General features: G+C 59.8%; 58 protein-coding genes, 1 tRNA gene and 1 pseudogene (1 of these 60 cut by a window edge). 21 read left to right on the forward strand and 39 right to left on the reverse strand.

All coding sequences use genetic code 11. The annotated features are described in order from the left end of the window. Together P775_RS23920 and P775_RS23925 are read left to right on the forward strand one after the other, a co-directional pair. Positions 1-485, forward strand: a 485-nt coding sequence (locus P775_RS23920; protein ID WP_218967763.1) for a hypothetical protein, incomplete at its 5' end; no start/stop codon positions are given. 301 nt (positions 486-786) lie between these two features. Then, complete coding sequence (locus P775_RS23925) at positions 787-1,125, forward strand: hypothetical protein (protein WP_099913339.1); 339 nt, start codon at positions 787-789, stop codon at positions 1,123-1,125. Between the two features lie 33 nt (positions 1,126-1,158). On the opposite strand, the gene P775_RS23930 is transcribed toward P775_RS23925, so the two are convergent. Both P775_RS23930 and P775_RS23935 read right to left on the reverse strand, forming a co-directional pair. Next, complete coding sequence (locus P775_RS23930) at positions 1,159-1,410, reverse strand: hypothetical protein (protein WP_099913340.1); 252 nt, start codon at positions 1,408-1,410, stop codon at positions 1,159-1,161. A gap of 270 nt (positions 1,411-1,680) precedes the next feature. Continuing rightward, the gene (locus P775_RS23935; RefSeq protein ID WP_143520985.1) at positions 1,681-2,034 is read right to left on the reverse strand and encodes a hypothetical protein; all 354 of its coding nucleotides are present in this window, start codon (positions 2,032-2,034) and stop codon (positions 1,681-1,683) included. 215 nt (positions 2,035-2,249) lie between these two features. Between P775_RS23935 and P775_RS23940 the strand changes: the two genes are divergently transcribed. Further along, positions 2,250-2,678: a DsrE family protein gene (locus P775_RS23940; protein WP_099913342.1), complete on the forward strand. Its 429-nt coding sequence runs from the start codon at positions 2,250-2,252 to the stop codon at positions 2,676-2,678. On the opposite strand, the gene P775_RS23945 is transcribed toward P775_RS23940, so the two are convergent. Then, on the reverse strand, positions 2,663-3,163 hold the full coding sequence (locus tag P775_RS23945; RefSeq protein WP_099913343.1) for a low molecular weight protein-tyrosine-phosphatase: 501 nt from the start codon (positions 3,161-3,163) through the stop codon (positions 2,663-2,665). The genes P775_RS23940 and P775_RS23945 overlap by 16 nt on opposite strands. 39 nt (positions 3,164-3,202) lie before the next feature. Here P775_RS23945 and P775_RS23950 point away from each other — a divergent pair, with 39 nt between their 5' ends. Then, positions 3,203-3,907 carry an NAD-dependent deacylase gene (locus P775_RS23950; RefSeq protein WP_099913344.1) on the forward strand — a complete coding sequence of 235 codons (705 nt, stop codon included), beginning with the start codon at positions 3,203-3,205 and terminating at the stop codon, positions 3,905-3,907. A 68-nt stretch (positions 3,908-3,975) separates the two neighbouring features. Here the strand turns inward: P775_RS23950 and rpmB are convergent, their stop codons facing one another. Both rpmB and P775_RS23960 read right to left on the reverse strand, forming a co-directional pair. After that, complete coding sequence (gene rpmB, locus P775_RS23955; protein WP_099913345.1) at positions 3,976-4,266, reverse strand: 50S ribosomal protein L28; 291 nt, start codon at positions 4,264-4,266, stop codon at positions 3,976-3,978. Between the two features lie 208 nt (positions 4,267-4,474). Beyond that, positions 4,475-5,125, reverse strand: a complete 651-nt coding sequence (locus P775_RS23960) for a Crp/Fnr family transcriptional regulator (protein ID WP_342749689.1) — start codon at positions 5,123-5,125, stop codon at positions 4,475-4,477. A gap of 196 nt (positions 5,126-5,321) precedes the next feature. Here P775_RS23960 and P775_RS23965 point away from each other — a divergent pair, with 196 nt between their 5' ends. Next, positions 5,322-5,684, forward strand: a complete 363-nt coding sequence (locus P775_RS23965; RefSeq protein ID WP_143520986.1) for a hypothetical protein — start codon at positions 5,322-5,324, stop codon at positions 5,682-5,684. Between the two features lie 384 nt (positions 5,685-6,068). On the opposite strand, the gene P775_RS23970 is transcribed toward P775_RS23965, so the two are convergent. Then, positions 6,069-6,404 carry an NUDIX hydrolase gene (locus P775_RS23970; protein WP_245875840.1) on the reverse strand — a complete coding sequence of 112 codons (336 nt, stop codon included), beginning with the start codon at positions 6,402-6,404 and terminating at the stop codon, positions 6,069-6,071. Between the two features lie 224 nt (positions 6,405-6,628). Beyond that, positions 6,629-7,288: a phosphoglycolate phosphatase gene (gene gph, locus P775_RS23975; protein WP_099913349.1), complete on the reverse strand. Its 660-nt coding sequence runs from the start codon at positions 7,286-7,288 to the stop codon at positions 6,629-6,631. Positions 7,289-7,685: 397 nt separating this feature from the next. Here gph and P775_RS23980 point away from each other — a divergent pair, with 397 nt between their 5' ends. After that, positions 7,686-8,378 (forward strand): GntR family transcriptional regulator, encoded by a 693-nt coding sequence (locus P775_RS23980; protein WP_099913350.1) that lies wholly within the window; start codon positions 7,686-7,688, stop codon positions 8,376-8,378. Between the two features lie 29 nt (positions 8,379-8,407). Here P775_RS23980 and P775_RS23985 read toward each other — a convergent pair whose 3' ends face one another. Further along, the gene (locus P775_RS23985) at positions 8,408-8,860 is read right to left on the reverse strand and encodes a response regulator (RefSeq protein ID WP_099913351.1); all 453 of its coding nucleotides are present in this window, start codon (positions 8,858-8,860) and stop codon (positions 8,408-8,410) included. A gap of 458 nt (positions 8,861-9,318) precedes the next feature. Between P775_RS23985 and P775_RS27755 the strand changes: the two genes are divergently transcribed. Then, positions 9,319-9,507, forward strand: coding sequence for a hypothetical protein (locus P775_RS27755; RefSeq protein ID WP_143520987.1), 189 nt, complete (start codon positions 9,319-9,321; stop codon positions 9,505-9,507). A gap of 13 nt (positions 9,508-9,520) precedes the next feature. Here the strand turns inward: P775_RS27755 and P775_RS23990 are convergent, their stop codons facing one another. Genes P775_RS23990 through P775_RS24020 form a run of 7 tightly spaced genes read right to left on the reverse strand, consistent with a single transcriptional unit; the run spans position 9,521 to position 17,198 of the window. Further along, positions 9,521-10,666, reverse strand: a complete 1,146-nt coding sequence (locus tag P775_RS23990) for an iron-containing alcohol dehydrogenase (protein ID WP_099913352.1) — start codon at positions 10,664-10,666, stop codon at positions 9,521-9,523. Between the two features lie 3 nt (positions 10,667-10,669). Further along, on the reverse strand, positions 10,670-12,043 hold the full coding sequence (locus tag P775_RS23995; RefSeq protein WP_099913353.1) for an aldehyde dehydrogenase family protein: 1,374 nt from the start codon (positions 12,041-12,043) through the stop codon (positions 10,670-10,672). 4 nt (positions 12,044-12,047) lie between these two features. Then, on the reverse strand, positions 12,048-13,412 hold the full coding sequence (locus P775_RS24000; RefSeq protein WP_099913354.1) for a glutamine synthetase family protein: 1,365 nt from the start codon (positions 13,410-13,412) through the stop codon (positions 12,048-12,050). Positions 13,413-13,472: 60 nt separating this feature from the next. Then, positions 13,473-14,510, reverse strand: a complete 1,038-nt coding sequence (locus P775_RS24005) for a TRAP transporter substrate-binding protein (RefSeq protein ID WP_099913355.1) — start codon at positions 14,508-14,510, stop codon at positions 13,473-13,475. 51 nt (positions 14,511-14,561) lie between these two features. After that, the gene (locus P775_RS24010; RefSeq protein ID WP_099913356.1) at positions 14,562-15,887 is read right to left on the reverse strand and encodes a TRAP transporter large permease; all 1,326 of its coding nucleotides are present in this window, start codon (positions 15,885-15,887) and stop codon (positions 14,562-14,564) included. Continuing rightward, complete coding sequence (locus P775_RS24015) at positions 15,887-16,444, reverse strand: TRAP transporter small permease subunit (protein WP_099913357.1); 558 nt, start codon at positions 16,442-16,444, stop codon at positions 15,887-15,889. Before P775_RS24015 ends, P775_RS24010 begins: the two co-directional genes overlap by 1 nt. Then, positions 16,437-17,198, reverse strand: coding sequence for an N-formylglutamate amidohydrolase (locus tag P775_RS24020; protein WP_099913358.1), 762 nt, complete (start codon positions 17,196-17,198; stop codon positions 16,437-16,439). The genes P775_RS24015 and P775_RS24020 overlap by 8 nt, the downstream gene beginning before the upstream one ends. 117 nt (positions 17,199-17,315) lie before the next feature. On the opposite strand from P775_RS24020, the gene P775_RS24025 reads away from it, so the two are divergent. Beyond that, positions 17,316-18,188, forward strand: coding sequence for a MurR/RpiR family transcriptional regulator (locus tag P775_RS24025; protein WP_099913359.1), 873 nt, complete (start codon positions 17,316-17,318; stop codon positions 18,186-18,188). A 4-nt stretch (positions 18,189-18,192) separates the two neighbouring features. Here P775_RS24025 and P775_RS24030 read toward each other — a convergent pair whose 3' ends face one another. Then, positions 18,193-19,530 (reverse strand): formimidoylglutamate deiminase, encoded by a 1,338-nt coding sequence (locus tag P775_RS24030; protein ID WP_099913360.1) that lies wholly within the window; start codon positions 19,528-19,530, stop codon positions 18,193-18,195. Positions 19,531-19,624: 94 nt separating this feature from the next. Between P775_RS24030 and hutI the strand changes: the two genes are divergently transcribed. Genes hutI through P775_RS24055 form a run of 5 tightly spaced genes read left to right on the forward strand, consistent with a single transcriptional unit; the run spans position 19,625 to position 25,378 of the window. Next, entirely contained in the window at positions 19,625-20,812 is a 1,188-nt protein-coding gene (gene hutI / locus P775_RS24035) for an imidazolonepropionase (RefSeq protein ID WP_099913361.1), read from the forward strand. Next, a complete protein-coding gene (gene hutH / locus P775_RS24040; RefSeq protein WP_099913362.1) occupies positions 20,812-22,341 on the forward strand; it encodes a histidine ammonia-lyase in 1,530 nt (509 codons plus the stop codon). Before hutI ends, hutH begins: the two co-directional genes overlap by 1 nt. Next, a complete protein-coding gene (gene hutG, locus P775_RS24045; protein WP_099913363.1) occupies positions 22,341-23,135 on the forward strand; it encodes an N-formylglutamate deformylase in 795 nt (264 codons plus the stop codon). The genes hutH and hutG overlap by 1 nt, the downstream gene beginning before the upstream one ends. 12 nt (positions 23,136-23,147) lie before the next feature. Beyond that, the gene (gene hutU, locus P775_RS24050) at positions 23,148-24,842 is read left to right on the forward strand and encodes a urocanate hydratase (protein ID WP_099913364.1); all 1,695 of its coding nucleotides are present in this window, start codon (positions 23,148-23,150) and stop codon (positions 24,840-24,842) included. Beyond that, positions 24,839-25,378 carry a HutD/Ves family protein gene (locus P775_RS24055; RefSeq protein WP_180287566.1) on the forward strand — a complete coding sequence of 180 codons (540 nt, stop codon included), beginning with the start codon at positions 24,839-24,841 and terminating at the stop codon, positions 25,376-25,378. The genes hutU and P775_RS24055 overlap by 4 nt, the downstream gene beginning before the upstream one ends. 21 nt (positions 25,379-25,399) lie before the next feature. Here P775_RS24055 and P775_RS24060 read toward each other — a convergent pair whose 3' ends face one another. From P775_RS24060 to P775_RS24090, 8 genes are all read right to left on the reverse strand, one after another. Further along, the gene (locus tag P775_RS24060) at positions 25,400-26,143 is read right to left on the reverse strand and encodes a histidine utilization transcriptional repressor HutC (RefSeq protein ID WP_099913366.1); all 744 of its coding nucleotides are present in this window, start codon (positions 26,141-26,143) and stop codon (positions 25,400-25,402) included. Between the two features lie 47 nt (positions 26,144-26,190). Next, entirely contained in the window at positions 26,191-26,979 is a 789-nt protein-coding gene (locus P775_RS24065; protein ID WP_099913367.1) for an amino acid ABC transporter ATP-binding protein, read from the reverse strand. Beyond that, positions 26,976-27,638: an amino acid ABC transporter permease gene (locus tag P775_RS24070; RefSeq protein ID WP_099913368.1), complete on the reverse strand. Its 663-nt coding sequence runs from the start codon at positions 27,636-27,638 to the stop codon at positions 26,976-26,978. The genes P775_RS24065 and P775_RS24070 overlap by 4 nt, the downstream gene beginning before the upstream one ends. Further along, positions 27,635-28,279 carry an amino acid ABC transporter permease gene (locus P775_RS24075; RefSeq protein ID WP_099913369.1) on the reverse strand — a complete coding sequence of 215 codons (645 nt, stop codon included), beginning with the start codon at positions 28,277-28,279 and terminating at the stop codon, positions 27,635-27,637. The genes P775_RS24070 and P775_RS24075 overlap by 4 nt, the downstream gene beginning before the upstream one ends. 64 nt (positions 28,280-28,343) lie before the next feature. After that, complete coding sequence (locus tag P775_RS24080) at positions 28,344-29,168, reverse strand: transporter substrate-binding domain-containing protein (RefSeq protein WP_099913370.1); 825 nt, start codon at positions 29,166-29,168, stop codon at positions 28,344-28,346. Between the two features lie 197 nt (positions 29,169-29,365). Beyond that, a complete protein-coding gene (locus tag P775_RS29240) occupies positions 29,366-29,860 on the reverse strand; it encodes an FAD-linked oxidase C-terminal domain-containing protein (RefSeq protein ID WP_245875841.1) in 495 nt (164 codons plus the stop codon). A 74-nt stretch (positions 29,861-29,934) separates the two neighbouring features. Then, the gene (locus tag P775_RS29245; protein WP_425439930.1) at positions 29,935-30,252 is read right to left on the reverse strand and encodes an FAD-binding oxidoreductase; all 318 of its coding nucleotides are present in this window, start codon (positions 30,250-30,252) and stop codon (positions 29,935-29,937) included. Between the two features lie 122 nt (positions 30,253-30,374). Next, positions 30,375-31,721, reverse strand: coding sequence for an LLM class flavin-dependent oxidoreductase (locus P775_RS24090; RefSeq protein WP_099913371.1), 1,347 nt, complete (start codon positions 31,719-31,721; stop codon positions 30,375-30,377). A gap of 381 nt (positions 31,722-32,102) precedes the next feature. On the opposite strand from P775_RS24090, the gene P775_RS24095 reads away from it, so the two are divergent. The 5 genes from P775_RS24095 (at position 32,103) to P775_RS24115 (ending at position 35,489) form a co-directional block, all read left to right on the forward strand. Further along, positions 32,103-32,603, forward strand: a complete 501-nt coding sequence (locus P775_RS24095; RefSeq protein ID WP_099913372.1) for a type III secretion system chaperone family protein — start codon at positions 32,103-32,105, stop codon at positions 32,601-32,603. A gap of 81 nt (positions 32,604-32,684) precedes the next feature. After that, entirely contained in the window at positions 32,685-33,497 is an 813-nt protein-coding gene (gene proC / locus P775_RS24100; RefSeq protein WP_099913373.1) for a pyrroline-5-carboxylate reductase, read from the forward strand. Next, on the forward strand, positions 33,490-33,828 hold the full coding sequence (locus P775_RS24105) for a tRNA-binding protein (protein ID WP_099913374.1): 339 nt from the start codon (positions 33,490-33,492) through the stop codon (positions 33,826-33,828). Before proC ends, P775_RS24105 begins: the two co-directional genes overlap by 8 nt. Positions 33,829-33,969: 141 nt before the next feature. Next, positions 33,970-35,100 carry a beta-ketoacyl-ACP synthase III gene (locus P775_RS24110; protein WP_099913375.1) on the forward strand — a complete coding sequence of 377 codons (1,131 nt, stop codon included), beginning with the start codon at positions 33,970-33,972 and terminating at the stop codon, positions 35,098-35,100. After that, complete coding sequence (locus P775_RS24115; protein ID WP_099913376.1) at positions 35,097-35,489, forward strand: rhodanese-like domain-containing protein; 393 nt, start codon at positions 35,097-35,099, stop codon at positions 35,487-35,489. The genes P775_RS24110 and P775_RS24115 overlap by 4 nt, the downstream gene beginning before the upstream one ends. Before the next feature lie 113 nt (positions 35,490-35,602). Here the strand turns inward: P775_RS24115 and P775_RS24120 are convergent, their stop codons facing one another. The 3 genes from P775_RS24120 to P775_RS24130 form a co-directional block, all read right to left on the reverse strand. Continuing rightward, a complete protein-coding gene (locus P775_RS24120; protein ID WP_099913377.1) occupies positions 35,603-36,187 on the reverse strand; it encodes a thymidine kinase in 585 nt (194 codons plus the stop codon). A gap of 95 nt (positions 36,188-36,282) precedes the next feature. Next, positions 36,283-37,659, reverse strand: a complete 1,377-nt coding sequence (rimO, locus tag P775_RS24125) for a 30S ribosomal protein S12 methylthiotransferase RimO (RefSeq protein WP_099913378.1) — start codon at positions 37,657-37,659, stop codon at positions 36,283-36,285. A gap of 490 nt (positions 37,660-38,149) precedes the next feature. Further along, positions 38,150-38,767 carry a GcrA family cell cycle regulator gene (locus P775_RS24130; protein WP_099913379.1) on the reverse strand — a complete coding sequence of 206 codons (618 nt, stop codon included), beginning with the start codon at positions 38,765-38,767 and terminating at the stop codon, positions 38,150-38,152. A gap of 120 nt (positions 38,768-38,887) precedes the next feature. On the opposite strand from P775_RS24130, the gene P775_RS24135 reads away from it, so the two are divergent. After that, positions 38,888-39,697, forward strand: a complete 810-nt coding sequence (locus P775_RS24135) for an ABC transporter permease (RefSeq protein WP_099913380.1) — start codon at positions 38,888-38,890, stop codon at positions 39,695-39,697. A 62-nt stretch (positions 39,698-39,759) separates the two neighbouring features. Here P775_RS24135 and P775_RS24140 read toward each other — a convergent pair whose 3' ends face one another. The 5 genes from P775_RS24140 to dapF all read right to left on the reverse strand — a co-directional run bounded on the left by P775_RS24140 (position 39,760) and on the right by dapF (position 43,238). Further along, positions 39,760-40,452, reverse strand: a complete 693-nt coding sequence (locus P775_RS24140) for a CDP-alcohol phosphatidyltransferase family protein (protein ID WP_099913381.1) — start codon at positions 40,450-40,452, stop codon at positions 39,760-39,762. A 167-nt stretch (positions 40,453-40,619) separates the two neighbouring features. Further along, positions 40,620-40,826, reverse strand: a complete 207-nt coding sequence (locus P775_RS29250) for a phosphotransferase-like protein (RefSeq protein ID WP_425439931.1) — start codon at positions 40,824-40,826, stop codon at positions 40,620-40,622. Then, positions 40,823-41,143, reverse strand: a complete 321-nt coding sequence (locus tag P775_RS29255; RefSeq protein WP_245875844.1) for a phosphotransferase-like protein — start codon at positions 41,141-41,143, stop codon at positions 40,823-40,825. Before P775_RS29255 ends, P775_RS29250 begins: the two co-directional genes overlap by 4 nt. Further along, positions 41,140-42,408 carry a tRNA (N(6)-L-threonylcarbamoyladenosine(37)-C(2))-methylthiotransferase MtaB gene (mtaB, locus tag P775_RS24150; RefSeq protein WP_099913382.1) on the reverse strand — a complete coding sequence of 423 codons (1,269 nt, stop codon included), beginning with the start codon at positions 42,406-42,408 and terminating at the stop codon, positions 41,140-41,142. The genes P775_RS29255 and mtaB overlap by 4 nt, the downstream gene beginning before the upstream one ends. Next, entirely contained in the window at positions 42,405-43,238 is an 834-nt protein-coding gene (gene dapF, locus P775_RS24155) for a diaminopimelate epimerase (protein WP_099913383.1), read from the reverse strand. The genes mtaB and dapF overlap by 4 nt, the downstream gene beginning before the upstream one ends. Before the next feature lie 138 nt (positions 43,239-43,376). On the opposite strand from dapF, the gene P775_RS24160 reads away from it, so the two are divergent. Beyond that, positions 43,377-43,452 (forward strand) — tRNA-Lys (locus tag P775_RS24160). A gap of 679 nt (positions 43,453-44,131) precedes the next feature. Here P775_RS24160 and P775_RS24165 read toward each other — a convergent pair. Further along, complete coding sequence (locus tag P775_RS24165; RefSeq protein WP_180287567.1) at positions 44,132-47,266, reverse strand: metallophosphoesterase; 3,135 nt, start codon at positions 47,264-47,266, stop codon at positions 44,132-44,134. A gap of 348 nt (positions 47,267-47,614) precedes the next feature. Between P775_RS24165 and P775_RS29260 the strand changes: the two are divergent. Continuing rightward, positions 47,615-47,806: pseudogene (locus P775_RS29260) on the forward strand (hypothetical protein); the annotation flags it as partial. Here P775_RS29260 and P775_RS24170 read toward each other — a convergent pair. The 6 genes from P775_RS24170 to P775_RS24195 form a co-directional block, all read right to left on the reverse strand. Further along, entirely contained in the window at positions 47,803-48,717 is a 915-nt protein-coding gene (locus tag P775_RS24170; RefSeq protein ID WP_099913385.1) for a DUF5655 domain-containing protein, read from the reverse strand. The pseudogene P775_RS29260 and the gene P775_RS24170 overlap by 4 nt on opposite strands. A 39-nt stretch (positions 48,718-48,756) precedes the next feature. Next, the gene (locus tag P775_RS24175) at positions 48,757-50,031 is read right to left on the reverse strand and encodes an MBL fold metallo-hydrolase (RefSeq protein WP_099913386.1); all 1,275 of its coding nucleotides are present in this window, start codon (positions 50,029-50,031) and stop codon (positions 48,757-48,759) included. Beyond that, positions 50,028-51,779 (reverse strand): restriction endonuclease subunit S, encoded by a 1,752-nt coding sequence (locus tag P775_RS24180; RefSeq protein WP_099913387.1) that lies wholly within the window; start codon positions 51,777-51,779, stop codon positions 50,028-50,030. The genes P775_RS24175 and P775_RS24180 overlap by 4 nt, the downstream gene beginning before the upstream one ends. Further along, complete coding sequence (locus P775_RS24185) at positions 51,776-53,224, reverse strand: class I SAM-dependent DNA methyltransferase (protein ID WP_099913388.1); 1,449 nt, start codon at positions 53,222-53,224, stop codon at positions 51,776-51,778. Before P775_RS24185 ends, P775_RS24180 begins: the two co-directional genes overlap by 4 nt. A gap of 3 nt (positions 53,225-53,227) precedes the next feature. After that, on the reverse strand, positions 53,228-55,681 hold the full coding sequence (hsdR, locus tag P775_RS24190) for an EcoAI/FtnUII family type I restriction enzme subunit R (protein WP_099913389.1): 2,454 nt from the start codon (positions 55,679-55,681) through the stop codon (positions 53,228-53,230). A gap of 121 nt (positions 55,682-55,802) precedes the next feature. Continuing rightward, positions 55,803-56,233 (reverse strand): IS5 family transposase gene (locus P775_RS24195; protein ID WP_099913390.1); it runs 327 nt beyond the window's last position. Within the gene, positions 55,803-56,233 belong to an annotated coding region that runs on past the window's edge; the region does not span the whole gene.

A 56,233-nucleotide genomic window follows, 5' to 3' on the forward strand; every position in this document is an offset into this window, starting at 1 on the left:
CCCAAAGCGGCGTCAGCATGATCGGCACCGCCGTCAGCACCGCCACCGCCGCCGGGGCAAGCATCGCGGGCGGTGCGGGCGGCGCGCTCGGCAGTGCCGCCGCCATTGCCACCGCCCCGGTGACCATCCTGATCGCAGGCGCCACCGCCGCTGTCATGGGCGGCTACGAAGGGGCCTGCTATTTCGGGGATGAACGCATCACCGACAGGGCAGAAATCACGTCTATTCTGCAGAACCTGTCGGACAATTCCGACCCCGCCCTGTTCGCGCTGATCCCCTGGGGCACCGATTACACGGATGCAGAGGGCAACACCGCCACCGCCGATCAGGCCCGCATCCGCGTCGGCACGCCCGCAGGCGACGTGGACTTTTACGACATCGCCAACCTCTACATCGTCAACTCCACCCTCAGGAACAGCGACCGGGGCCGCGACACCGTGATCGGCAAGGTCGGCCTTGAGGTGGTGGAGGTCGAGGAAAAATAACAGACATCGCCAAAGGTCACGCCCAGCTTCACGACCCCGAAACCCCTTGACGCTATGCTGGTCCTTGCGTGCCTGCAGGTCTGACACCGCTTTGCCCCCTTTCAAACGGGCATATGCGTTAAGCAGTGTTGCGACGTGACGGCGTGTTGTGTTTTATCAGAGTCAGACAGTGGCGAAAAACGCGTTCGACCAAAGCGAGAGGCCGCTTTTTTAGTTATCGATTAAATGCAACAAGCCCTAGACGCAGCTTGCCACACTGACCCATCGGACTGCGCCGCTTGACCCTGAAACAGGAGTTTTCTTGAACGACCCCGAAACATCTGCGCTGGCGGGAGAGCTGGTCCTCGGCTTGCTGGAGGGCGAAGAGTTGCGTCGAGCCACAGACTTGGCAGAAAGCAACCCTGAGATGCGCGCCGAGGTCGCCTTCTGGGAAGAGAACCTCGTTGTCATGCTGGGGGAGGATGCCGTCGCGCCGCCGCCACGTGTCTTTCAGGCGCTGTCCGCCGCGCTCTGGGGCGCGCCCAGGCGCACGCTGCTGCAGGACCTCTTTGCACCTGAAAACCGCGCGGTTCTGGTCGGCGTCGCCGCCGCCAAGATCCTTCTTATCGGCGCATTGATCTGGCTGATCTTCACACCCTGACCTCTCCTGACCCTCGGGGGCGTGATCTGGGCCTTACTCTGCGGCACCTGCGCTGAACGCCGATGCACTGCCCTGCCCCTGCAAATCCGAACCGGAGCCGAGCGCGCGCCCCAGATAAACAATCAAAAGAACTGCCGTCACAACCGTCGCGAGCAGGGTGGTCAGGATGATGCCAAGATCGCCGCGCAGCCCGTCCATCGCGAGAATGCTGACAACCGCGGCAAGGGGGATGTGGGACAGGGCAAAGCAGACAATCTGAACTTTGCGAACGGAAGAGATAGCCATTTCTATAACGCAACCTTGATGCCATGGGTGTGAGGGAGATCAGGGGCAGCCTGATGCACGGTGACAGTGCAATGTTGCAAATTTTGGTGATTCAGGCAACGATCCCCGACGTACTGCGCAACACGCTCTCGTCAGTGCAGGCATGCGCTGCCCGACGGGTGGGGTCGCGTCAGGTCTGCCGGGCTGCGGGTATCACAACAACAGTGTCAGGCCAGAACGCGACGTTGACAGTCAAACCGGTCAGCACCTCCCCAAACCTCTCTCAAAACCTCAGCGCCCTTTCACCCTGCTCCAGGCGTCCTCGTCCACGGACCTGAGCCGATCCAGCGCCGCAACCGCGTGGGCCTCCAATGCAGCGCTTGAGGCCATCTTTACCTCTCGGACCCGCTCGTAGAGTGAATCGATCTCGGGCAAGGCAACCTCCGTCTTGTCGGACAGCAGCCGAAGCGCTTCCAGCACCTTGTCCAGCTGCGCGCCGTAGCTTGCGACATCGCGGATCACCGCCAGTTCGATTTCGGGCACGCCCGCGATATGGGTGGTGAATTCCGGGTCGATGTCCTGATGAATGTCGCCAGACAGCGGGAAACGAAAGATCGGGGACCAAAGCGAAAAGGGTCCGAACATGGCAAACCTCACCTGAGGGGTCTCAATTGCAACCTGATGCCTCTGCCCTTCCCCAGTGCCAAAGAGGCACTGGGGAAGCGATTGCAATTCGAAACGCTGTGTCAAAAAACATTATCTTCACGCGACGGCAAAATCGGGTCAAGAGATGGCGCGGAAAACCCCTTGCGTCCGGCGCAGGAAATGCGACCCTGACTGCAAAACAGACGGACTCCCCCATGAAAATGCTCATCACCGCCATCACCCTTGCCCTTGCCAGCCAGGCGCAGGCCGAAGGACAGACTCATCACGTCGCAATCCATGTGGATCAGAACGACCCGCAGGTGATGAACATGGCACTCAACAATGCCCAGAACATGGACTCCTTCTATGCCGATCAGGGCGACAGCGTCGTGATCGAGGTGGTGACCTACGGCCCTGGCCTGATGATGTTGGTCAAGGGACAAAGCCCGGTGGAACAGCGCATCTCGGCCATGAGCCTGGAGATGGAAAACCTCAGCTTTTCCGCCTGCCAGAACACCCTCAACGGCATGCAGAAAAGCGCAGGCCACGACATTCCGCTGGTGTCAGAGGCCGCAATGACCCCCTCGGGCGTGGTGCGTCTGGTCGCTCTGCAGGAACAGGGCTACGCCTACATCCGCCCCTGAGGCAGGCAAAGCTGGTCCAGCAGCCCAGTGGCGGCGGATTCGATCAGATCAAGACAACCGTCGAAATCCCGCGTGTAATAGGGGTCGGGCACATCACCCGCGCCACCTGCCCCCGGCGCGCAGTCCGCGCCACCTGCCCCCACCGCATAATCGGTGAACATCCGCAGTTCTGCTGCACTGCCGGCGGGACGCATCCGCTCCAGATGGGCCATATTCTCGCCATCCATCGCCAGAATCAGATCAAACGCCGCAAAATCCGCAACGCTGACCTGTCGCGCCCGCAGCCCCGCCAGATCATAGCCCCGCGCACCGGCGGCAGCCTGCATCGGGCCATAGGGCGGCTCGCCCAGATGCCAGTCCCCGGTGCCTGCGCTGTCGATCTCGACCGCGACACCGCGCGCTTTGGCCATCTGGCGCAGCACCCCCTCGGCAGAGGGGGACCGGCAGATGTTGCCGAGACAGACAAAGAGAATACGATAGGGCATGAGGCACCTCCTGCCCGATCCTAACAGCCAGAGGCCAGCATGCAAACCAGCGGTACAATCCTGATCCTGACCGGCGCCGGGATTTCGGCGGAAAGCGGGCTGGGCACCTTTCGCGACAGTGACGGCCTGTGGGAACAGGTCCCGATCACAGAGGTGGCAACACCGCAGGCCTTTGTCCGTGATCCGCAAAAGGTCCATGATTTCTACAACATGCGTCGGCAGGCAGCGGGCAGGGCACAACCCAATGCCACCCATCACGCGCTCGCCCGGCTGCAGCGGGACTGGCCCGATCCGGTGGTGTTGATCACCCAGAATGTCGATGCCCTGCACGAAGCGGCCGGCAGCACGGCCCTTCACATGCACGGCGCGCTGTCCGGCGCCGTTTGTGCGGCCTGCGATCACCGCTGGCCCGCGCCTGCACTCATGGCGCCCTCAGACGCCTGCCCGCACTGCGGCAAGGCGGCCACCCGGCCCGATATCGTCTGGTTTGGGGAAATGCCGCATCACCTGCCCGCCATCGACCGCCATCTCAGCGACTGCGCGCTGTTTGTGGCCATCGGCACCTCGGGCGCGGTCTATCCCGCCGCCGGCTTCGTCGCCGAAGCCGCCTGTCACGGCGCCGCAACGCTGGAAATCAACGCCGCCGCAACCGATGTGTCAGAGGCCTTCGAACAGCACATCATTGGCCCCGCCAGCACCGTCGTGCCCGATTGGGTCGACACCCTGCTGGCGCAGCATAGCTGATCTGCACACACGAAAACAGCCCCGGTCCAGAAGGGCCGAGGCTGCTAAAGTCTTCAGGATCAAAAAGATCAGGCCTGAGCGACCTGCGCCTTGGCGATCTCTTTTTTCACTTTCAGCGCATCAGACGAAAGTTCAACATCCTTGGCTTTCGCCAGGAAAAGGTCCAGACCACCACGGTGATCAACGCTGCGCAGCGCCGACGCCGAAATCCGCAGCTTGATGCCACGGCCCAGAACTTCGGACTGCAGCGTCACGTCGTTCAGGTTCGGCAGGAAACGCCGACGGGTCTTGTTGTTTGCGTGGCTGACATTGTTGCCAGACATCGGGCCTTTTCCGGTCAATTCGCATACACGCGACATGGGTCCATCCTCGTCTTTGCTTTCGGCGACTGCCAGAACCTCACCAAAAGTCCGGGCATCCCCAATATGAAAGGGCGCCGCAAAGCCGCGCCCAGAATCTCGTTACGGGTGGGTAAGCGTTTCGCCCCTCGGCGTCAAGGGGCGCAAGGGCGGTGTAAACGATCCTGTCTTAATTTTTTCACATGCGACAGGCCCACTCAACGGCACCCTACATCAGCGGCCGACTCGCGACACCATCGTCCTCGACCAACCCCAGTTCTTCCAGTGCCTCGATATCGGACACCGTCAGAAGGCCGTCACTCCAGCTCATCAGCTGCTTTTCCCGCATCCGCGCCAGCGTCTTGTTGGTATGCACCAGCGACAACCCAAGCGCATCCGCCAGATCCTGCTGGCGATAGGGCATCGGCACGGATTTGCCTTTCCCTTCTCCCATGGCCTGAAGGTGGCGAAACACCCGTGACATCGCCCAGGCAATCCGCTCGGTTGCAGATTTCTGCCCGATTGACGTCATCGCCTCGCCCAGAAACCGCTCTTGCGTCGCGGCAAGCCAAGTAAGATCGAACCCGCGGCCCGGCATGTGCCGGAACATGTTGAACAGTTCCGAACGGTCAAAGACACACAGACGCATGTTGGTTGTCGCCTCGACCGAATGGGTCATCTCGCGCATCACGCCCGACTGCAGGCCCAGGAAATCGCCGGGGAACACAAAGCTGATCACCTGTCGGCGCCCATCCTCCAGCAACTTGTAGCGCAAACCCATCCCACTCAGTGCCGTATAAAGCTGCGGCGCATTCGATCCTTCGGACATCAGGGGCGTGCCCGGCTCGACCACCAGTTCCCCCACTTTGAAGCGCTGCATATACTCCAGTGTCTCGGAATCCATGGCCTGAAAAATAGGCGACTTTCTAATCGGACAATTCACGCATTTGATCGACATCTATATCTCCAGCTATGTCGTAGATTAATGCGGATAGTCACAGTTCTGTTCCATATGGCGCATGGAAACTCTTCAAACCGGACATAATATCATCATTGATTCGCATCCTCACGGCCGCGTGCCTTATTATACCGTCATAAGCTCTGAGCTTTTTGTCGGAGAGGACGCCGCCGAGGCGATCCGCAGCTACGTCCCCGGGGCCGAAGTTGCGGTGTTCAGCTCGCTTGAGGAGGCAGCGCGGGCCATCTCCGATCGCGTGGATGTTGTCGCATCCCTGATCATCGCCCCGCGCCAGGGACTGATGGACAGTCCCTTCGTCGCCCTGCTGAAAGAACGCAACGGAGCGCTTCTGCTGCTGCTGTCCGACATGGCGCATGCGGGAATGACCGCCTGTCGCACGCTGACGGCGGAACTGCCGTTCACCAATGAAACGATCCAGCTCATGCTTGAAGAGTTGTCAGGCCGCCGGCCCAGCGCCTGAAAAACTGTTTCGTCCCCGCGTCCGCCTTCCGCAAGGCGAGGCGCGGTAACGGGACCGGACCCGCTTTGGGAGGGGCGGGTTCGGCTCCCTGTTTGAAGAGAGGCGCGCGATGGAGGCCGCGCGCCTCTCGCAGGATCACCCGACTTGGTCCGGGCAAGGCGGCTTCAGCCCCCCCCTGTCACCGACGCAGTCAGCCATACGCAAACCATACGGTTTCCATACGCCTTCCATATGCCATCCATCAGGGTATTTTAACCGTCGCGCCGACGGCCAACACAACCGGCACACCGCAGCGGGTTTATGGCGCGGGTACGACGGCCAAACGCGCCGTCCGCGCCGGTCAAGACCTTTCATGCGCCCACCCGCGTACCGGGCAGGCAGATCCTATGCCGTGCGCAGCAGTTCCTGAATTACAGGTTGTTTTCGCGGGCGTTTTGCGAGCCCTATCAACAATTCGGACAGATCCGGTTCGTGCACCTGCTTGGCTGCGGATTTCGCGCTGAACCACTTGCGTTTGCGCTCGTGGCGTTCTTTCCAGTTCCGCCTCAGGTTTTCGACGATCATCGGATACACCTGCACGCTGCAGGGTATCGTCTTGCCGTTGTTCAGAATTTTGCGATAGCTGTAGCTGCCGATGGCCACCTGAGAGATATAGCCGACGGCACCCGCCTCTTCCAAGGCTTCGATCTCGGCTGCGGCCCAGGGTTTATGGTCATCCATGGTCCAGCCCTTGGGCATGACCCATCGACCGGTATCCCGCGAGGTGACCAGTAAAATCCGCAATACACCGTTTTTATCCCACCGTATCGGTAAGGCAGCGATTTGTTCAGCTATTTCCTGCATTCTCTCAGACACTCTCGCAAACAAACCTTTCAAGAAAATCTTATCGCACAGAATTTAACAAAATATAGCTAACAGGAAATGTTACAATACCAGATCTACGATTACTCCGCGTGTTGCAGGATCAATGCGGCCAGATCACCCATATGGCTGACCGTCAAATCAGGTTTGAATCCCGCAATCTCCGTGTTCTGATAACCGCCATCGAAATAGGCAAAACGTATTCCCGCGCGCCGCGCCGTCAGATAGTCGGTTTCGCTGTCACCCACATACAGCGTCTCAGGCCCGGTGCCGCCAAGCGCCGCTATGACATGGCGCAAAGGTGCCGGATCAGGCTTGCGCACCTCCAGTGTGTCCCCTCCCAATACGACGGGGAAAAACCTCTCAAGATCAAGGGCCTGACACAGATCACGCGCAGGTTTTTCAGGTTTGTTCGTACACAATCCAAGGGCGAACCCTCCCTCTTGCAGCTGCTCCAGCAGCGGCACCACCCCGGGGTAGGGCCGGGTCAGAGTGGTCAGGTCGCGGGCATAATAGGCGTGAAACATTTCCAGCGCACGGCTCAACTCCTGCGGGTCATGCCCCACATGGCGCAGGCAGCGCCGCACCAGCGCCTCTACCCCGTTGCCGATAAAGCTGATCACGACCTCGATATCGATCGGGTCATGCCCCAGATCTGCCAGCATGCGGTTTGCGGCGGCCTGCAGATCCGGCGCGCTGTGAACCAATGTGCCGTCAAGATCGAAAACAACGGTGCGAATCATGTATGAACTCCTGAACTCAACGGCTTGTCCTGTCTCGGGGTGGCTGCCGCAAACTTTGGGTGGATTCTATGTCAGCTTGCCGCCTGCCCTGCCCGCATTCTAGCACATTTTCCCGCACCACACGGTATCTCTGCGTAAAATCTGTGCAATATTGCCCCGGTACTGGCACAGGCCCCGCCGATACACCGTTCGCTGCGTTTCCGGTTTGCTCTGCCCGCTGCGCTATTCTCCTGCCGGTACGCTGTGCAAGGTTTTTTAAAACGCAGCGTTGCATTCTTTTCTGTATACATGGCTTCATGCAAAATGGCCTGCCCCTTCTTTCCCGCGCCACAGTTCGCGTATAAGCTGACCAAAGCCGGATCGGGCTGCGGGATCCATGCCACAAGGTGTTCTAAAAATGACGAAAAATATCAGCCGTTCAGACGGGATCTATCGCGAGGTCAAGGAGATGGCCGCTCGCTTCGATTTCAAACCTGACGCGCGCATCAATGAAAGCGAACTTTCGCTTCGTCTCAACGTGTCCCGCACCCCCTTGCGCGAGGCGCTGAACCGTCTCGCATCCGAAGGATTTCTGACCTACCAGAGCGGTCAGGGGTTCTTTTGCCGCTCGCTCAACCCGCTGGAAATCCGCAACCTCTATGAGGCCCGCGCCGCCATCGAAGCTGAGGCCGTGCGCCTGGCCACCGACCGCGCCAGCGACGCAGAGCTAGAGGATCTCAACCAGTTCATCACCGACGCCCGCGCCACCTATCGGCCGGGCACCTCACCGGTGGAACTGGTGCGGCAGGATCAGGACTTTCACCTGCGCCTCGCGCATCTGTCGGGCAATGGCGAACTGCTGAAGCTGCTGGAAAACATCAATGCCCGCATCCATTACATCCGCCTGATCGACCTGCAGGCGATGAGCGAACAACGCGGCGGACAGGATCTGGACAACCAGTCGCACGAACGCATCGTCGCCGCCATGCGCGCCAGAGATCGGATCGCAGCCTCGCAGCAGGTACGCGACCATATCGAAGAGCGCCTGAGCGAGGTCACAAACAACGTCAAACGCGCCTTCTCCCAAATCTACGTCCCGCAAGCGTCTTGAGACAGAAAGCATTGACCCAAACCGGAAGCTCAGCGCCTCGGCAGCCCCGACAGGGTCACCACGGCGCAATAGTCACGCAATAGCCGGACCAGATTCTGATTGTGCTCTTCGGTGGCGTGTTTGACGATGTATCCCGCGACATTCTGGTCATAAGCCGCGTTGATACGACCCCGATCCCCCGAAGCGGACATGACCAGGATCACGCTGCGGCACAGCCAGCGATCCTTTCGGATTTCGGCCACAAGATCCTCGTGCCCTCCCAGCGCCGAGTCGAGATCAAGAAGGATGACAAGACCACCAGCAATTTCGAAATTCCGATGCTTCAGATGGTCAATGGCGTTGGCCGCATCATCGAAACACTCGACCCGGAACCGAATCCCGTCTTCGGCAAGAGACTGGCGCAGGCTTCCGACATCGAAATCATCACTGATGATCATCAGGACACCGGTCGAGCCGCGGCCAAATCCTTGGGCTGCAATCATCGCAAGGGTCCGATTTCAGATTCGCCATCGACGCCTGCAGAGTCACGGGATTGCCGTTTCACATCTACTGGCGGGCCATTTGCATTGTGACGGCAGCCGTCCCGTTGCACATAGCCAACTTCAGCGCAGACCCGCATGTCTGGCTCTGTCTTGTTCATTCTTTATTTCACCATACCACTACCCGAATGGTTTTCGACGAAATCCATGAAAAAATCCTGAATCCGTTCAGCAAGGTTTCAAGAAATGTGAACAGATCCATAATTTTTACCCCCCTGAAATCACGCCCGATGCATACATCGGTAACGTGACCACACACGTCTCCCCGGACACATCTGTCAGGAAAGTCACGCAGGCCACGACCCCGTACCAGCCAGCATCCTCTTGAGGTCAAATCGGAATTTTACCAAAGATGCCCCGAATTCCAAAGCCGGGCACCTGGGATCCTGCCGGAAATGGCCATGCGCAGGAATCTCGTTACAATCAATCTGGCTTTGGCGGCTGCCCCGACGCTCTGGCATCCAGCACTTTGGCACAAGTCCATACACTGCGCCTGCCAATACGGAACGGCGATATCTTCGTCGCCCCGTTTCAGCGCCCGACTGATCCTTGGCGTGACCGGCGGCGCCTGGACGCCGCCGGTCTTTTGATCAAAGCCTCGCTTCAGAAACAGGCCCTGAGCAGCGCCGTGGTGTTTTCCACCGTCATCTCGACCGGGTTGCCGCCAACGCTCGGGTCCTGCAGGGCCGAGGCGACCAGCGCGTCGATATCCGGGTCCTTGACGCCCAGCGCAGTCAGGTTCGCCGGGATCTTCAACTCGGCATTCAGCGCGCCGACATAGTCGTAAAAACCCTGAAAACCGCCGTCGATTCCCAGATAGCGCGCCGCCATCTCAAGCCGGTCCTCAACCGCAGGCCGGTTGAACATCAGCACCGGCTGCATCACCACGGCATTGGTCGTGCCGTGGTGCGTATGGTGCCAGGCGCCAATCGGGTGGCTCAGCGCATGGATCGCGCCAAGGCCCTTCTGGAACGCCGTAGCCCCCATCGCAGCGGCAGACATCATCTGACCACGCGCCTCGATATCGCTGCCATCGGCAAACGCACGCGGCAGGTAGTCTTTGACCAGCCGCATGCCTTCAAGCGCGATGCCTTGGCTCATCGGGTGGTAATGCGGCGAACAGAACGCCTCAAGACAATGGGCAAAGGCGTCCATGCCGGTGCCTGCGGTGATCATCGGCGGCATGCCGATGGTCAGTTCCGGGTCGCAGATCACAACCTTGGGCAGCAGCAGCGGGTGGAAAATGATCTTTTTCTCATGGGTCTGCGAATTGGTGATCACGCTGGCGCGGCCCACTTCGGAACCGGTCCCGGCGGTGGTCGGCACGGCCACGATGGGGGCGATCACACTGGCATCGGCGCGGGTCCACCAGTCGCCGATATCCTCGAAATTCCATAGCGGGCGGGTCTGCCCGACCATAAAGGCAACCATCTTGGCAAGGTCGAGCCCCGAGCCACCGCCAAAGGCAATCACACCGTCGTGGCCGCCATCACGATAGGCTTTCACACCGGCTTCGACATTGTGCTCGGTCGGGTTGGGATCAACCTCGGAAAATATCGCGCGGCCCAGACCGGCGGCTTCGACCAGATCCAGCGTCTTGGCCGTGATCGGAAGAGTGGCAAGCCCCTTGTCGGTGACCAGCAGGGGTTTCTTGATGCCCGCAGCGGCGCAGGCCTCGCCAATCTCGGCGATGCGGCCCGCCCCGAAACGGATGGCGGTGGGATAGGACCAGTTGGCTTTCAGCGACATGGATCAGGCTTTCTTCAGGTGATAGGATTTCGGACGGGTCAGCGCGCGGTAACCGAGTTCCGACAGGCCCGCGCCACGCCCGGTCTGTTTACACCCGGTCCAGCACAGCGCCGGGTCCAGATAATCGGCACGGTTCATGAACACGGTGCCGGTTTCAAGCCGCGCACCGATGGCCTCAGCCGCAACCGCGTCCTTGGTAAAGATCGCGGCGGTCAGACCAAAGACGCTGTCGTTCATCAGGACGATCGCTTCTTCATCATCCTTGACCGGCATGATGCCGACCACGGGACCAAAGCTTTCGTCGCGCATCACACGCATGTCATGCGTCACATTGGTCAGCACCTGCGGCGTGAGGTAGGCGCCGCCATTATCGGCAGGCATCTTCGCGATATGCGCCTTGGCCCCCATGGCAACGGCTTCGTCGATCTGCGCACGCACTTCCTTGGCGAAACGCACATTGGCCATCGGGCCCAGCGTCGTCGCCTGTTCCAGCGGGTTGCCCAGGTTCAGGGCGTTGACCCATGCCACGGCTTTTTCGACAAAAGCGTCATAGAGGCTTTCGTGCACGTATATCCGCTCGATCCCGCAGCAGCATTGCCCGGCATTGAACATCGCCCCATCCATCAGCCCATCGACCGCAGCGTCCAGATCGGCATCGGCGCGGACATAGCCCGGATCCTTGCCACCCAGCTCGGTCGCAACGCCGGTAAAGGTGCCGGCTGCGGCACGTTCCATCGCCTGACCACCGCCGACGGAGCCGGTGAAGTTGATGAAATCGAACGCATTCTCGGCGATCAGAGTCGAGGTTGTGTCATGGTCCAGCACGATGTTCTGGAACACGTCCTTGGGCACCCCGGCGGCATGATAGGCATCCGCCAGATGTTCGCCCACAAGGATGGTCTGCGATGCATGTTTCAGAATCACCGTATTGCCCGCAATCAGCGCGGGCGCGATGGTGTTGTTCGCCGTCATGTAGGGATAGTTCCAGGGCGCGACCACGAACACCACGCCATGCGGTTCAAAGGCGATCTTGCGCAGGGCCTTGTCGCTGTCCTCGATGACTTTCGGCGCCAAAGACTCAACCGCGATGCGGCCCATATGGCTCGCGCGTTCCTTGAACCCGCCAAACTCGCCGCCATAGCGCACGGGGCGCCCCATCTGATGCGCCAGTTCCAGAGTCATACGCTCTTTGCTCTGCTCGATCTGGTCGATGGCGCCCATCACCAGATCAATACGTTCCTGCAAGGGGCGCGCGGCCCAAGCCGTTTGCGCGGCGCGCGCACGGGCCACGGCGTCCAGCGCGGCGTCCTTGCTCAACGCGTCACGGGTGGCATAAACCGATCCGTCGATCGGTGAAATACAGCTGATTGTCGTCATGTCCTCAGGCCCTTTCAAAGCCGCGCGCGATTTCCCAGTCGGTCACGGCGCGGTCAAACTCTTCCTGTTCCCATTCTGCCGCCCGGGTGTAATGGTCAACCACATCATCGCCCAGAACCTCGCGCAGGAAGGCAGAATTGCGCAAGGTGCCGGTCGCCGCCATCAGGCTTTGCGGGATGTCCCCGGCCTTGGAATCCTCGTAGACGTCGCCGGTCGTCGGCGCGCCCAGCACCATATTGTCCTCGATCCCCTTGATCCCGGCCGCCAGCATCACGGCCTGCGCCAGATAGGGGTTGAGGTCGGATCCGCCAATGCGGCATTCGACCCGCACGCCCTTGGTTCCTGCGCCGCACAGGCGGAATCCGGCGGTGCGGTTGTCTACGGACCAGACGGTCTTGGTCGGCGCAAAGCTGCCCTTGGCAAAGCGTTTATAGCTGTTGACGTAAGGCGCCAGAAAATAGGTGTAGTCGGGCGCATAGGCAATCAGCCCCGCCATGTAGTGTTTCATAAGCTCGGACATGCCCAGATCATCCGCCTTGTCTACAAAGGCGGGCGTGCCATCCTGCCACAGCGACTGGTGCACATGGCTGGAGGACCCGACACGGTCCGCATGCCATTTTGGCAGAAAGCTTGCCGCATGGCCGTGTTGCCAGGCGATTTCCTTGACAGCATTTTTTGCGATGGTGTGAAAATCCGCGCAGTCGAGCGCGGGAGAATAGCGGATGTTCAGCTCTTCCTGACCGGCCTCGGCCTCGCCCTTGGAATTCTCGATCGGAATGCCCGCGGCGTAAAGATGATTGCGCACCGGGCGCATGATCATCTCTTCCTTTGTGGTCTGGAAGATATGGTAGTCCTGATTGTAGCCGCTGATCGGGGTCAGATCGCGAAAGCCGCCCTTGCGGATCTCATCCAGGCTTTTCTCGAACAGGAAAAATTCCAGTTCCGTCGCCATCATCGCGTCAAAGCCCAGTTCGGCCAGGCGCGCGATCTGTTTCTTGAGGATTGCACGGGGGGAATGCGGCACCGGCTGATGATGGTGGTGATCAAGGATATCGCACAGCACCATGGCCGTTCCCGCAAGCCAGGGAACCGGGCGCAGGGTAGACAGATCCGGCTGCAACACATAGTCGCCATACCCCGCCTGCCAGCTGGCCGAGGCATAGCCGGACGGCGTCGCCATTTCCAGATCGGTCGCCAGCAGGTAATTGCAGCAGTGGGTTTCCTCGTACGAGGTTTCGATGAAATTCGCCGCGTGGAAGCGCTTGCCCATCAGGCGGCCCTGCATATCGACCGCGCAGACCAGCACGGTGTCGATCACACCGCTGGCGACTTGGGATTTCAGGTCTTCAAAGCTCAGAGTGCCGGCCATGGTATTCGTCCATTTTCGTGAGGGTTGGGGGCACCCGTACGGATGCCCCCGGTTTCAGGTTCAGCCAAAGGTATAGGGGGGGCCTGCCTTGCTGATGACCTCGTTATAGTCCTCAAAGATCTTGACGATCTTGGCATGCACTTCGCCTTCTCCGGCGACCTCTTTCCAGAACACCTTGGCGGCCTCTTCGACCTGCACCCATTCCTCTTGCGGGATCGAGCGCAACTGAAGCTTGTCGCCCTGCGCACGCAGGCGCGCCTCGCCGCCCCAGTACCACTGGTTGCGGTAGGTGTGACCGGCCTCAATGCCTGACATCACGATGGCCTTGAGGTGTTCGGGCAGATCGGCCCACTGTTTCTGGTTCACAAAGAACGACCCGATCCAGGCGCCCGAGATGTTGTTGGTCAGGAAGTAGTCGGTCACATCCGCCCAGCCGACAGTGTAATCCTCGGTGATGCCCGACCAAGCCATGCCGTCCAGCTCGCCGGTCTGCACGGCGACCTGTGCATCCTCGTAGGGAATGGACACGGGAACCACACCAAACTGCGACAGGAACCGGCCCGCCGTGGGGAAGGTATAAAGCTTCAGACCATCCAGATCGGCCAGCGACGTGACCTCTTTCTTGGTGTTGAAGTTGCAGGGATCCTGACCCGCAGCGGACAGCCACTGGACGCCAACCTTGGCGTATTCTTCACGCCAGATATCGGCAAGACCGTACTGGTTGAACAGCACAGGCACATCCAGCGAATGCTTGGTCGCCAGCGGGAAGTATCCGCCAAACACCTGCAGCGGTGTGGGCGAGGCCATGGAATCGTCGTCCGAATGCACAGCGTCGATGGTGCCGCGCTGCAGCGCCTGGAACAGCTCGCCTGTGGGCACGATCTGGTCGGCGTAATACAGCTCGATCTCCATCTCGCCGTTGGCGGCGTTGTTGATGTAGTCGATGGTCGGTTTGGTCACAAACTCACCCAAGGCCGCACCGGCATAGGTCTGAAAGCGCCATTTGATCGGCGTCTGGGCGCGGACGATGGCGGGGCTTGCCACCGCAGCGGCACCGCCAAGGGCGGCGGTGCGCAGGAAGGAACGTCTCGAAGTCATGGTCTTCTCCTTGTTGGTTGGGGTCTGCTCCGTTTGCCGGAGTTCTTGGGGTTAATTTGCGTAAACGTAATTGGGCAGCCACAGGGCGATCTGCGGAAAGATCATGACAACAGCCAGCGCCAGAGCCATGACCAGAACAAACGGCAGGATCGACTGATAGATATCCTGGATCGAGATTTCCGGCGGCGCCATTGCACGCATCAGGAACAGGTTATAGCCAAAGGGCGGCGTCATGTAGGCGATCTGGCAGGTGATCGTGTAAAGCACACCGTACCAGACCAGATCAAAGCCCAGCTCCCCCACCAGCGGCACATAAAGCGGCGCAACAATGACCAGCATTGCGGTGTCGTCCAGAAAGGTGCCCATCACGATAAAGCTCAGCTGCATCAGGATCAGGATCACCCAGGGGTTCAGCCCCAGCTGTTCGGTAAACAGCCCCGAGATCGCCTTGACCGCGCCCAGCCCGTCGAACACCGCGCCAAAGGCCAGCGCGGCGAGGATGATCCACATGAACATGCAAGTGATGCCAAGCGTGTTTCTGACGGAATTCTCAAACACCTCGCGCGTCATGCGCCCCTTGAGAACCGCCGCCATGAACGCGGCCATTGCGCCGATGGCCGAGCTTTCCACCAGCGATGTCCAGCCGTTCACAAAGGGCACCATCATCACTGCAAAGATGCCCAGCGGCAGCGCGCCCGCCCCCAGAAGTCGCATCTTTTCCGCCATCGGAATGTCACGTTCTTCGCGTGGCAGCACCGGGCCGAGTTCCGGGTTCCGCCAGCAGCGGATCACGATATAGGCGATGAACATGCCCGCCATCATCAGCCCCGGGATCACCCCGGCCAGCCAGAGCTGCCCAACCGGCTGGCGCGCGATCATTGCATAAAGCACCAGCACAACCGATGGCGGCACAAGGATGCCCAGACTTGACCCAGCCTGGATCACCCCCGTCACCATCCGCTTGTCATAGCCGCGCTTGAGCAGCTCTGGCAGGGCAATGGTCGACCCGATGGCCATACCTGCCACTGACAGCCCGTTCATGGCTGAAATAAGTACCATCAGACCAATCGTGCCGATGGCCAGACCACCGCGCAACCCACCCATCCAGACGTGGAACATCTTGTAAAGATCATCGGCAATTTTGGATTCCGACAGCACGTAGCCCATGAAGATGAACATCGGCAGGGTCAGCAGCGGATACCACTTCATCAGCTTCATCGCCGCCGAAAACCCGATGTCATAGCCACCCCGGTCGCCCCACAGCAGCAGGGCCGCCATCACTGCGACAAACCCGATGGCGCCGAACACCCGCTGACCGGTCAGCAGCATCAGCATCATTGTCGCGAACATCAGCGTGGCAATCAGATCGTAGGACATCAGATCGCCTCACCTTTCAGCCGCAGCACGTCTTTCAACAGCTCGGAAATACATTGCAGCAGCATGAGGAATATCCCGAGAATCATGATGGTTTTGATCGGCCACAGCCAGGGCCGCCAGCCCGAGGGCGAAGTTTCCAGATAGCCGATCTCTTCGCTGCCGGTGATCAGCCCGCCAAAGAACGAAATCGGTTCTGTCCCGAAATAACCAAGGCTGTAAGCGGTCGATCCGATGGCGCCGTAAAGCAGCACACAGAGGTAGAAGATCAGGAACAGCACGGTGAACAGATCCACCACCGCCTTCTTGCGCGGGGACCATTCACCATACAGCAGATCCATCCGCACGTTTGATCCCAGCTGGATCGAATAGGGCCCGCCGAGGATGTAATAGGCGACCATGGTGAACTGCGCCATTTCCAGCGTCCACAGCGTGGGCGTGAAAAACGTCTTGTTGATTGATGAGATCAGCAAGATCCCCATCAGCACAAAGATCCCGTACATCATGATCCGACCAAGGCGGTGGTTGAAGCCATCCACACCACGGATAAACTTACGCATCGCGTCCCCCCTGCACTGTTTCCAGCGCCTCACGTACCCAGCCTGCCAGCATTGCGGCAATCGACTGCTGCTGCGCCTCGGTCGCGATAAGATCATTGCGGATTTCGATCATCACATTCGGATGCCCGCCCGGCAAAGCATGTTCCCGCAAGGTATGGGTCACACGGTCCTCGGGGCCATAGGGCGCGTTGCGCTGGACGTTCAGCAGCGTATGCCGCGCCGCACTGTCCAGCATCGCATCGGCCAGACGCGTGTCACTGTCATGCAACACACCGATCTCAACCGTCCGAGGCTGACCATGAAACACCCGGGTAAAGCTGTGAATGGTCACGATCACCGGCGCCGCCACGGTCGCAACCTCCTGCGCAAGCGCGGCGCGAAAGGGGGCGTAATACCGGCGCGCCCGCTCGGCCCGGTCCGCCTCGGACAGATCCGCATTGCCCGGCACCACGATCACTTCGCTTTGCGCTGGCATGGCGTCGGGCGCCTCGGGCGGGCGATTGCAGTCATAGACCAGCCGCGAAACGTTCGACGCGACCAGCACCGCATCCAACTCTGCTGCCATACGTTCTGCCACTGCCATGGCACCCGGATCCCAGGCAGCGTGGCTCAGACGATCCGCCTCGGACAGACCCAGACCTTTCAGCCCCTCGGGGATAAAGGCCGAAGCATGTTCGCAGACCAGCACCACAGCGCTGGAACCGCCACACACCGTGACGATGGACTGGTTTTCTGAGGTCGCAATCCCTGACATCTGTCCCCCGTTTTCCAGAAACCTTCGGGGGAGGTTAAGATTCTGTCAATAACTTAATGTAACAGATCTCACATATGCTATCATGATGTAACGAATTCCATCAAAACGAGCGAATCCGTGGCTCAGAGCGACCAGACCATTGCAGAACGCATCCAGTCCGAACTGGACACGCTGACCCGCGCCGAACGACAGCTCGCCCATGCGATCCTTGAAAATTATCCCGCCAGCGGCCTTGGCCCACTCTCTGCGCTGGCGCGCGATGCCGAGGTATCGGGGCCGACCGTGCTGCGTATGTTGCAAAAGCTGGGGTATGCCGGCTACCCAGATTTTCAGGCAGAACTGCGCGAAGAACTGCGCGCCAAGGTCAAAAGCCCCATCGCAAAATATGACAACTGGGCCGAGGCCGCGCCTTCGGGCCACATCCTCAACCGCTTTACCGAGGCGGTGATCGACAACATCCGCCATTCGCTGGCGCAGATCGAACCCGAAGCCTTTGATGCCGCCTGCGCGCTGATCGCGGACCCCAAGCGCAAGGTGCATATCGTCGGCGGGCGAATCACGCATACCCTGGCAGAATACCTTTACCTGCACATGCAAGTGATCCGCCCGGACGTTACACATATCCGCTCTACCTCGAACACCTGGCCGCATGACCTGCTGGATGCGGGACCGGGCGATGTCTTCGTCATTTTCGACATGCGCCGGTACGAGAATAATACCCTGAAGCTTGCCGAAATGGCGGTGGCGCGGGGCGCGCAGATCATCCTGTTCACCGATCAGTGGCGCTCGCCCATCCACGCTCTGGCAGGCATCTGTTTTTCAAGCAGGATCGTCGTGCCCTCGGCCTGGGATTCGCTGGCAACCCCGATGCTGCTGGTCGAGACGATGATTTCCGCCGTTCAAAGCCTGTTGTGGGAGGACACGCGCCGCCGCATGGAAACGCTGGAAGAGATGTTCGACCAGACCAAGCTGTTTCGCAAGTTCACCTGATGCGCTACCGCGCCAGCACGTCCCGCACCACCTGAACATAGCGTTGCGCGATTGCGTCTCGCGCCACATGCCGCCCCTCCTGAACAAGATGCGCCCCGCGCACCCAGACATCACGCACCCGAATATCCCGGCCAAAGATCCAGCGGTCCAGCGTCTGCGCACCGTCTGTGCCCAGCTGAAACGGATCGTCCAGCGCCACCAGATCCGCAGGCGCCCCGACCGCTATCACCGGATCACCCGCGCCCAGTGCCTGCGCGCCTCCGGCCAGAGCCGCATCGAACAGCTGCTGACCAGTTGATCCCGGCTGCGGCGTCATCACATTGCGCTCACGCAGGCTCAACCGCTGGGAATATTCCAGCGCCTGCAATTCCCCGGCCAACCCGATTTGCACATTGCTGTCGGTGCCCAGACCGATGCGCCCGCCAGCCTCAAGAAATGCCCGCCCCGCGAATATCCCGTCGCCCAGATTCGCCTCTGTTACCGGACACAGCCCCGCCACAGCGCCAGAGGCCGCGATGCGCGCAACCTCCCCTTCGGTCAGGTGCGTCGCATGGATCAGGCACCAGTCCGGCGTGACTTCGGCATGATCAAACAGCCAGTCCACCGGGCGTTGCCCGCTGAAGGCGATACAATCCTCGACCTCTTTCACCTGCTCAGCGATATGGATATGCACCCGCCGCCCCGGCAGCGCCGCCACCAGCGCGGACAGATCCGCACCACTGGCCGCCCGCAGCGAATGAGGCGCATAACCCACCAGATCCCCGGGCCGGGTGGCCAAAGCATCGCAGTGGCTGATCAGCTCAAGAAACGACTCGAAACCATGCAGGAACCGCCTTTGTCCCGCCCCCGCAGGAACGGGGCCAAAGCCACCGTGAGCATAGAACACCGGCAAATGGGTCAGGTTCAGCCCCGTCGCATGGGCTGCGGCAAAGATGCGCGCCGACATCTCGGCGGGGTCATCATAGGACTGCCCGTCAGGCGCATGGTGCAGATAGTGAAACTCGCCCACGCGGGTATAGCCCGCCTCCAACATCTCGACATAGGCCATCTCGGCAATGGCCTGCGCGCCGTCGGGGTCCAGTTGCAGCGCAAAGCGATACATCATCTCGCGCCATGTCCAGAAGCTGTCGCGCATGGCCCCTCGCTGTTCGGTAAGGCCGGCAAACCCGCGCTGGAACGCATGGCTGTGCAGATTGCTCATCCCCGGCAGCAAGGTGTCCACACCGGCAGCAACGCCCGCCCCGGCAGGCTCAACCGCAGTGATCACGCCATCACTGACCGTGATCGCGATATTCTCTGCCCAACCTTCAGGCAGCAGGGCCTGTTTTACGACAATCTGCATGACACCTCTCCGATCAACAACACTTTGGGCTTTGCTGAAGGCCCCTTATTATGTATATACTTATTAATGGTGCAGGAAAAGGCGGAAGATCGGGATGTTGAAACTCTGGACCAATGCGCGGGTGATCACGGGGCAGACTGACCAGATCCGCCCGGAACCTCTGGATGTGCTGTGCGACAACGGGCGGATTATCCACGTCGCGCCCGGTATTGAGGCACCCAATGCCGAGGTTGTCGATTGCGGCGGCGCGCTGATGACGCCCGCACTGGTGGATTGTCACACGCATATCGTGTTCGGCGGCGACCGCGCCCGCGAATTCGAACTGCGGCTTGAGGGCGCGAGTTACGAACAGATCGCCCGCGAAGGCGGCGGAATCGCCGCCACCATGACTGCCACCCGCGCGATGAGCGTGGATGACCTGGTGCAATCCGCACTGCCCCGCCTTGATCACCTGCTGGCCGAAGGCGTCTGCACGGTCGAGATAAAATCGGGCTATGGTCTGGATATCGAGGCCGAGCTGAACATGCTGCGCGCCGCCCGTCGGCTGGGTGAGGTCCGCCCGGTCCGCGTGGTGACCACATGGCTCGCCGCCCACGCCCTGCCCCCCGCCTACAAGGGCCGCGCGGCGGAGTATATCGCCGAGGTGGCAATTACCGGCCTCGACCGCGCACAGGCCGAAGGGCTGGTCGATGCGGTGGACGCCTTTTGCGAAAGCATCGCCTTTTCGGTGGAACAACTGGAACCGCTGTTTGCCCACGCCACCAAACTGGGCATCCCGGTCAAACTGCATGCCGAACAGCTCAGCCATTGCGGCGGCACGCAGCTGGCCACCCGGCACAAGGCGCTGTCAGCAGATCACGTCGAATACGCGACAGAGGCGGATGCGCATGCCATGGCCGCCGCCGGAACTGTCGCCGTGCTGCTGCCCGGTGCGTTTTATACATTGCGCGAAACCCAGTCGCCCCCCGTCGCGGCCTTTCGCGCGGCTGGCGTGCCCATGGCGCTGGCCACCGACTGCAACCCGGGCACATCGCCCGTCACCTCGATCCTGCTGACCATGAACATGGGCGCGACGCTGTTCCGCCTGACTGTGCCCGAATGTTTCGCCGCCGTCACCCGGCATGGCGCGCAGGCGCTGGGGCTGAGCCATGAAACCGGCACCATCGCACCGGGCCTGTCGGCAGATTTCGCCCTGTGGGAGGCGGACAGCGCCGCCGTCATGGTGAACCGCATCGGGTTCAACCCGCTCAAAGCGCGGGTCTTCAAAGGGGAATACGTCTGATGACACTTACGCTGACACCCGGCACCGTGGATCTGGCCACACTGGCCGACATCTACTGGCACCAGACCCCGGTCACGCTCGACGCCTCGGCCCTGCCGGGGATCAGGGTCGCGGCTGCACGGGTGGCCGAGGTCGCCGCCGGCAGCGATCCGGTCTATGGCATCAACACAGGCTTTGGCAAACTCGCCTCCCTGCGCATCGCGCCGGGGGATGTGACCACCCTGCAGCGCAACCTGATCCTGTCCCATTGCTGCGGCGTTGGTGATCCGCTCGCGCCCGAGATCGTGCACCTGATCCTGACGCTGAAGCTGTTGTCGCTGGGGCGTGGGGCGTCGGGTGTGCGCCCGGAACTGGTAGCACTGCTGGAGGGGATGCTGGCCCGTGGCGTGATCCCCGTCATTCCCGAAAAAGGCTCGGTTGGCGCCTCGGGTGACCTTGCCCCGCTGGCCCATATGGCCGCTGTGATGATCGGCGAGGGAGAGGCATGGGTGCACGGCGTCCGCCTGCCGGGATCGGATGCTTTGACCCGCGCGGGGCTGAAACCCGTCGTTCTGACCGCCAAAGAGGGGCTTGCCCTGATCAACGGCACGCAGGTCTCGACCGCATTGGCTTTGGCCGGGCTGTTCCGCGCCATGCGCGCGCTGCAGGCCTCGGTCGTGACCGGCGCGCTGACAACCGATGCGGCGATGGGATCGACCGCGCCCTTTGCCGAAGAAATCCAGCTGCTGCGCGGCCAACCCGGCCAGATCGAAGTTGCCGCCACCCTGCGCGCCCTGCTCGACGGGTCGGACATCCGCGACAGCCACACCGATGGGGACGAGCGGGTACAGGACCCCTATTGCATCCGCTGCCACCCACAGGTGGGCGGTGCCTGCCTTGACCTTTTGCGACAGTCCGCCACCACCCTGCGGATCGAGGCGAATGCCGCAACCGACAACCCGCTTGTCCTGTCGGACGGCAGCATTGTGTCGGGCGGGAATTTCCACGCCGAACCCGTGGCCTTTGCCGCTGATCAGATCGCCCTTGCCGTAGCCGAAATCGGGGCAATTGCCCAGCGGCGTGTGGCGCTGCTGGTGGACCCGACCCTGAACTACGGCCTGCCCGCGTTCCTCAGCCCCGCACCGGGCCTGAACTCTGGCCTGATGATCGCCGAGGTGACCACCGCCGCCCTGATGAGCGAGAACAAGCAGCTCGCGCATCCCGCTTCGGTCGATTCCACCCCCACCAGCGCCAGCCAGGAGGATCACGTGTCCATGGCCTGCCACGGCGCGCGGCGGCTGCTGCAGATGACCCAGAACCTGTTCTGGATCATCGGGGTCGAGGCGATGACCGGCGCGCAGGGCATCGAAATGCGTGGCCCGCTGAAAACCTCGCCCAGCCTGCAGGCGGTGATCGCAAAGATCCGCGAAACCGTCCCCGCCCTTGCCGAAGACCGCTACATGGCACCCGATCTGGACGCTGCAGGGGCGCTTGTGGCCAGCGGCGCGCTGGCGCAGGCTGCGGGCATCCCCTTGCCGGAGGTTTCCTGATGCATCCCGTCACCGTCACCCGGGGCGACAGCCCGCTGGTTCTGGGCTTTCCCCACACCGGCACCTATGTGCCCGACGACATCCGCGCCCGCCTGAACCCCGAAGGGCGGATGCTGCGCGACACCGACTGGCATATCGACTCGCTCTACCGCGATCTGATACCCGGAATCACCTGCGTCGCGGCGAATTTCCACCGCTACGTCATTGACGCCAACCGCGACCCCGACGGAGCATCGCTCTACCCCGGGCAGACCACCACCGGCCTTGTCCCGCTGAACACCTTCGACAACACGCCGATCTGGGCCGAAGGGGCAGAACCGACCGAGGCTGACATCGCCCAGCGTCTGGCCGACTGGCACCGCCCCTATCACGCGGCGCTTGAGGCGGAACTGGCGCGGGTCAAGGCCCGGCACGGCATCGCGATCCTCTATGACTGCCACTCGATCCGGTCGGTCATTCCCTGGCTGTTCGACGGCACCCTGCCCGATTTCAACATCGGCAGCGACAGCGGCGCCACCTGCGCGCCTGCGCTGGAACAAGCCGTGCTGAAACGCTGCACCGCGTCTGGCCGCACCACCATCCTGAACGGGCGCTTTCGCGGCGGCTGGACCACCCGGCACTACGCCACGCCCGCCACAGGCATTCACACAATCCAGATGGAGCTCGCACAGTCCAGCCATCTTGCCCGCGAGACACCTGATTTTGCGCTGGACCCTGACAAATCCGACAGCCTGCGCGCCGTTCTGAAACCCATCCTGCAAGATCTCATCGACCTTGCCCCCACCCTCGCCTGAAAGGATCGTCTCATGCCCGGCTCCCGCCACAACCTGCGCGACATCTACCCGCCCACCGGCCCCGAGCTGACCGCGAAAAGCTGGCAGACCGAGGCGCCCCTGCGGATGCTGATGAACAACCTGCACCCCGACGTGGCCGAGAACCCGCACGAGCTGGTGGTCTATGGCGGTATCGGGCGCGCGGCCCGGACTTGGGAGGATTTCGATTGCATCGTGGCGAGCCTCAAGGATCTCGAAGCGGACGAAACCCTGATCGTGCAATCGGGCAAACCCATCGCCATCATCCGCACCCACCGGGACGCGCCGCGCGTGCTGATCGCGAATTCCAACCTCGTGCCGGAATGGGCCAATTGGGACCACTTCAACGAACTCGATAAAAAGGGCCTGATGATGTACGGCCAGATGACCGCCGGGTCCTGGATCTACATCGGCGCGCAGGGCATCGTGCAGGGCACCTATGAAACCTTTGCCGAGGCCGGGCGCCAGCATTACGACGGCAACCTCACCGGCAAGTGGATTCTGACCGGGGGGCTTGGCGGCATGGGCGGGGCGCAGCCCTTGGCCGCTGTCATGGCCGGGGCCTGTTGTCTGGCGGTAGAATGTGACGAGACGCGGGCCGATTTCCGCATCCGCACGCGGTACTGCGATGAAAAGGTTCATACGCTGGACGACGCGCTCGCGCTGATCGACCAGTGGACCCAAGCGGGTGAGGCGAAATCCGTCGCCCTGATCGGCAACGCCGCAGACGTCTTTCCCGAAATCCTGCGCCGCATGCAGGCTGGTGAGGCGCTGCCCAATGGCCGCCCCGACATTGTGACCGACCAGACCTCGGCCCATGACCCTTATCGCGGCTACCTGCCCGCAGGCTGGTCCGTGGCAGAATGGCGCGAAAAGCAGGAAAGCGACCCCAAGGCGGTCGATGCCGCCGCACGTGCGTCGATGAAGATCCACGTCGCCGCCATGGTCGGCTTCTGGAACGCCGGTGTGCCGACGCTGGATTACGGCAACAACATCCGGCAGGTGGCCAAGGATGAGGGGCTGGAAAACGCCTTTGCCTTTCCCGGCTTTGTGCCCGCCTATATCCGCCCGCTGTTCTGCAAGGGCATCGGGCCGTTCCGCTGGGTCGCGCTGTCCGGCGACCCAGAAGATATCTACAAGACCGACCGCGCGATGAAGGAACTCTTCCCAGAGAACGAAGGCCTGCACCGCTGGCTCGATATGGCGCGCGACAGGATCGACTTTCAGGGGCTGCCCGCCCGCATCTGCTGGATCGGACTGGGTGACCGTCACCGCGCGGGGCTGAAGTTCAACGAAATGGTGGCGAGCGGCGAATTGTCCGCGCCCGTCGTCATCGGACGCGACCATCTGGATTCAGGCTCTGTCGCCAGCCCCAACCGCGAAACCGAAGCGATGCGCGACGGGTCCGACGCGGTCAGCGACTGGCCCCTGCTGAATGCCCTGATGAACACGGCGAGCGGCGCAACCTGGGTGTCGATCCACCACGGCGGCGGCGTCGGCATGGGCTATTCGCAACACGCCGGCGTGGTGATCTGCGCCGATGGCACCCCCGAGGCAGCGAAACGGCTGGAACGGGTGCTGTGGAACGACCCCGCGTCGGGCGTCTGGCGCCATGCGGATGCAGGGTACCCCGAGGCCGTGGAATGCGCCCGCGCCAACGGGCTGCGCTTGCCCCGGATTCTGGGATGAGGGTCTGGCGCGCCGCCGACCGCGTGTCCGAGCCGTGGAAGAACGGCGCCGGGACGATGGCCGTGATTCTCACCAGCCCCGGGGGCACCGATTGGGACAGGCTCGACTGGCGGGTGAGCACGGCGGTTATCACCCGCTCTGCACCGTTTTCGCATTTTCCCGGGCTGGATCGCCTGTTCACGCCCTATCAGGGCGGCACGGTCACCCTGCGGCTGCCAGGGCAGGTCCAGAAGGTCACGCCGGGGGATGCGCCCTTTGCCTTTTCCGGTGAAGCCGAGTGTTATTGTGACCACGACGGCGCAGAGACGCTGGTGCTGAACCTGCAGACCCGTGCGCCGTACCGGGCGGCAGCGGGGTATGACGCCTCGGTCTGGGAGGGGGCACCGGTGGCGTGCTACCTGTTCGCGCTGGAAGCGATGGGAGACCTTGCAGCCTTTGATCTGGTGGAGGTCAAACCCACTGATTGCGTTCCAACGGGACGGGCACTTTTTGTGGCCATAAATAAAATCTCTGAGATCCCCGTGCCAACAGCCTGAATTCAGGACGCGGGGGCGTCTTTACCCCTGATCGCTTTGCGCCCTTGGTGCAAAGGCGGCGACCAGTTGATGACTGTCGCCCGGATAAACCAGCCGCGCCCAGGTCACCCAGCCTTCGGACGTGCGGGTGCGGCGGACAATTTCCAGACAGGCATCACCGTCGCTCAGCGCCAGCGCGCCCGCCATTTCAGAATCTGCGTTCAGCGCACGGATGCGATGGCTTGCCTCGCTCCACGGCACGCGGCGCAGCAGCCATGTGCCCGGCGGGGTCGCACCAAAGTCCTGCTCCAGAACGCCAGGGGCCTGACCCGGGTTCACCAGACGGGTTTCGTGACAAAATGGCTGGCCATCGGCGCTGTGCAATCCTTCCAGCTGCAAGGCGCCCTGCCCTGCGACCGCGCCGCTACCGATATCAGCCGCTTCGGAACCGCTCAGCGCGCGGGAATTTCGCGACAGCAGGGTAAAGCGGTAATCCTGTCCCATGGAACCGACCTCGGCCTCGATATCCGCGATCTCCATGATTGCCGATTGCGCGCGCGGCTGTGCGACAAAGGTGCCGCGTTTCTTGCGACGGATCAGATAGCCCTCGCGCGCAAGCCGCGTCAGTGCCTTGTTCATCGTCATGCGCGACACGCCATAGGTTTCCGCCATAGCCGTTTCCACCGGCAGCTGATGCCCCGGCGCCCAGTCGCCCGACACGATCATATGACGGATGTCCGCGGTGATCCGGTCATGCTGGCTGATCCGCCTTGGCGGCTGTGTCATCTGTGGTCCTTCCTCGCGACTGAGCCGGCTGCCGTTGCCGGAAGGCACTACTGCACCAGAAAGGCACCACGGTCGAGATAGGTATCAAGGAACTGCTCCAGGCGCGGATTGCGCGGAGCGGCAAAGACCTTTTCCGGGGTGTCATGGAACAGCAGCTTGCCATGATCCAGAAAACAGACCTTGTTGCCGACCGAGGCGGCAAAGCCGATCTCATGCGTGACCACCACCATGGTCATACCCTCATCCGCGAGGGTGCGCATGACGTTCAGCACCTCGCCCGTCAGTTCGGGATCGAGCGCCGATGTCGGTTCGTCAAACAGCATGATTGTCGGGTCGAGCGCGAGGGCGCGGGCGATCGCCACGCGCTGCTGCTGGCCGCCGGACAGCTGAGAGGGATAGTGATGCGCGCGTTCCTTAAGATCGACCTTTTCCAGCTGGCGCATCGCTATGGCCTCGGCCTCGGCCTTGGACATCTTGCGCACGCGGCGCAAACTGGCTGACACGTTGCCCAGCGCCGTCATATGTGGCCACAGATTGAACTGCTGGAACACCATGCCGATCTTGGAACGTGCGCGGCGCAACTCTGCAGCCGTCTGACGGCGTCGCCCGTTCGGACCGTCGACAAAGCCTACCGGCTCTCCCTCGATCAGGATCGTTCCGGCATTGGCCTGTTCCAGAAACGCCATGCAGCGCAGCAGGGTAGATTTGCCCGACCCCGACGGCCCGATCAGGCAAGACACCTGACCCTTTGGCACCTCAAGGTTGATGTCGCGCAGCACGACGGTGTCACCGAACTGTTTGGAGACGTTCTTGATGCTGATGGCGCTGTCGGTCATGTCACACTCAGTTTTGCGATTTTGCGTTCTGTGATGCGGCCCAGCCAGTTGGCAAGCTCGACCAGGGCCCAGTAGACAAGGGCCAGCACCACGATGGATTCGACAAAGGCATATTGCTGCGACCCGATGGCGCTGACCGTCATGGTCATTTCCGGCACCGTGATCAGCGACAAAAGTGCGGTGTCTTTCAGAAGGATGATCGCCATGTTCATCGACGGCGGCAGCACCAGCAGCGCCATTTCCGGCAGCAGGATGAACAGGATTGTCTGCAGGCGGGAAAAGCCGACGCATTCCGCCGCCTCCACATGGCCCGGGGGAACCGACTGATATCCGGCGCGGAAAATCTCGGAATAATAAGCGGCACCATAGACCGAAATGCCCAGCAAACCGGCGGTTATCGGATCAAGGCGCAGGCCGATGTAGGGCCCGCCGAAATACAGCAGAAAGATCTGGATCAGAAACGGCGTGCCGCGCAGCACCTCGACCGGGACCATCAGCACAAGATTGATCAGCGGCCCGCCAAAGCGGCGCGCGGTGGCCACGACAAAGCCAAGGGCAACGGCCAGCGCCGTGCCCGCCAGCCAGATCAGGACGGTGACACCCAGACCGGACAGGATCTGCGGCCCCTTGGCCAGAATGACGGCGAAATCAAAGCTCATTTGGCGGGCAACCCCGGCAGGGCGTCTTCGGCCCGGCGGGCGGCAAAGGCGACGATCAGGTTGATGACCAGATAGATGAGGCCGGCGGAGGCAAAGATCGGCAGTGGCTGATAGGTCGAGGCCGCAAGGTTCTGCGCCATCTTGGTCAACTCGACCAGGCCCACTACGGACACAAGGGACGAGGCCTTGAGGATCAGGATCGCCTCGTTCACCAGCGCCGGAAAGGTCATGCGCAGCGCGATGGGCGTGCGGATATAGATGAATGTCTGCAGGCGCGAAAACCCGGCCATTTCGGCGCTTTCGACCAGACCAATGGGCACGCCTTCAAACCCGCCGCGCAGGTTTTCAGCCTGATAGGCTGCGGTGCTCAACGACAGGCCGATGATGGCTGTGGCCAGGCTGGGCAGGGTGATGCCAATCACCGGAAGCAGGTTGAAGATCAGCAGGAGCTGCACCAGCAAGGGCACACCCCGGAAGAAAGAGATGAACAGCCCCGCGCCGCCAAACAGCACGCGATTACCGGACATGCGCATAGCCGACAGAAGAACCGCAAACCCCAGCCCGGCAAAAATCGAAAGGACACTTACGAAGATCGTCATCAGCGACGCCTGCAAGAGCAGCTGGAAGAGATACCAGGTCATGGGGTGAGGAGTCCTGTCATGCATGCGCGACGGGCCGGGTGGGCCGCCCCGTCGCGCGGGTCGATCAGATGTTGGGGTCGGTCACGTAGTCGGGCATGTCAAAGGTGGTGCCGAACCATTTTTTCTGCAGCTCCGCCATGCGGCCGTCTGACTTCATCGCCAGCAGGATCTCATCGATCTTGTCCATCAGGCTGGAATATTCCGGCTCGATCCGGCCCGGAAAACCGAAATAGGTCGGGGTGCCAAAGGCAGGGGTGATGACCTTGAATACTTCGGGACGCTGGCTGGCGACAAAGGCGATGTTCGGCAGGGAATTTGCCATCGCCTCGATCCGGCCAGCGGCAAGGTCAGCATAGGCTTCGTTGAACGACACGTATTCGCGATACTCGGTCGGTGCCGGGTCCAGCGTCGCGCCGAATTCCTGCAGCTGCGCCAGCTGCGCAGTGCCGGTCGCCGATCCAACCGGCTTGCCCGCAATATCCGCAGGGGCGGCAATGTCGCTGTTCGCGCCAACCAGCAGGGCGACGGTCGCCTCTGCGATGGGGCTGGAGAAGCGGTAGCGTTCCATCCGGTCCTTGGTGATCGTGGCAGGGCCTGCGACAACGTCAAAGCGACCTGCCTCAAGACCTGGCAGAACCCCGGTCCAGTCGAGGGTAATCCATTCGATCTTGACCCCCATTTCCTTGCCGATCTCATCGTAGATATCCATGTTGAGGCCGGTGTGGGTGCCCGCATCGATATAGTCGAACGGGGCAAAGGCGGTTTCGGTGCCGACCTTCAACGTGCCCGCCGCCATGACGCGTTCCAGCGCGTCTTGGGCTTGGGCCGTTATGGTCGTACCAAACAGAAGGGCCGCGCCGGTGAGGGCGGCAAGAAAGTGCTTGCGCATTGATATTCTCCCTGTGCGCCCCTGACGGGGCATCGTTGTTGATTGTCCTGATCGCGGAGGCCCTGCAGACGCCGCATGGCTTTTGTGTATACAAATAGCAGTGAACAGCAAAAACAGGCGATGGGGAAGTCGGTTTCCGCCGATAGACGCCTGTCCATTGGGCACTTTCAACCAGCCCCGCGCAAGAAACAGGCACGTCATGCAAGTTCCGATCTGGGAAAACAGCGGTGCCTGATGCCGGGATGGGCCGTCGCCTGCCCCAAAAGATCAAAGATCTTGCCGGGGTTCAGAATCCCCTTGGGATCGACCGCGCGGTTCAACCGTCGCATGAGCGCCAGCGCGCCGCCATGCTCGGCCTCCATTAACGCGTTCTTGCGCAGCCCCACAGCATGTTCGCCCGTCGCCGTGCCGCCACAGGCCAGCGCCATGCCGAAAATCCGCGCGTTCAGCGCTTTCACCCGTGACTGTTCCTGCGCATCCTCGGGATCGAAAACCACGATAAGGTAAAAATTGCTGCCCCCCAAAATAGCCGTGCAGGGGGGGGCGATGATGCCTTCGGCAGTAATTTTTGCCTGAATAGCGGCGATGATCCCGGGCAGTTCAGACATCGGCACACAGACATCTGTCGACAGGCTATTGCCACCGGGGCGCAGGGTCAGTTCGGTGACAATGCCCAGCGTGCCCTCGGCCACGACGAACAGCGCAGTCAGGTCATGTCTTTAGGACGACTTGCGCGCCCGGCCCCCGGTGTGGATCATGGATCACCTCACCATCCGGCAGCACCAATGTCAGCCCCATGACAAGAGCGCAGCTTGGCATGCGCGCCCACGTCGATGGGCAGGAAGAGCCCGGTGTCGCGCAGATGTTCGTTCAGCTGCTCGCGGGTCACGCCAGCCTCGATCGTGGCATCCATATCCTCGGGCGACACAGGCAGGATCGCGGTCATGTTGGTCAAATCGATGCTGAGGCCACTCTGCACCGCCTGTGTCGAAGAGCCATGTCCGAAGGCGACAACCGTAAAACCATGATCGTTGCAGATTGCCAGAGCGTGCGACACATCCTGCGTCGTCTGCGCAAACAGCACCGCAAAGGGGGGCGCGGCGGCGTGCCAGCTGTACCCGGAGCCATGCTGATCGCGCAGAGCAGCACGGGTTAATATCCGGTCCCCGAAACGGGCGGTCAGGGCGTCAAGCGCACTTACTCTGCCTAGTTGCGTGCCGCCACGTGGCGGTTGATGGGAAAGGACAGCCCCAGGTTTTCACGCAGGGTTGTGCCCTCGTATTCCTCGCGGAAGAGCCCACGGCGGCGTAGTTCCGGCACCACGAGACGGGTGAAATCCTCAAGGCTGGAAGGCAGCGTCGGACACATCAGGATGAACCCATCCGCCGCCTCGGCCTCGAACCACTCCTGCATGTAATCAGCGACTTCCATGTACGACCCGGTCAGCCCGTTGCCGGTGTGCTGGCGCGCGTAATGGATGATGAGGTCGCGCAAGCTGTGCCCCTGTTCGACGAATTCCTTGACCCCTTCGAACATCGCTACCGATCCCTTGGCCTTTGTCGGCATCCGCTCCATCGGAAAGGGTTTGTCCAGATCCGCGCCGTGCAGGTCGATCTCAAGAAACTCCTGCAGCATCAGCAAGCCGACCTCGGGGTGCATCACATCCACCATTTCCTGCGCGCGCGCCTCGGCCTCTTCGCGCGTCTCGCCCACGTTGATCACGATCCCCGGCATGATCTTGAGGTCTGACGGCTTGCGGCCATACTTGGCCATCCGCCCCTTCACATCCGCATAAAACGCCTTGTTCTTGTCGATGTTCGAAGCCAGCGAAAACACCACCTCGGCAGTGCGCGCCGCGAGTTCCTTGCCCCTCTCGGAGCCGCCAGCCTGCGCGATAACCGGTCGACCCTGCGGCGTGCGGGCGATGTTCAGCGGCCCGCGCACCTGAAAATGTGCCCCCATATGGTCAAGCTGATGCAGCTTGCCCTTGTCGTGATACAGCCCGTTTTCACGGTCAAGCAGCAGCGCGTCATCCTCCCACGAATCCCAAAGACCCAGCACAACATCCAGAAACTCCTCGCCCCGATCATAGCGGTCGCCATGGGCATCCAGCCCCTCACGGTTGTAGTTATACCCGGTCTCATCATGGTCGGATGTCACCACGTTCCAGCAGATCCGCCCGCCCGAGATATGATCGGCAGACGCAAAGAGCCGCGCAATATTATAGGGTTCGTAATAACTGGTCGAGGCGGTGGCGACGAATCCGATACGCGCTGTCACCATCGACAGCGCCGTGATTGCGGTGATCGGCTCAAACCGGTTCATCTTGGTGGGCTGGCGGGCCAGCGCCTCTGGGTGGCCGACGGCAGCGGCGGGGCTGTCGGCAAAGAACATGAAATCAAGGCAGGCCGCCTCGGAAATCTGCGCGATCTTTACCATATGGTCGATGTTGTTCGCCCCGGTCACATCCGATCCGGGATGCAGCCAGGCGGCGGGATGAAAGCCGAAGGTATAGACAAATGTGCCAAGTTTCAGCGTATCGATGCGCGCCATGCTCGCCCTCCAGAATGGGATTTTCGCCGCAGTATGCGCGCCTGCGCCGGGGGGCAAAAGCCGATTTCGACCGCCCTGCCCAAGTGGACGCCGAATTTCAGCGGGAATCGGCATCACTGCTTAAGGGCGCGGCAAGCAGTCCGCCGGAATAGAAACCGCCCACCTACCTTCTGTTGATCCATTAAGGTATTCATACACAACTTATTGCGTTCTCATCCACAAGATATTGCGTTTTCCACAGAAATTTAGCTTTACAGATATGACCCCTGGCAGGCACCATATGTGGTAAGGAATGCGGAAATCCCCGCAGGTCCTTGAGCAGGCACCTAGCGCTTGGGACGCTCTCAGGCCCCTGCGCTACGCAAACAAAAAGGTGGCGTCATGGCATTGTCCGAGCAGTATCTTGAAGACGACATTCACCCGATCGACATCGTCGAGCATCTGGCCGAACATCACGATTGGGACTTTGACCGCATCGCTGACGATCAGATTGCGATGACCGTAGAAGGACAGTGGCGCACCTATTCCATAACCCTCGCTTGGTCCAGCTATGATGAGACCCTGCGCCTGATCTGTACCTTTGAGATGGAGCCGCCAACCGAACGGCTGGGCAACCTGTACGAGGGGCTGAACTCGGTCAACGATCAGTGCTGGACGGGGGCCTTTACCTATTGGGCCGAAGAAAAGCTGATGGTCTATCGCTACGGTCTTGTGCTGTCCGGCGGTCAGGTCGCAGCGCCCGATCAGATCGACACTCTGATCAACGCTGCAGTGACAAATGCCGAACGGTATTACCCGGCATTTCAGCTGATGGTCTATTCCGACCAGACGCCGCGCCAAGCGCTTCAGGTCGCCATTGCAGAAGCCTACGGTCGCGCGTAACTTTTGCCGCACGCAGGTTGAAAAGGATCGGGCGACCGATCCTTTTCGCTTTTGAACCAACCGTAAACGAAGGACAATATCATGCAGGAGAGCGAGATCGCAAAGCGGGGGCTGGTGCTGCTGGGCTGTGGCAAGATGGGCTCGGCCATGCTCGAAGGTTGGCTGGCGCGCGGATTGCCGAAAACATTGGTCTGGGTCATGGACCCCCATCCCAGCGACTGGCTGTCCGCGCAGGGCGTGCGCCTGAACGAGGGCGTGCCAGAAGATCCGGCGGTGGTGCTGATCGCGGTCAAGCCGCAGATGATGGCAGATGCGCTGCCGTCGCTGCAGGCGCTGGGGAATGGCACCACCGTGTTTCTGTCGGTCGCTGCGGGCATTCCGATTGCAACCTTCGAACGGATGCTGGGCGCGCACTCTCCGGTCATCCGCGCAATGCCGAACACACCTGCCGCCGTCGGGCGCGGGATCACCGCGATCATCGGCAATCCGCATGTGAGCGAGGGCGATCTGGACGCCGCCGAGGCCCTGCTGAGCGCCGTGGGCGAGGTTGTGCGGCTTGAGGATGAAAGCCAGATGGACGCTGTGACGGGGGTCAGCGGCTCTGGCCCGGCCTATGTGTTTCACATGATCGAATGCATGGCCGCCGCCGGCGTGGCCGAAGGTCTGTCACCCGAGCTGGCCCTGCAGCTGGCCCGCGCCACGGTGGCGGGTGCCGGGGCGCTTGCCATGAGCGGCGAAGACCCCGGTCAGCTGCGCAAGAATGTCACCAGCCCCAATGGCACGACGCAGGCCGGGCTTGAGGTGCTGATGAACGCAGACACCGGCCTGCCGCCGCTGATGAAGGCGGTTGTGCGTGCGGCCGCAGCACGGTCCAAGGAGCTGGCCAATGGCTGAGATCTCCTTTGATGATTTTCTGAAGGTCGATATCCGGGTCGGTCAGATCGTCCGGGCAGAGCCGTTTCCCGAGGCGCGCAAGCCCGCGATCAAGATGTGGATCGACTTTGGCCCCGAGATCGGGGAGCGCAAGACCTCGGCCCACGTGACGGTGCATTACACGCCCGAGTCGCTGGTCGGCAAACGGGTGATGGCGGTGGTGAACTTTCCCCCGCGCCAGATCGGGCCGGTGAGGTCCGAGGTTCTGGTGCTGGGCGTGCCCGACGCCGAGGGCGCCGTGGTGCTGCTGAGCCCGGATCAGGATGTGCCCCTAGGCGGGCGGATGCACTGACTTCTGACGTTTCGCCCGTGGCGGCGGGCGGATTTTGCGTATTTGGAAAGAGAAGAAGCCGGGGACTGGCGCGGGTCGTGTCACGTCGTGCTTGACCCGTGACTGCGGGTGCGCTGTGGTCGCGGCGACGGAGGAGAGACGATGTATCAGCCAGCCATCACCGGATCGGGTGTGTACACCCCTGAACAGGTGATCACCAATGATGAACTCGTGGTCGCGTTCAACGCCTATGTGGCGCGCTACAATGCCGAAAACGCCGAGGCGATTGCCGCCGGTGCGCTGCGCGCCAAGGGGCCGTCAAGTTCTGAGTTCATCCTGTCCGCCAGCGGGATTGAGCAGCGGTTCGTCATGGACAAGGACGGGGTGCTGGACCCGGACCGGATGTATCCCCGCCTGCGCCAGCGCAGTGATGACGAACCGGGGATCATGGCGGAAATGGCGCTTGAGGCCTGTGGCAAGGCGCTGACAGCGGCGGGGCGACCGGGCGCCGATGTTGATCTGGTGATCTGTGCCGCGTCGAACCACGAACGTGCCTATCCGGCGATCGCGATCGAGATCCAGCAGCTGCTGGGCGCGGGCGGCTTTGGGTTTGACATGAACGTGGCCTGCTCTTCGGCCACCTTTGGCATTCAGGCGGCGGCAGATATGGTGCGGGCGGGATCGGTGCGCTGTGCGCTGGTCGTCTGCCCCGAGATCTGTTCCGGCCATCTGGAGTGGCGCGACAGGGACTGTCATTTCATCTTTGGCGATGTCTGCACGGCGCTGGTGATCGAGCGGGCAGAGGAGGCGCAGGGCGCGCATTTTGTGGTGCGCTCGACCCGCTGCGCGACGCAGTTTTCCAACAACATCCGCAACAACAACGGCTTTCTGCGTCGCACGCGGCCCGATGGGACCAACGACCGGCGCGACATGCAGTTCATGCAGAATGGCCGCAAGGTGTTCAAGGAAGTGCTGCCAATGGTGTCGGCCCATATCGCCGGGCACCTAGAGGCCGAGAGCGTCGGCGCGGATCAGCTGCGCCGCCTCTGGCTGCATCAGGCCAACAAGTCGATGAACGATTTCATCGGGCGCAAGGTGCTGGGGCGCGACCCTGGCCCGGGCGAGCAGCCCAACATCCTGCAGGATTACGCCAATACCTCGTCCGCCGGGTCGATCATCGCCTTTTCCAAATATTGCGAGGATCTGGTGGACGGCGATCTGGGGCTTATCTGCTCATTCGGGGCCGGCTATTCCGTCGGCTCTGTCCTGTTGGAACGAAAGGATGTGGCATGACATTGCGCGTAAAGGATATGGTCGCGGCGGCAGAGACCGAGATTGTGACGCTGCGGGCGGAAGAGGCGAAGGCGCGGCATGGTGCGGCGGATGTGCGGTTCATCGATCTGCGCGACCGGCGCGAGCTGGAGCGTGAAGGACGGATCCCGGGTGCCTTTCACTGCCCGCGCGGCATGCTGGAATTCTGGATCGACCCGGAATCGCCCTATCACAAGCCGATCTTTGCCGAGGATGTGCAGTTCGTGTTCTATTGCGCCAGTGGCTGGCGGTCGGCCCTGTCGGCCAAGACGGCGCAGGATATGGGGCTGGACAAGGTTTCGCATCTGGGCGGTGGGTTCAGCGCCTGGCGCGATTCCGGTCTGCCGGTGGAGCAGGTGACGGCGAAGTAACGCCTTGGCGCGTCACGGGGAACCTTGAAACACGATGGATCACGTTTCGCGGTTGCGCCGCAGGCGAAAGGCCGTGAACACGTGATACATGTATGTCCCGAAACGCCCTGTTCTCAGGCCTCTTCGCCCACCGCTGCACGCCAGTGGCGTCGGCAGAGCGGCACATAGGTTTCATTGCCGCCGATCTGCACCTGCGCGCCCGAGGTCAGCGCATGGCCGGTTTCGTCCTGCCGCACCACCATCGTCGCCTTGCGCCCGCAATGGCAGATGGTGCGCACCTCGCGCAGGTCATCGGCCAGCGCCAGAAGGGTCGCGGAGCCCGGAAACAGCGCGCCCCGGAAATCCACGCGCAGCCCGTAGCACATCACTGGCACGCCGAGATCATCCGCCACGCGCGCCAGCTGCCAGACCTGATCTGGGGTGAGGAACTGCGCCTCGTCCACAAAGATGCAGGCGATGTCCTGCAGGGCCGAGGCTTCCTTGAGCCGGGCAAAAAGCTCGGTGTCCGGGGCAAAGGTTTCAGCGTCGCGGCCAAGGCCGATGCGTGAGCCGATGCGCCCCTGCCCTGCCCGGCTGTCCACAGCGGCGGTCAGCAGAAAGGGCATCATGCCGCGTTCCTCGTAATTATGCGCGGCCTGCAACAGCAGGGTAGATTTTCCCGCATTCATTGTGGAATAGTGAAAATAGAGCTTTGCCATGGCGCCCTCTTGCCGCGCACAAGGTGGCTTGGCAAGACCCCAAGGTTGCCTCTGCCACTCCGGCTTCGCGGGTGCTGTTCAGAACAGGAGATGGATCAGACGAGGCGGCCCCAGAGGTCGTATTCGCCGGCTTCATCCACATCGACCGTCACGATATCCCCGGGTTTCAGGCCTTCATGGCCCGTATCGATGAACAGGTTGCCATCGATTTCGGGCGCATCTGCCATGGTGCGGCAGGTCGCGGCGTCATCTTCGACCAGATCGACAATCACCTGCTGGCGGGTGCCAACCTTGGCCTCAAGCTTGGCCTCGGAAATGGCCTGCGCCTTGGCCATGAAGCGGTCCCAGCGATCCTGCTTGACCTCGTCCGGCACATGATCCTGCAGGGCGTTCGACCGCGCACCGGCGACGTTTTCGTACTGGAAACAGCCGACACGATCCAGCTGCGCCTCATCCATCCAGTCGAGCAGCGTCTGAAATTCGTCTTCGGTTTCACCTGGATAGCCGACGATAAAGGTCGAGCGCAGGGTGATATCGGGGCAGACATCGCGCCATGCAGCGATTTCGTCCAGCGTGCGGGCAGCGGCGGCGGGGCGGGCCATGCGTTTGAGCGTGTCAGGATGGGCGTGCTGGAACGGAATATCGAGATAGGGAAGCACACGACCGCCCGAGGAAGACTGCGCTGCCATCAGCGGGATAAGATCCCTAACATGCGGATAAGGATAGACATAATGCATCCGCACCCAGGCGCCCAGCTGGCCGAGTTCGCGGGTGAGGTCGAGGATGGGGGCTTTGGAATCGCGGTCTTTCCAGTCGGTGCCGTAGGCGGAGGTGTCCTGAGAGATGACCAGCAGCTCTTTCACCCCTGATTCGACCAGCTTTTCCGCCTCGCGCAGGACGGCGCGCTGGGGGCGGGATTGCAGACGTCCACGCATGTCGGGGATGATGCAGAACTTGCATTTGTGGTTACAGCCCTCGGAAATCTTGAGGTAGCTGTAGTGGCGCGGGGTCAGCTTCACCCCCGCCGCAGGCATCAGATCAATGAAGGGATCGGGCGACGGCGGCACGGCCAGATGCACGGCGTCCAGCACCTGTTCATACTGATGCGGGCCGGTCACGGCGAGGATGCGGGGATGATGTTCGCGGATGTAATCTGGCTCTGCCCCCAAGCAACCCGTTACAATCACACGACCATTTTCGGCCAGCGCCTCGCCTATTGCCTCAAGGCTTTCGGCCTTGGCACTATCCAGAAAGCCGCAGGTGTTGACGATCACCGCATCGGCGCCGGCGTAATCGGCGGAGATTCCGTAGCCCTCGGCGCGCAGCCGGGTGAGGATACGTTCAGAGTCCACCAGCGCCTTGGGACAGCCGAGCGAGACCATCCCGATCGAGGGCTGGCCCGCGCGTCGGTCGGACGGCAGGGTGGCTTTGGGGGCAAGGTCGGGGCGCAGATTCGGCGGGTTCTGGGACATGGCTCCTCATAGCGGCAGCTTTGAGCGCCGGAAAGGGTTTGTTGCGGGGCGCCGCAAAACCCGGGCTGGAAACCGTATGGATTGCGTATGGAAAGCGTATGGCTAGGGTAGGGGTGTGGTGTGGTGTGTGAGGGATTTGGGGACAGATGGCGGAGATTTGGCGACAGAGTTTGGCCGATGTGAAGAAAAAGCGCCCTTGGTCCAAAGCTGAAAAAAACTAATTGCTCAGGCGAAAACTGGTCGCGTTGTTTTGGGCAATGGAGTTCGACCGCACCGTCAAAGGATCGGGGAATTTGGGGGGCCATCGGCTATTGGGCGCGGATGCCGGTGCAGATGGCTGGTTGAATCATCACCGCCGTGGGTGCGGCGGCGCTGGCCGGGTTGGTTGGGCGGAAGGATTGAAGATCAGCCGTCCCCTTCCCCTCACGCCACAAAAAAGGACGCGCCGTGAATGCGCGCCCTTCCAGAATTTCGATAGAGGGGCCGGTCCCTAGCGGCGGCGGTCGCGTCTTGCCGACATGGGTTGGAAGGCGACGCCGACATGGGCTTCGCAATAGGGTTTGCCCTGTTGCACGGGCAGGCCGCAGAACCAGAAGTGCTCGGTCGCAGGGTCACCCACGGGCCATTTGCAGGTGCGCTCGGTCAGCTCCATCAGGGTAAGCTTTTTCGCCTTCTTCTCGATCTCGTTCACCTTGGCGAGGGCCTCGGGGCTGATTTCGTTGGCAGAGGGCTGCGGCGGCAGGGGCTGGCCGGCCGGAATGATCGCACGGCGCGCAGGCGGCTGGGCGGATTTGGTTTCAAGCACAGGCTCGGTCGATACCGGGCGGGCGCTTTCGGTCTTGGGCTGGGGGATTTTAGGCTTCGCTTCTGGTTTGGGGGTTGCTGGTTTTGCGCGTGCTTCCACCTGGGGCTGTTCTGTCGGGGGCGGGGCTGTCGGGGCTGCGGGCGCGGGATCCGCGCCGACGCGGTTGGACAGGCCCAGCCGGTGCACCTTGCCGATCACCGCATTGCGGGTGACCCCGCCAAGTTCCTTGGCGATCTGACTGGCGGACTGACCTTCACCCCACATCTTTTTCAGCTGCTCTACGCGTTCGTCGGTCCAGGACATGGGAGTTCCTTACTGAAAAAGCGGCCACGCTGGCGGGCCGCCTGAAAATTCCGTATGAGGTCCTATTCTAATCACTCCACCCCGAGTTACAAGCGGGTGAGTCCATGAGGAGCAGACGATATGCACGAATCCGCCCCCTATCCGCAAGGAACACGCCGCTTTGGCCGGGTCAACTGGCTGGGTCTGTACACACTGGCGCGGCGCGAGGTGATGCGGTTCAGTTCGGTCTGGACGCAGACGCTGCTGGCGCCGCTGGTGACGGCGGGGCTGTTTCTGCTGATTTTCACCATCGCCATCGGGCCGACGCGGGGGGATGTGATGGGGGTGGCGTTCACCACGTTCATCGCGCCGGGCATCCTGATGATGACGGTGATCCAGAATGCGTTTGCCAATACCTCATCCTCGATCGTGATTTCCAAGGTGCAGGGCAATATCGTTGACACGCTGATGCCACCGCTGAGCGGGGGTGAGCTGGTGCTGGGGTATCTGGCGGGCGGTGTGGCGCGGGGGCTGTTCGTGGCGGTGGCGCTGGCGGCGGTGCTGGGGTTTGCGCTGGGGATCGTGCCGGCGCATCCGTTTGTGGCGCTGGTGTTCGTGATCCTGGGCGCGGCGTTCATGTCGTCGCTGGGGTTGCTGGCGGGGATCTATGCCAACAAGTTCGACCAGATGGCGGCGATCACCAACTTCCTGGTCACACCTTTGGCGTTCCTGTCGGGCACGTTCTATTCGGTTCAGGCGCTGCCGCCGGTGCTGCGCGAGATCACGCATTTCAACCCGATCTTCTATCTGATCGACGGGGTGCGTTATGGGATGATCGGTGTGTCCGATTCCTCGCCCCTGCTGGGGTTCTGCGTGGCGCTGGCGGCGACGCTGGCGATACTGGGTGTTGCCTGGCAGATGTTCCGCACCGGGTACCGGCTGAAGGCCTGACGTCTGGTCCGGGCGGGGCTATCCCCCCTGCCCGATCCCCCTGTCCAGCCACATTGTGCGGATCAGCGGCGCGCGGGGATCAGCTGCTGCAGGATGCCGACCGAGATCAGGTAGACCGAGGTCACGACCAGCCCCCAATGTGCCCAGCTTTGGGGGTGGAAATCGACCCAGGCGGCCCAGCCGGCGAAAAACGTCCAGGCAATGGCCATGGGCAGGGACACGCCCCGCCAGCGTTCCGTGCGCACCGGGTGGATGAATTTCAGCGGCAGGAACATCGTGACGGCAAGCACGCCCACCACCGCGAGGATGATCCAGAAATTTGGCGTCAGCGCGAACATCACCAGCACCAGCATGTTCCAGCAGCCCGGAAAGCCCTGAAAGGAATTGTCAGAGGTTTTCATGCGGTTGTCGGCAAAATACATGGCACTGGCAAAGGTGATCAGGATGATCGCCACCCAGCCTGTCCAGCCCGGCAGCAGCCCTGACTGGAACAGCGCAAAGGCCGGGATGAAGACATAGGTCAGATAGTCGATGATCAGATCCAGCAGCACGCCATCAAAGCGCGGTGCGTTGGTTTTCACATCGTATTTGCGCGCCATCGGTCCGTCGATGCCGTCGACGAAAAACGCCACCACCAGCCAGAGGAACATGATGGACCATTTTCCCTGTGCCGCCGCCAGAAGGGCAAGCATGGCAAAGACCGCGCCCGTGGCGGTCAGGAGATGGACGGTGAGGGCTTTGGTCTGTGCGGTCATCGAACTGTCATGGACACTTTTTGCGCGGCTTGCAAACCGGATATAGGTCGCGAGGGCGTACCTTCACGGGGGTGTGCACATTTTGCACAGGACTGCGCCTGCGGCACGGGCGGAATTTTGCGTATTTGGAAAGAGAAGAAGCCGGGGTCTGCGCAAGGGGCCCGCACTCAGGCGGTGAAGAAGGCTGAGCGCGGGCGTGGATCTGCAAGAGCGTTGAGGATAAGGTGCGCGTTGCCCTTAGGGTCGGCGGTACCGTCAAGCGTGATGTCGTAGCGCAGACCGCTGTGGATTTTGGCGTGATCCTGCAGGGCAGAGCCAAGGGGGCGGTCGCCGCGCGCCGTTTCACGCTGTGTCAGCGTTTCCGGCGGGGTCAACAGGGCGACGAACAGCACGTCGAAGGGGGCGAAGGCCGTCTGGAGCTGTGCGTGCCAGCCCGGCGTGTCAAGGATGTGTCCACGATCAGGTCATTGCCCGCCTCGGCAAAGGCCGCCATGGCGCGGTGCATCCCGTCAAAGACCGCGGGCCGTGCGGCGGCCCAATCCGGATAGGCCTTGGGATCGAGCGCGCCGCTGTCACGGAAGTGATCCAGCGAGAGGTGGAGGAAGGGACGCCCTGCGCTGGCGCGAATCGCGCGGGTCAGTGTCGATTTCCCGCTGCTGGAGGCGCCGTGCAGGAAGAGGATCAGCGTCATGCCAGCAGGTGAGTTGCGTGCGCGCCGGTGATTGTGGCGGTGACGATCTGGCCTTCGGTCTGGGGGATTGCGAAATGCACCTCGGTGAATTGTTCGGTGCGGCCCATGTCGGGGGATTCCATCAGGATGTGATGCGTGCGGCCGATCTGTGCAGCGAGGTGCCGCAGCACCTGTTGATCGCCGACGGCGCGCAGGCGGGCGGCGCGTTTCTTGATCGCGGCGCCGTTGACGGCGGGCATGCGGGCGGCGGGGGTACCTTGCCGGGCGCTGTAGGGGAAGACGTGCAGCCAGGTGAGGTCACAGTCCTCGACCAGTTTCAGGGAGTTTTCGAAATGAGCCTCGGTCTCGGTCGGGAAACCGGCGATGATATCGGCGCCAAAGGTCATGTCGGGGCGCAGTTTGCGCGCCTCCTGGGCAAAGCGGATGGCATCGTCGCGCAGGTGGCGGCGTTTCATCCGTTTCAGGATCAGGTCGTCGCCGTGTTGCAAGCTCAGGTGCAGATGCGGCATCAGGCGGGATTCGGTGGCGATGGCCTGCAGAAGGTTTTCATCGACCTCAATCGAATCGATGCTGCTGATCCGCAGGCGCGGCAGGTCGGGCACCAGCTTCAGGATACGCATCACCAGATCACCGAGTTTCGGCGTCGCGGGCAGGTCCGCACCCCAGGAGGTCAGGTCGACGCCGGTGAGGACGACCTCGTTAAAGCCCTTGTCCACGAGGCGTTTGATCTGATCCACCACCACGCCTGCGGGGACGGACCGGGAATTGCCGCGCCCGAAGGGGATGATGCAGAAGGTGCAGCGGTGATCGCAGCCGTTCTGGACCTGCACATAGGCGCGGGAGCGGGTGCCGAAGCCGTCGATCAGGTGGCCGGCGGTTTCGGTGACGGACATGATGTCATCGACCATCACCTTTTCCGTCTGGCCGATGAAATCGGTGGCCAGCGTCTGCCAGGTGGCCGGGGTCATCTTTTCGGTATTGCCGATGACGGCGTCGACCTCTGACATCGCCTTGAAGGTTTCAGGTTCGGTCTGGGCGGCGCAGCCGGTGACGATCAGGCGGGCGTCGGGATTTTCGCGGCGCAGGCGGCGGATTTCCTGACGGGCCTTGCGCACCGCTTCGGCTGTCACAGCGCAGGTGTTGATGACCACGGCGTTGGTCATGCCTGATTCGGCGGCAAGCGCCTTCATCGCCTCGGTCTCATACGCATTCAGGCGGCAGCCCAAAGTCGCAAAAACCGGTGTGGTGACTTTGGGCGCGCTCATAGCGTGGCCAGCCAGTCAGGGGTGAGCGTGCCCGAGGCGACGTGCATCGACGCCCCGGTCATCCAGACACCATCGTCGCGCCAGTCGATCATCAGTGTGCCGCCATCAAGGTCGATCTGCACCCTTCGCCCGGTGAGGCCGCGGCGTGCGGCAGCCACCGCCGTGGCGCAGGAGGAGGAGCCGGAGGAGAGGGTGACGCCAACGCCGCGTTCCCAGACGCGCATGCGCAGGTGGTCCGGCCCGATCAGCGAGGCGACCTGTACATTGGTGCGCTGAGGATACAGCGGGTGGTGTTCATAGCGCGGTCCGAACTGGTCAAGCACAACCGCCTCTGCATCCGGCACAAAGAAGGTGCAGTGCGGATTGCCCATGCCGGTGGCGGTGGGGCCACCCTCGATGGGCAGTTCAAGGGTATCCATCGCCTCGGCCAGCGGGATCTCGGCCCAGTCAAGCTGTGGATGGCCCATGTTGACCGAGGTAAGGCCGTTGCCCGCATCCACGGCCTGCAGGGTGCCGCGGTCGGTGATCAGGGTCAGCCTCCCCTGCCCTGTCTCGTTCATGATATGACGCGCGATGCAGCGGGTGGCATTGCCACAAGCGGCAGAGGTCGACCCGTCGGCATTGTAAAACGTCAGATGCGCATCGCCACGGTCGCTGGGCGTGATCAGGGCGAGCTGGTCGAACCCGATGCCCCGGTGCCGGTCGGCCAGCGCAATGGCAAGCGCTGGCGTCACGGCGATGTCGCGCGCGCGCGCGTCCAGCACGACAAAGTCGTTGCCCAGCCCGTGCATCTTCATGAAGGGCAAACCAGAGGTATCCTGCGTGTTCATGGCCGCGCCTATACGCCTTGTGGGGGCGTCTTTCCAGTGGGCTCGCAGCGGCTGACGCTAGGGCCGTTACAAGTTGGTCATAAAATGCACTTTTGGGGGTTGACCCGCCCCGCCAGTATTTCTAGACAGCCGCCTAGTGGGCCGGTAGCTCAGTTGGTAGAGCAACTGACTTTTAATCAGTAGGTCTCGGGTTCGGATCCCGACCGGCTCACCACTTTTTCTAATGTAAGACGACACTAGGTTTGTCGCTTACGACAGGAATTTGGTGTTTTTCGACATTGGGATTATTGCTTCAAGCTCAATCTGTCGCGCTCTTGAAATATATGCCGCTTCAAATCTGTGAACGCTTCGCACGACGGTCCCTGCCGTTCTGGTTCAGGCACCATAAGCGCGGCCGTTAGCTGCGAATGCTCGATTTGTTGCATAGCCTTGAAGGCTTCAGGGAAGCGTGCATTCGCTGCGCCGCTCTCGAACAGCAGCAACGCGCAGAAAGCCGTCGGTGCAAAGTTGCGAACCGTGGCCGCCCTCAGTGACTTGAACGGCCCTTAGCGGACCTTGGCCATCCGATCAGAATGCTACGGTGCGGCCCGTCGAAGCGGTCATTCATCTATGCATCAGCACTTTATCTTCGTTGTGGGATAGCCTGATAATTCTCTAAAATACTACGACATAGTTCTACGAACCATCTTTGTCCTAAGTTCGATGGCCAATTCGTGTCTTGCATCGGGAAGGCCTATTGTGAATGACCTACCAACACAGCGTTGATCCGCACCGAATAGTAGACACTATCCCTACTGCTTTTACTCTCAAGTTCTAGGCCGTGCGTTTCGCTCAACTTAGTGAGATACCTAATTTCGGCAGACTTTTTTCTATTCAACCTCCAGATAAATGAACTATGACGAAACAAATTCAGGAGATTTCCTTTTTTGATTTTGATCTTCAAAAACCCTCCAAAGCGCAGAATGACATCTATCGAACAAATTAAATAGACGTTCGTTATACAGATAGTGATATGCTTCGATTAGCCGGGTCCTCTCGCCATTGCTAAGCAATGAAATTTGCCCTATTCCCTCTGCAAGATCAACAATTGCGCGAGCGGAGTTGTAGGCATCTCCCTTTAGCGCTGAGTTCTGCAACACCGCACGAATGAGGTTATCCACGTTCTCGCCGTTGTTTCGACCAATCTCAGCAACTTTAAATCGAATGTTCGCTGCTACAACGTGGTTCTGCTTTGCTTCAGCACGCTGCAATAGACGGCTAAGTACCTTCAACATTTCAGTCTTATCTTCTATTTGCTCAGCAAGTATAATTTCGGCATGAAGTGCAGGTGCAGTTCCTCGAGATATTGAAATTGTCTGCTTGGCTGCCTCCGCAGCAGCTAATATATCTCCTTGACTTTCAAAACAAAGAGCTAATCCCAATTTGGCTTGTTGCTTTTGTGGTTTGTTTAGCAATTCGTAATTCAGTGAATCAAAAATCACTTGTGCATCTGTAGTGCGACCCATCATACGCAAGGCCCGCGCCTGTTCGTACCTTATGAAATTTAGATCAGCGCCCAAATCAGCCGTTTCGCCGATTAAACCAATTATGTCTTCACATAGGAGATTGGCGCTACGGTAGTGAGAGCCGGCTTTTAGCTTTGAAATAAAAGATGTTGCAAGTAGCACAGCCGCTTTTATATCCAATAAATTGGATGTAGCAAGCGCTCGCCTTAACGCACGAAAAATCAACGCGTTCGCATTAACCAATTCATGGTTGCTAACTACGGCTAGCCGAACACGTTTTGATAATTTTGATTTGCTTATTTCTCCAGTTTTCCAATCGCTGCCAAAAAATAGATTTAGGGCCATTACGTCAATTTCTTTTGCCCTGGTCTGTTCTGTAATTTCACGGACATAGTCTCTAACTGGCCGAGGAACTGAAACAACTTTTCGAGTAGATGCATCTTGAACACCATCCAAAAAAGCCAAGCTATTCATGTCTATGAGTGAACGCTCATGCAAAATGCGAGCGTGTATCGGTCCAATCGGATGTGGCCCCAAGAACCGCTTCAAATTTACTAACTGTTCACCGCGTGGGAGCGCAGACAAAGCAAGTAGTAACTGATACGCGCGACCAACAGCATCATCATCAGATAGCTGCATATCTCTTATTGTCGCAACTAAAGCGGCGGGCGCGTCCGTTTTCGTTTCTTGGTTGTCTGAAAAATCTGGATCCATACGTAGGAGATCATCAATCGACATAAACTCGAGATCCCGCAAAGCTGCATCTACTCTGGATGGAACGCCATCTGTGTGGCGGTACAGAATAGAAGCGTGTGATGGCTTTCCGTATGCATCACTTCCAAATTCGCTTTCTACAACATACGTAGCCAAATCTGGCTCATCAAGTGGTTTGAGTTCGACAACAGAGATGGTAGCTTTACGAGGCAACTTTCGACATCTAATTGCTAGAAAAGCTTCGGGCGCAAAATCCGATATGGTTTGGCAAAACTCTTCTATGTCTGAAGTAAGGGCCTTTTCAACGTGCATTGTGGTAGTTGCATCAACATCATCAAGCACCAAAACAGATGGCCCGACAATGGACAAAGACTCACACATGCTTTGAAATGTAGCACCATAAGTATTTCTGAAACTGTCAAAGAACGCATCTCTGTCTTGATAGGCACTCATGTCTATAAAGAAAATATTTTCTGGGCGCACATTCAAATCGACGACAATAGACGAAAGAAACCCGCTCAGGCCCATCCCCCAGTCCGAAGCTAACCATACTGCACGATCTTGCTTTAATGACTTTACGCAAAGTTCTTGCTCCAAATGTCGGACCTTCGCATGCGCTTTTGCAGAGCTGGGACTTTGCCTCAGAATTTCAATATCAAAATCGCTTTCCATATTTAGTTCTATGGGATTTTGCTCTTGAGTTATTATTTCAATAGGTGCGGCCTCATCAAAAGTGGGCGCATTTTTCCCTATATAGGAAATTGAAAAACTACCAGACACATCATCTAGGTCTTGAGTATTGTCCTGCACCATTTTCATAGTACCGTTGGCCATCTGCTCCAATATTCGGGGCCAGCTCTTAAAAACACGACTGGCCCCATTTAGGCAAATCTCATTCAAGGAATATCCTTGAATTCGATCTGATCGATTGTTGCCATAGTGCTGAAGACCAAAGAGTGACGCGGCTTGGCTTTCAATTTTACTTTTGCCGCCACCGACCGTTGACGATCTAGTAATTGGATCATGCATGTGTCCAAAAAGATGCAGATCATATCGCCCTGCTGGAAAAACGTCATTGTCCCATGTGCTGGGTGAGTTCGTTCTCAACCAGCTAGCTGGTTGATGAGTGACTAAAAGGTTGATTTCTTGCTTTTCAACCCATTCACCGGCATTTTTCCCTGTTATTGCATGGAGTTGGCGGACGTCGACATGCAGCTCACCCTCATAGTTGCTTCCACTGAGTTGCAACCACGTTGAGTTGAGTGCATTTACGCCAACTTTGCACTGTCCGTTGTCGATTACGTATGATGCATCGCCGGGCAAAATACCCTCTATTTCGGGCTTTGCATGAGTGCCAGAGTCTATTGCGCTCGTCACCCATGACGAGTAATTCTTAAACACTTTTTTGAGAAAAGTGTCATATTTGCGATCTCGCTTCCAGAAAGCGTTTCTAAAAGGCTCGTGGCTCCAATATTGAGTAAAGGCAATTGCTTCTGGTACTGTGACCTTTGGTCGTTCAAGATCATGATTGCCGGGAATCGTGATAATTTGGGGTCTGTTTTGGGTTTGCTCAATATGATCCAAGATTTTGGTTATTACTTGATCAAAATTACGAAACTCAGCCACAAGTCCTTTGTTGACCATATCCCCCGAGAACACGATTAAATCCACTGGACCGGACCGGTTCAAAAGGCTTGTTAGGTCTTTTAGAAAAACTTCATTCACTCGCGGCCAGAGTTCATCCAAATTACTTGCGCCAATATGCAGGTCACTAAGATGCAGCCACCGAAAATACTTAGCTTTGGTCACATCATCCCCTATCTAGCGATCAACAACTTTGATTTACCTTGGCTAAGGGTGGTTGGACATGCAACCTTCGGTAACTAAAAATGTGTCTTGTATCGTATATTGCGGTTGTAACGCCTTTGCGCAATGATTCCTGAGCTTCCAAAAGTGTCTGCTTTGATCATCTGCGTTTGATCACTCTTAGCCGCAGCGGATGTCTCCTTTCCGCCCTTCGTGTCAGATGCTGCATCTGCAAAGCCGAAGCGTGTGACCGGCAAGTTTGAGCTGCCTACCGCCTCGCGCTGCAAGCCGAGGCGGCTTACAGCGCGAGGTTCTGTGGGCGTCAAAATACAATGACCGCCCGATCTGACAAAACGGCGTGGATACAATCTCCCAAGCCGCGTCGAGGCAAAGATGGACTGTGTGAAACTGCTGGGGCAGCGCCTCATGGCGCAGGACTTCGATATTCAAGCTGCTGAAACCCAGATGAAATACCGGGTCTGGAAGGGAATTTCGGACCTGCCCCAGTCCGCCATGGTGAGCACGAGGGTTTTGCCCATTTAGGAATCTCCGTAGCTGCGTTCGATCAGAGGCATAGCGCGCTCAAGATCGTCAGCAGTCGTCAAGGCAATCTCCAAATCGCCGGTGCCAAAGTGGCCCACTTTTGATACATCCCGCGTGAACCCGGGCTCTATCTTCACGGTGGACGGGTCGACTTTGACGAAAACGAGTATCTTGTTTGCCGTCGGTCGAAATTCCACGCAGGCGAAATTCTTGATCCGCTTGAACGCGATATAAAGCTGCAATGTTGTTTCCTGTACGTCGTCGCCCAGTGCCACCAGGTAGGCACGGAGCGCTTCGAACCTGTCGATCATGCTTGCGTCCAGCTCTGCCATGACTGTGCTGATCGTTTTCTGTTTTCCAGACACAGTCACTGCACCATTGCCCAAGCCTCCAAGGCCCACCAAACCTTTCACAGACGTCGCCGCCACAAGGTCAAGCATCAGCAAGTCACCTCCAAAGCGGCGATACCGGATCAACTCGATATTGCGCTGGATTTGTTTGACGGCGTGATCGTCATAGCGGTTGAAATCACCGGCGATGCAGATCAGTCGCGGGGCGGACCAGTCGACGGCATCGGCCGCGTCTTTGCCCAGCTTTTCCAGCACCAGCCACTGAAAATCCTTCCGGTGGTCCATAAGCCAGTCAAGATAGAAGAGGCCCTGATTGATCACGTTCTCATTCGAGGCGCGCTTGTATTCCAAGATCACCGGGCAGCCATTTTCATCAAGGCCCAGCGTGTCGATCCGCCCACCATGGGTGGTGGTGAATTCGGTGGCGAGGAATCTGACGCCCAAAAGTGCCTCGAGGTTCGTTTCAAACAGGATTTGAACCGATCTTTCGACGGTATCTGTAGTGCCGGTCAGTTCGGTGACGGCGTTCGAGGCTATACGGAAGAGTTTGATATCACTCATTTTTACATTTGCCCTTCAGTAGATGCAACGTTTCTGATTTCAACGCTTCAGAACCACATGCAACGAGAAACCCGAGTGCTGATCCACTTGCACGGGACGGAACGACCAGAAATCGCGCAACACCTCAGCATGCGGGTGGCCGTAGCTGTGGCGCGGATCCGAGCTGAAGACGCTTATTGTGGGCGCAGCCAGCGCGGCAAGTCCTTCGTGCCAATTTGCCCGGGCGCCATGGTGCGCGACTTGAAACACGCTCGTTCGTCTTGCCCGGCGTGCGTCAACGTAACCCTCCAAATTGTCCCACTTTGCAGGGCGGCTCAGGTTCCCATCGCCGGTTAACAGGATCGCCCCTCTCGTTTCATGTTCCTTCCAACAGCCGCAAACCCCAATAAGTCGGTGATAAAAGCATTCGCAGTCGCAGATGCTCTGCCCCGTCCAAGGGCCAACCGCGCCCCCATAAAGCGTCAGGCTGACATCGTTCATTGCCGCTCGACCGAAGGTCGCCTCATACAACGCCCTCAGAGCTTTAAGCGCCGTCTTCCGTTTGGCATCGTTCCCATTCAGGAGTTGATCCCGCAAAGCGTCTACCTTTGCGGCGAACCCAGCCGGATCAGATGGTTCCGTGTCCGGATCGTTGTATGGAACGAACTCCCAAACGCCTAAGACGGAAATCGCTAGACCGGGCCGGAGCATCCGCACGCCGTCGTCCCCGTGATTGTCTGACAGGTCCAGTTCATCAGGTGAACATGGCTCGCCCGGGCCCGACGACTTGTCGGAGTCATCTAAGTCTTCGGGGGCTGCGGTTGGTTCGGCCGGGAATGGTGGCCCATCACCGTCAGATGGCATGACGAACAAAACCTGTCCAAATCCATCACCTGCCACCTGGGCGAAGTATTGTACAGGATCGACAAAGAACAACATCTCCGGGTCGTCTGCCCTCAGCCCCTGTTCAAAGCCGATCAGCAGACGGTGCCACAGCGGCGCCCAAGGCAGCATGACCGTCTCGGCACCGATCTCATTCAGCAGGTCAACCACGCCGCTGATATGGTCGTTGTGGAAATGCGACAGGGTAAGAAGGTCGATTTTTTCACCTTTGCATACGCCTTTCAGGTCAGTGATGGCGTTGGTGACCAGCCGCTTGTTCGTGCTGGACCCACAGTCATAGACCCAGCGATACGGTCCGACCGGAGCAGGTTTGGTCCGCCCGTGAGTTTTGACGCGCTTCGGCTTCTGTGGTGGCCAGTGCTCTACCGAACCAGTGGCAAACAGACCCTGACCGACCGGAAAGAACCGATGGACCGCGCGGATCTGGGTCATGCGTCGGCTGTTTCTGCGGCAGGCTCCAGCGCCTCGTGCAGGAGGGCGTTGAGGAGTTTGCTGCGGGTGGCGGCGGTGGTGGTGAGGCTGGCCTCCAGCTGATCGCAAAGGGTCATCAGGGCATCGACCTTTGCCACAATGCGGTGTTGTTCGGCGAGGGGTGGGAGCGGGATCGGAAGAGGCTTCAACTTTGCAGCCTTTATACCCTTGGCTGTCATTCCTGTCGCCTGTCCGTCGATCAGAGCTTGCATGACTTCGCTTGTCAGCGCGAGCATGAGGTAGCGCGTATCGATTGTTGCGTATGGTTGAAAACAGATGACCCGCTGTGCCAAAGCAAATGGCTCTTCGATGTCATTGAGGCAAACATTGGCCAATGGCGCTTCGGTTGTGAAAAACAGATCACCCAAACGCGGAAAACCTCGTGTCATCCACTTCTCGAACGTCTGCTCAGATATGTATTCACGGGGTTCTCGATTGAGGGCTCCCATTCGCACGTTTTTCGCGGTGATCAGCGGTACGCCACCTTCTGTCTTAGGCGGGGTATTGCCTCGATAGTCTATAAAGAGAAATAGATTCTCGAAGGACTGCACCTCCCAACCAAGCGGAAGGTCTAAAGGATAACCTTCTCTCTTTGCGTCGGGGGCTAGCCTTATTCTAGCGTCACCCGTTTCCTTCTTGAGAGCGTCTTTCCCGGCCTTGAAACGCTTCAACAATTCCGCCGCCGGTTCGTCCGCCGCATCCTGCGCCACCAGCTTGCCGCGCACGGCGAGGTTCAGGATGGTTTGGCGGAGGGTTTTGATTTGGTCGGGGCGGGTGGTGAGGGTGGGGAGGGATTGCAGGGCGAAGCGGGCGTGGGATTGGAAGGCTTCTGCGTCGGTCTCGGGGGCGGTCAGGCGGGCGAGGCTGGCGGTGGTCAACCGATCCCGCACCGCCTCGCGCCCCGCGCGGGCCTGTTCCAACTGATCACACAGCGCCATGAGTTCATCGACCTTGGCCACAATCCGGTGCTGCTCGGCGAGGGGTGGGAGGCCGAATGGTAGATTGAGCAAGATTGACTGGTTCAAGTTTTGCATAGTCGAACCGATAGATGAACTACCCAGATATTCCCTTCCAAAGGGCGACCCGATCACCAACACGAGAAACCGAGCACAGAGAAATGTAGAAGGTCTTAAAATAAGACTGCCTGTGCCACAGAGCCATCCGGCCTCATTTTCTGTGACAATCGCACACCGTCCCATCTCGCCTCGTCGCGCCAAGACAATGTCACCAGGGCGCAACTTGAACGAAGCCAATCGCTCAAGCGTTGTGATGTCGACGGCCATCTTTTCTATCGGCACGATCCGCCCGTCTTGGAGTGAGGCAGGATTGATGACGGGTATGCCGCCCAAGCAGTAATCGCTTTGATGCAGCGAGCTGCCAAATGGGCCGGTCTGAAGCTCGTTAAGAACTGCCTCGACGAAAGCCGGTCGCCAAGGTGGAGGAATGGCGAATGCAAGGTCGCCATGAGATATTTGATCTCTTGCTTTAAATTTTCCGATCTCCCCAGCCTTCAACAGCCGCGCCTTCTCCTGTGCAATCCGCTTCAACAACTCCGCCGCAGGCTCATCCGCTGCATCCTGCTCAACCAGCTTGCCCCGCACGGCGAGGTCCAGCACGAAGCGGCGCAGGCGGGGGATGGCGTCTTCGGCATCAGAGATGCGGTCGTAAAGCTCCAGCAGGCGGGTAGATGAAAAGGTGGTGTCCTTCATCGCGCAAGCGCCTCGGTCAAGATGGCTTTCAACTGATCGCGCAGGGCGGCTGTCTCGGCCTCTGCCGCTGTCAGATCGGCCAGCAGGGTTTCGGGATCGCCATGATCCTCGGCCACCGTATGGGGGTTCTTGACGTCAAGGTTATAGCCGCGTGCCTTGATCTCTGCCGCCGTGACCTTCCACGCCTGCGGGCCTTCGACCCGCCCTTCGCGCGCGGCCCCGCCCCACCATGCGGCGCAGTCGTCCAAATGATCGAGCCGGATCGGCCTGGTCATGGAATAGGCTTTCTGCGTCTCGGGCACTTTGTGTTCCCAATACCAGATGTCCTGTGTCGGCGTGCCCTTTTCAAAGAACAGGAGGTTAGTGCCGATGGAGGCATAGGGTTTGAAGACCGAGTTGGGCAGCCGCACGATGGTGTGCAGGTTGCATTCCTCCATCAGGTGTTCCTTGAGCCGGGTCTTGATCCCCTCGCCGAACAGCGAGCCGTCGGGCAGCACCACGGCGGCGCGGCCACCGGGTTTGAGCAGGCGGATGATCAGGGCAAGGAACAGATCGGCGGTTTCGCGGGTGCGGAAGGTGGGGAAGTTGGATTCGATCCCGTCCTCCTCTTTGCCGCCGAAGGGTGGGTTGGTCAGCACGATGTCGACGCGCTCATCTTTGGTCCAGCTGACCAATGGTCGGGCCAGCGTGTTGTCGTGGCGCACGAAGTCCGGCTCTTCCACCCCATTCAGCAGCATGTTGGTGACGCAGAGCATGTGGGGCAGCGGTTTCTTTTCCACGGCACGCAGGGCGCCCTGCATCAGCGCCTCATGCTCGGAGCGTTTTACGTAGTTTTCGCGCATGTGGCGCATAGCGCAGGTCAGAAAGCCACCGGTGCCGCAGGCAGGGTCAAACATGATCTCGCCGGGCTTGGGGTCGATCTGCTGCACCATGAAGGCCGTGACGGCGCGCGGGGTGTAGTATTCGCCCGCGTTGCCCGCGTTCTGAAGATCGTTCAGGATCTGTTCGTAGATGTCGCCGAAATGCTGGCGTTCGGTCAGGTTGTTGAAGTCGACCTCGTTGATCTTGTTGATCATCTGCCGCATCAGCTGGCCGGATTTCATGTAGTTGTATGCATCCTCGAACACGTCGCGGACGACCTTGGCGCGGGGGCCTGCATTGGTGGGCAGGGATTTGAGATCTGGGAACAGGGTGTTGTTCACGAAATCCAGCAGCGTGTCACCCGTGATCCCTTCCGGGTCAGCAGCCCAGGCGCGCCATTGCAGATCAGCTGGAATGGGCGAGGCGTAATCATCCTTGGTAAGTTCGAGTTCCTGATCCTGATCGTCGATGATCTTGAGGAAGAACATCCAGCAAAGCTGGCTGATGCGCTGTGCATCCCCATCCACGCCGGTGTCTTTGCGCATTATGTCTTGGATGGATTTAACGAGGGTGCGAACGGACATCGGTTATGCGCTTTCTTCGTAAATGGCAGATTGCAGGTCCTGGACGGCCTGTTCGAACCCGGGTTTTCCACCGAAAGCATGGACGAGTTCAACCACGCTTCCCATGCCGCTGAAAGGTGCGATCTTTAGGACACCGAGGTCGTTGAGGTTCATTACGCCCTCGTCCGCGTACTTTTCAAGCAGTGCTTCGAGCACTGCCCTCGCCTGAGGACCGTACTTGGCGAAGACATCGCGTTTTTTAACGCCGTCGGCCCGCTCGCGCCGGGTCAGAGGTTTAGCATCGAAAGCGATGTGACAGATGAGGTCAAACGGATCCAGATCTTTACCAAGCTCTGCCGCGATCACATCGAGCGGCAGGCCCTCTGCCTCCAGTTCCTCGAAAAGGGCCTGTTTCCGGCCTTCGCCTTTCCAGCGTTTCAGGAAGTCATCAAGGCTGGAAAATTGCTGTTTCAGAGCCTTGCGAGTGTAATCGCGCAGGGATTCTGTTACTAACTTGCCGTTCTCGTCGAGATACTCGACCCGTTCCGCTACAATGACGGCACCTACCCCATCAACATAGACCTTGCGGAGAGGAGTACCTCCGGTGGTGCCACCGACTGGGTCCAGCGGATCGATGAGCACAGTTTCATCGACACCCGGATCTGGCGACAATGCCTCACCGTCATCGCCAGGTTGCAGCACTTCGTCCGGTGGTGTGATAGGATCATCCGGGCCGGGCTGATAAATCTGAACCGGTTCGCCATCAAATTCAGGATCGGCAAAATGACTGGTTGCGCCACGGAAATCCATCACGGTGAAAAAAAGTTTCTGGGTATCCTCATGCACTCGCGTACCACGACCGATGATCTGCTTGAACTCGGTCATTGACCCGACTTCGCGATCCAAGACAATCAGGCGGCACGTCTGCGCGTCAACGCCGGTGGACAGAAGCCGGGAGGTCGTCACGATCACCGGATAAGGTGCCTCGGGGTCGAGGAAGTTCCCCAGTTGATCAAGGCCGTCCTTGTCACTGCCCGTGATACGCATGACATAGCGGTGGTTCTGGGTCGCGAGATCAGCATTCTCATTGATCAGTGCTTGGCGCATCCTAGCCGCATGTTCCTGATCAACGCAGAAGACGATCGTCTTGGCCATCCGGTCGCCGCTTTGCTTCAGGAATTCCGACACTTTCTTGGCTACAAGTTTGGTGCGATCTTCCAGAACCAGTGTCCGGTCAAAATCTTTAGTATTGTAGATGCGATCCTCAACCTCTTCCCCATCACGGTCGAGTTGCCCTTGGACCGGGCGATAACCCTGCACATCTCGATCGATATGGACCTTGATCACCTTGTAAGGCGCTAGAAACCCATCGCGAATGCCTTGTTTCAGCGAATAGCTGTACACTGGCGCGCCAAAATAATCGATATTGGAGGCATATTCAGTCTCTTTTGGCGTGGCGGTCAGGCCGATCTGGGTCGCCGATGTGAAATGGTCGAGTATTTCCCGCCACGCGGAGTCGTCTACCGCACTGCCCCGGTGACACTCGTCGATCACGATTAAATCAAAGAAATCGCGCGAGAACTCCTTGTAGAGCTTTTGGCTTTCATCCGGACCGGTAATCGCTTGGTATAATCCGAGGTAGATTTCGTAAGACGTGTCAATCCGGCGACGCTTGTCCAAAGCCAATGTCAAATCAGTTGACGTACCATCCGCGCGTTCAATCGTTTTCGCCTTCGTCGACAGTTTGGCCATATTGCCCGCGAATGGCCGGAAGTCGTTCACCATCGTTTGGTCGATGAGCACATTGCGATCTGCCAAAAACAGGATACGCTTTTTCTGGCCCGCTTTCCAAAGTCGCCAGATGATCTGAAAGGCCGTGTAGGTCTTGCCAGTGCCGGTGGCCATCACCAACAGAACTCGATCCTGTCCTTTAACAATCGCCTCAACCGCAGCGTTCACTGCATTTATCTGATAGTAGCGCGGAGTCTTACCGCTGCCGTCGTCAAAATAATCCTGTAGGGCAACGCCTGACGCATCTTTAGACAAGCCTTTCCACTGGCAATAACGTGCCCAGAGTTCCGCAGGTGAAGGGAACTGGTCCAGCGAAAGTGTGACTTCAGGAGAGGGGCTCATGCCAGTTCGATCGTGAAGGACAAAGCCATCGCCATTCGAAGAAAACACAAATGGAATTCCCAGCGTTTCTGCATACTCCAAAGCTTGCTGCAGTCCAGCGCCAATAGATTGGGTGTTTTCCTTCGCTTCAATTATTGCGATTGGAATATTCGGCTTAACGGAAAGGATGTAATCAGCGCGTTTTCCCTTACCGCGGCTCACCAACTTTCCACGAACAATTATTCTACCCTTGGTAAAGCTGACCTCTTCTCGGATTTGACTTAATTCATCCCAGCCCGCCCGACGAAGTGATGGTGTTATGTACTTCGTACAAATGTCACGCTCACTAAGTGACCGTTTGTCCATTAAGTTTTTTCCTAACTACATAAAGCGCCACAAAAGTAGCAAATCGAATAAACCTTTTATTTTTGGACCTTAGACGGATTTTCAGCCGTTCAGCAACGGCTAACGGCTGTAGGCTCTGGACTCATAACCAAAAGATCACGGTTGCGGCGAGAGCGATGGCTGAGAGAAAGACTTTGGGGCTTCGGTCATAGCGTGTGGCGACGCGTCTCCAGTCTTTCAAGCGTCCGAACATAATCTCGATGCGGTTGCGCTTTCTGTAGCGACGCTTGTCATATTTGACGGGCGTGTCGCGTGACTTTCGACCAGGGATGCAGGGCGTTATCTTCTTGTCGACAAGGGCTTCGCGGAACCAATCCGCGTCATATCCCCGGTCGCCCAAGAGCCAGTCCGCGTTCGGAAGACTGCTCAGCAATGCCCTCGCTCCGGTATAATCGCTGACCTGACCGGCCGTCATGAAGAACCGGATGGGCCGCCCACGCGCATCGGTCACAGCATGCAGCTTGGTGTTCATACCGCCCTTGGTTCGCCCGATCAGACGTCCACGCCCCCCTT

Source organism: Puniceibacterium antarcticum (genome assembly GCF_002760615.1).
Taxonomy (GTDB): Bacteria; Pseudomonadota; Alphaproteobacteria; order Rhodobacterales; family Rhodobacteraceae; genus Puniceibacterium; species Puniceibacterium antarcticum.

Bases quoted from the DNA above. Each gene is read 5' to 3' on its own strand.
- P775_RS23930 (WP_099913340.1), bottom strand. From the start codon at position 1,410: ATGGCTATCTCTTCCGTTCGCAAAGTTCAGATTGTCTGCTTTGCCCTG.
- P775_RS23935 (WP_143520985.1), bottom strand. From the start codon at position 2,034: ATGTTCGGACCCTTTTCGCTTTGGTCCCCGATCTTTCGTTTCCCGCTG.
- P775_RS23940 (WP_099913342.1), top strand. From the start codon at position 2,250: ATGAAAATGCTCATCACCGCCATCACCCTTGCCCTTGCCAGCCAGGCG.
- P775_RS23945 (WP_099913343.1), bottom strand. From the start codon at position 3,163: ATGCCCTATCGTATTCTCTTTGTCTGTCTCGGCAACATCTGCCGGTCC.
- P775_RS23950 (WP_099913344.1), top strand. From the start codon at position 3,203: ATGCAAACCAGCGGTACAATCCTGATCCTGACCGGCGCCGGGATTTCG.
- rpmB (WP_099913345.1), bottom strand. From the start codon at position 4,266: ATGTCGCGTGTATGCGAATTGACCGGAAAAGGCCCGATGTCTGGCAAC.
- P775_RS23960 (WP_342749689.1), bottom strand. From the start codon at position 5,125: ATGCAGCGCTTCAAAGTGGGGGAACTGGTGGTCGAGCCGGGCACGCCC.
- P775_RS23970 (WP_245875840.1), bottom strand. From the start codon at position 6,404: ATGGATGACCATAAACCCTGGGCCGCAGCCGAGATCGAAGCCTTGGAA.
- gph (WP_099913349.1), bottom strand. From the start codon at position 7,288: ATGATTCGCACCGTTGTTTTCGATCTTGACGGCACATTGGTTCACAGC.
- P775_RS23980 (WP_099913350.1), top strand. From the start codon at position 7,686: ATGACGAAAAATATCAGCCGTTCAGACGGGATCTATCGCGAGGTCAAG.
- P775_RS23985 (WP_099913351.1), bottom strand. From the start codon at position 8,860: ATGATTGCAGCCCAAGGATTTGGCCGCGGCTCGACCGGTGTCCTGATG.
- P775_RS27755 (WP_143520987.1), top strand. From the start codon at position 9,319: ATGCGCAGGAATCTCGTTACAATCAATCTGGCTTTGGCGGCTGCCCCG.
- P775_RS23990 (WP_099913352.1), bottom strand. From the start codon at position 10,666: ATGTCGCTGAAAGCCAACTGGTCCTATCCCACCGCCATCCGTTTCGGG.
- P775_RS23995 (WP_099913353.1), bottom strand. From the start codon at position 12,043: ATGACGACAATCAGCTGTATTTCACCGATCGACGGATCGGTTTATGCC.
- P775_RS24000 (WP_099913354.1), bottom strand. From the start codon at position 13,412: ATGGCCGGCACTCTGAGCTTTGAAGACCTGAAATCCCAAGTCGCCAGC.
- P775_RS24005 (WP_099913355.1), bottom strand. From the start codon at position 14,510: ATGACTTCGAGACGTTCCTTCCTGCGCACCGCCGCCCTTGGCGGTGCC.
- P775_RS24010 (WP_099913356.1), bottom strand. From the start codon at position 15,887: ATGTCCTACGATCTGATTGCCACGCTGATGTTCGCGACAATGATGCTG.
- P775_RS24015 (WP_099913357.1), bottom strand. From the start codon at position 16,444: ATGCGTAAGTTTATCCGTGGTGTGGATGGCTTCAACCACCGCCTTGGT.
- P775_RS24020 (WP_099913358.1), bottom strand. From the start codon at position 17,198: ATGTCAGGGATTGCGACCTCAGAAAACCAGTCCATCGTCACGGTGTGT.
- P775_RS24030 (WP_099913360.1), bottom strand. From the start codon at position 19,530: ATGCAGATTGTCGTAAAACAGGCCCTGCTGCCTGAAGGTTGGGCAGAG.
- hutI (WP_099913361.1), top strand. From the start codon at position 19,625: ATGTTGAAACTCTGGACCAATGCGCGGGTGATCACGGGGCAGACTGAC.
- hutH (WP_099913362.1), top strand. From the start codon at position 20,812: ATGACACTTACGCTGACACCCGGCACCGTGGATCTGGCCACACTGGCC.
- hutG (WP_099913363.1), top strand. From the start codon at position 22,341: ATGCATCCCGTCACCGTCACCCGGGGCGACAGCCCGCTGGTTCTGGGC.
- hutU (WP_099913364.1), top strand. From the start codon at position 23,148: ATGCCCGGCTCCCGCCACAACCTGCGCGACATCTACCCGCCCACCGGC.
- P775_RS24055 (WP_180287566.1), top strand. From the start codon at position 24,839: ATGAGGGTCTGGCGCGCCGCCGACCGCGTGTCCGAGCCGTGGAAGAAC.
- P775_RS24060 (WP_099913366.1), bottom strand. From the start codon at position 26,143: ATGACACAGCCGCCAAGGCGGATCAGCCAGCATGACCGGATCACCGCG.
- P775_RS24065 (WP_099913367.1), bottom strand. From the start codon at position 26,979: ATGACCGACAGCGCCATCAGCATCAAGAACGTCTCCAAACAGTTCGGT.
- P775_RS24070 (WP_099913368.1), bottom strand. From the start codon at position 27,638: ATGAGCTTTGATTTCGCCGTCATTCTGGCCAAGGGGCCGCAGATCCTG.
- P775_RS24075 (WP_099913369.1), bottom strand. From the start codon at position 28,279: ATGACCTGGTATCTCTTCCAGCTGCTCTTGCAGGCGTCGCTGATGACG.
- P775_RS24080 (WP_099913370.1), bottom strand. From the start codon at position 29,168: ATGCGCAAGCACTTTCTTGCCGCCCTCACCGGCGCGGCCCTTCTGTTT.
- P775_RS24090 (WP_099913371.1), bottom strand. From the start codon at position 31,721: ATGGCGCGCATCGATACGCTGAAACTTGGCACATTTGTCTATACCTTC.
- P775_RS24095 (WP_099913372.1), top strand. From the start codon at position 32,103: ATGGCATTGTCCGAGCAGTATCTTGAAGACGACATTCACCCGATCGAC.
- proC (WP_099913373.1), top strand. From the start codon at position 32,685: ATGCAGGAGAGCGAGATCGCAAAGCGGGGGCTGGTGCTGCTGGGCTGT.
- P775_RS24105 (WP_099913374.1), top strand. From the start codon at position 33,490: ATGGCTGAGATCTCCTTTGATGATTTTCTGAAGGTCGATATCCGGGTC.
- P775_RS24110 (WP_099913375.1), top strand. From the start codon at position 33,970: ATGTATCAGCCAGCCATCACCGGATCGGGTGTGTACACCCCTGAACAG.
- P775_RS24115 (WP_099913376.1), top strand. From the start codon at position 35,097: ATGACATTGCGCGTAAAGGATATGGTCGCGGCGGCAGAGACCGAGATT.
- P775_RS24120 (WP_099913377.1), bottom strand. From the start codon at position 36,187: ATGGCAAAGCTCTATTTTCACTATTCCACAATGAATGCGGGAAAATCT.
- rimO (WP_099913378.1), bottom strand. From the start codon at position 37,659: ATGTCCCAGAACCCGCCGAATCTGCGCCCCGACCTTGCCCCCAAAGCC.
- P775_RS24130 (WP_099913379.1), bottom strand. From the start codon at position 38,767: ATGTCCTGGACCGACGAACGCGTAGAGCAGCTGAAAAAGATGTGGGGT.
- P775_RS24135 (WP_099913380.1), top strand. From the start codon at position 38,888: ATGCACGAATCCGCCCCCTATCCGCAAGGAACACGCCGCTTTGGCCGG.
- P775_RS24140 (WP_099913381.1), bottom strand. From the start codon at position 40,452: ATGACCGCACAGACCAAAGCCCTCACCGTCCATCTCCTGACCGCCACG.
- P775_RS29255 (WP_245875844.1), bottom strand. From the start codon at position 41,143: ATGACGCTGATCCTCTTCCTGCACGGCGCCTCCAGCAGCGGGAAATCG.
- mtaB (WP_099913382.1), bottom strand. From the start codon at position 42,408: ATGAGCGCGCCCAAAGTCACCACACCGGTTTTTGCGACTTTGGGCTGC.
- dapF (WP_099913383.1), bottom strand. From the start codon at position 43,238: ATGAACACGCAGGATACCTCTGGTTTGCCCTTCATGAAGATGCACGGG.
- P775_RS24170 (WP_099913385.1), bottom strand. From the start codon at position 48,717: ATGAGTGATATCAAACTCTTCCGTATAGCCTCGAACGCCGTCACCGAA.
- P775_RS24175 (WP_099913386.1), bottom strand. From the start codon at position 50,031: ATGACCCAGATCCGCGCGGTCCATCGGTTCTTTCCGGTCGGTCAGGGT.
- P775_RS24180 (WP_099913387.1), bottom strand. From the start codon at position 51,779: ATGAAGGACACCACCTTTTCATCTACCCGCCTGCTGGAGCTTTACGAC.
- P775_RS24185 (WP_099913388.1), bottom strand. From the start codon at position 53,224: ATGTCCGTTCGCACCCTCGTTAAATCCATCCAAGACATAATGCGCAAA.
- hsdR (WP_099913389.1), bottom strand. From the start codon at position 55,681: ATGGACAAACGGTCACTTAGTGAGCGTGACATTTGTACGAAGTACATA.